Consider the following 55,921-nt stretch of genomic DNA (forward strand, 5'->3'; position numbering starts at 1 on the left):
GCCACTGCGGAGGCCGGCGCCGCTCCGGAGGGCGGTGCCCCGGAAGCCGGCGCGCTGCCGGCCGCGACCGCCGACTGAGGCGGCGCGGCCGACACCCCCTATGGGGGCGTGGGGCCTAACTCCACCTCTCATAGGGGGCTTTGGCAGGTTCTCGTAGCGGCGGGCCCGGCCTAGCCTGGGATTGTTACCGTCAGCGGTCGGCCGTGCGTGAGGAGCTACCGGCTCCGGAGGCCGACTGCCGGGCATCCGGCCAGCCAAGAGGAGCTTGCGTTGAGGGAGGACGAGGAGATGTGGACACGGGTACGGCCCGTGTCCGGCGTGACCGGCTCCGTCGGAGCCGGGGGCATGCTCGAACTGCGCCGGGGTGCGACCGGCGAGCGGTGGAGCTGCGGGGCCTCCGCGGCGGCGATGTGGATCGCCCTGCAGCAGCACGGCTGGCGCCTCGACGCCACCGCGGTCGGCCTGAGCCGCGCCTGGGGGATGGACCCGCTGCTGGTGCGGGTGGCGCTCGGCCGGTGGGTGGAGGAACTCCTGGAGCAGGGCGTGGTCGAGGACGCCAGTGAGCCCTGCCTGCGCGGCCGCCCGCCCGGGAGCGTCGCGGGCGACCACATCGACCCCGGAGGCCTCCCCGCCGATTCCTGACGCCGCGCCACCCCGCCGATTCCTGACGCCGCGCCACCCCGCCGATTCCTGACGCCGCGCCACCCTGCCGATTCCTGACGCCGCGCCACCCTGGCGCGTCCGTACCACCCGCCCCGTCAACTGCCGTGTTCGCCCGGGGCCCTGCCCGGGGGGACCCCGGAGCGGGCCGAGAAAAAATATGACCAGCTTGTATGCTCCGAATGGGCTACCTGTGGCTACAGGGGCTCCGGAGGGGAGCGGGGATGGTCCCCGGGGGGCGTTCGTCGGTCATTACGACCGTCGTATGTGCAACCTGGGACCGGTTTCGGCCGTCTCTCTGTGTGCAGTGCGCCCGGGAGGACGGGCGCCGCGTCCGCCGGTGAAAGGTACACGGATGTCAGGTCAGTGGGGCGAGGGCCCGGCTCGTGGTGACGACGCGCCCGGTGCGCTCACGACCGACGGTGGCGATGGCGCGGTGCCGCAGCCGCGGGCCGGCGGGCGGGCCGAGGCCCGGCGCGCGGCCCAGGGCAAGGGTGCGCAGGGCAAGGGCGCGCAGGGTAAGGACGGCCAGGCGGCCCCCGATGCGTCGGCGGCCGGCGGCCGGGCGGCGGCGCGCAACAGCCGCAAGCCGAAGAAGAACGTGAAGAAGATCGTGGCCTGGTCGGCGGCCGGCGTGCTGGTGCTGATAGCCGGCGCGGGCGGCGCGATCTACCTCAAGCTCAACGGCAACATCAAGTCCTTCGACGCGGACGCCATCGCCGCCGACCGCCCGCCCGAGGCCCAGGCCGACGCGGACGGCAACAAGCCGGTCAACGTGCTGCTGATCGGCTCCGACAGCCGCGGAAAGAACAATTCCGACCTCGGCGGCGGCGGCGAGGTCGGCGGTGCCCGCTCGGACACCACGATCCTGCTGCACGTCTACGCGGACCACAAGCACGCCGTCGGCATCTCGATCCCGCGCAACGCCAAGGTCGCGATCCCGCCCTGCAAGCTGCCGAACGGCAAGTGGACGAAGGGGGCGTCCAGCGACCTGTTCAACGCTGCCTTCTCCATCGGCGGGACGGACGAAGGCAACCCGGCCTGTACCCAGAACACGGTCGAGAAGCTCACCGGCATCCGGGTCGACCACACCATCGTGGTCGACTTCCAGGGCTTCTCTGCGATGACCAAGGCCGTCAACGGAGTGGACATCTGCCTGCCGAAGCCGATCTACGAGGGCGACATCAACCCCAAGCTCCCCAAGAAGGGCAGTGTCGTCCTGCCGCAAGGCAAACAGAAGGTGGAGGGGCAGCAGGCGCTCGACTACGTGCGGCTGCGCCACGGCATCGGCGACGGCTCCGACATCGGCCGGATGAAGCGCCAGCAGGCATTCCTCGGTTCGCTCGCCTCCAACATCAAGGGCCAGGGCCTCAACCCCACGACCCTGCTGCCGCTTGCCGACGCCGCCACCAAGTCGATGACCGTCGACCCCGGTCTCTCTTCCGCCGACAAGCTGCTCTCCTTCGGCCTCTCGCTGAAGAACATCGACATGCACGACCTCAAGTTCGTGACGGTGCCCTGGCGTTACCGGACCCAGGACATGGACCTCGACATCGTCGAGGCGGACGCCAAGAAGCTCTGGGACACCATCAGGGCCGACCGGACCATCGACGGCCAGAACGCCACCGGCGAGCAGCCGGCCGAGGCCACCACGCCCGCCGCCCCGAACACCCCGGCTCCCGCCGCGACCGCCTCGGCTTCCGCGCCCGCCTCAGACGCGGGCAACGCCGCCATCAAGGTGGCCGTCTACAACGGGACCACCACCACGGGGATGGACGGCAAGGCAGCCGAGCTGCTCAAGGGAGCCAAGTTCAACGCCACCAAGGCGGGCCCCGCGGCCAGCACCAAGCGGGCGACGACGGTGGTCGAGTACGGCTCCGGCCAGAAGGCCAACGCCCAGAAGGTCGCCGAGCTCTTTCCCGGGGCGACCGTCGAGGCCGGATCCTCGGCGGGCATCCTCGTGGTCGTGGGCAAGGACTTCGTGGCCGCCAATGGCGGCACGGCCTCCACGGCCGCCTCCGGCGCCCCGGCCGCGCCCGCAGCGCCCGCCCCGCTGCCCAGCAGCGTCACCGAGAACACCCGCTCGGCGGACGACGACATCTGCGCCGGCACCACCTACGGCAGTGGTGGATAACGCACGGTAGCGGCAGCAGAGAGCCGCCGTACAGGCCCGGGGTGTGCCGACCCCGGGCCCTGTGCCATGGTGGCCGGAGGGGGACCGATCAGGGGGGGCGCAGGCCCGAAAGGCGGACCCCATGGCCGAGATCGCCCTGCAGCTCGACATCGCCGCACCCCGTGCCGTCGTCCTCGCCGCGCTCAACACCCACGACGGGCTCACCAGCTGGTGGACCACCGAGGTGGACCGTGACGGGGACGTGCTGCTCTTCGACTTCCCCGGCGTCCCCGAGCCGTTCCGGCTGCGCCGCGAGCGCGCCGACCGGGACCGGGTGGTCTGGACGAACGTCGGCACCTTCCCGCCGCACTGGGCCGGCACCTGGATCAGCTGGGACCTCGCCGGCCAGCCCGACGCCCCCGACCGCACCCGGCTGCTGTTCCGCCACGGCGGGTGGCAGCCCGGCACCGAGGACGGCGTGCCGATGGTGGCCGGCACCTGGGCCGAGCTGCTGGTCCGGCTCAAGGACTACGCGCAGAGCGGCAAGGTGCAGCCGTACTTCGTGAAGCCGGCGCCGCACGACTCGTAGCCCGCCGGGCCGTACCCGTCTCCCCCGCCAGGCGTCGCCCCCCGCCGTCCCCCGCCGGGCGCCGTCCGGTGGCGGGAACGCGGGGCCGCGGCGAAGGTGGGCGGTGTGCCGCCGGTCCGGCCGCGCATCCGCCGTACCCGCGCCCCGAGCACGACCTGCAGCCGGGACCGGCCGTGGCCCCCGGCCGGCCGTGGCGGAGGACCATCGCCCTTGGAGGCCCAGCAATGCCCGAAGTCACCGCTCCCTACAAGCCCGGCACCCCGTGCTGGGTCGACCTGATGACGAGCGACCAGCAGGCCGCGCTCGACTTCTACCGCGACCTGTTCGGCTGGCAGGGCGAGATCGGCCCGCCCGAGTTCGGCGGATACGCGATGTGCCTGCTGAACGGCAAGCCGGTCGCCGGGATCATGGCGCAGATGGCCCCCGAGGGCCAGCCCGTCCCGCCGGTCTCCTGGACCACCTACCTGGCCTCGGACGACGCCGACGCCACCGGCAGGGCGATCGCCGGGAGCGGCGGCACGATCCTCTACCCGGTGATGGACGTCGGCACGGTCGGCCGGATGCTGGTCGCCGCCGACCCGACCGGCGGGGTGTTCGGCGTCTGGCAGAAGGTCGACTTCATCGGCGCCGGCATCGTCAACGAGCCCGGTTCGCTGGTCTGGAACGAGCTGAACACCACGGACACCGACGCCGCCGGGGCGTTCTACGAGCAGGCGGTGGGCCTGCGCCCGGGGACCGTCGAGGGCATGGAGGGCTACTTCTCGCTCAACGCCGGCGACCGCATGGTCGGCGGCATGCAGAAGCTGCCCGACTACCTGGCGCCCGGTACGCCCCCGCACTGGCTGACCTACTTCTCGGTGGACGACACCGACTCCACCGTGGACGCCCTGGTCAAGGCCGGTGGCTCGGTGCTCCAGCCGCCGTTCGACATGCCGTCCGGCCGGATGGCGGTCGTCCAGGACCCGCAGGGTGCCGTCTTCGCGGTGATCGCCTCGCCCGACTCCCCGTAACGTGCCCGATCCCGCGTACGGCCCCGGAAGCCGTCCGTTCCCGCGACGCGCCGCCGGGAATGGGCGGCTTCCCGCTGTCCGCGGGTAAGACTGCACCCATGCTGGGGCTTCCGGACGACATCCGTGCTTTCCTCTTCGACCTCGACGGGGTGCTCACCCAGACCGCCAAGGTGCACGCCGCGGCCTGGAAGGACACCTTCGACGCCTTCCTGAGCGCCGAAGCGGCCCGCAGCGGCGGGCAGTTCGTCCCCTTCGACGCCGTCGACGACTACGACACCTACGTCGACGGCCGCCCGAGACTCGACGGCACCCGGGCCTTCCTGCACAGCCGTGGCGTCGACCTGCCGGAGGGCACCGACGCCGACCCGCCGGGCGCCCGCACCGTGCACGGGATCAGCCTGGCCAAGAACGACACCGTGCTGCGGATGATCCGCGAACAGGGCGTCCAGCCGTACGAGGGCTCGGTCGCGTACGTGCACCGGCTGCGGGCGCTCGGGCTGCCCAGCGCGGTGGTCTCGTCCAGCGCCAACTGCCGTGACGTGCTGCGCGCCGCCGGGATCGAGGAGCTGTTCGACGTGATCGTGGACGGCGTCGTCGCCCGGCGCGAGGGACTGCCGGGCAAGCCCGCACCCGACACCTACCTGGCCGCCGCCCGGGCACTCGGCGTCGGGCCCGCGCACGCCGCCGTCTTCGAGGACGCGCTCGCCGGGGTCGCCTCCGGGCGGGCCGGCGGCTTCGGTGCGGTGGTCGGCGTGGATCGCACCGGCCAGGCCGCCGAACTGCGCCGCCACGGCGCCACCGTGGTCGTCAACGACCTCGCGGAGCTGCTCGAAGGGGGCTCGGCATGACCGGACTGGACAACTTCACCGTCGACCCGTGGCAGATCGCCGAACAGGGCCTCGACCTGGCCGCGATGGCTCGCGCCGAGTCCGTCTTCGCGCTCTCCAACGGTCACATCGGCCTGCGCGCCAACCTCGACGAGGGCGAGCCGCACGGCCTGCCCGGCACCTACCTCAACGGCGTCTTCGAGCTGCGCCCGCTGCCGTACGGCGAGGGCGGCTACGGCTATCCGGAGTCCAGCCAGAGCGTCATCAACATCACCAACGGCAAGATCATCCGGCTCCTGGTCGACGACGAGCCGTTCGACCTGCGCTACGGCGAACTGGTCAGCCACCGGCGGTGGTTGGACTTCCGGGACGGCCTGCTGCGGCGCGAGGCGGAGTGGACCTCCCCGGCCGGGCGGACCATCAGGGTGCACTCCACCCGGCTGGTCTCGCTCACCCAGCGGGCCATCGCCGCCGTCGAGTACACCGTGGAGGCGGTGGACGCGCCGGTGCGGATCGTCCTCCAGTCGGAGCTGGTCGCCAACGAGCAGCTGCCCGGCGGGCCCGAGGGCGACCCCCGGGTGGCCGCCGTGCTGGAGGCCCCGCTGATCGCCGAGGTGCACCACGCCGGCGGCAGCAAGGCCGTCCTGGTGCACCGCACCCGCTACAGCGGCATCCGGGTCGCCGCCGGGATGGACCACGTCATCGAGGGGCCGGACCGGCTGGACACCGTCGCCGAGGCCGAGGCCGACCACTGCCGGATCAGCGTCACCACCCTGCTCGAACCCGGCGAGAAGCTGCGGCTGGTCAAGTTCATGTCCTACGGCTGGTCCGCGACCCGCTCGCTGCCCGCCGTCCGGGACCAGGTGGAGGCCGCGCTGACCGCCGCCCGGTACACCGGCTGGGGCGGTCTGGTCGCCGAACAGGCCCGTTTCCTCAAGGAGTTCTGGGAGACCAGCGACGTCGAGATCGAGGGCGACGTCGAACTCCAGCAGGCCGTCCGGTTCGCCGTCTTCCACGTGCTCCAGGCCGGCGCCAGGAGCGAGGAACGGGCCATCCCCGCCAAGGGGTTGACCGGCCCGGGTTACGACGGGCACAGCTTCTGGGACACCGAGACCTTCGTCCTCCCGGTGCTCACCTACTGCCTGCCCTCCGCCGTCAACCAGGCACTCCGCTGGCGCCACACCACTCTCCCGCTGGCCCGTGACCGGGCCACCCAACTCGGGCTCTCCGGCGCGGTGTTCCCGTGGCGGACGATCCGCGGCGAGGAGTGCTCCGGCTACTGGCCGGCCGGCACCGCGGCGTTCCACATCGGCGCCGACATCGCCGCCGCCGTCGCCCGCTACGTCCGGGCCACCGGGGACGTCGAGTTCGAGCGCGAGTACGGCCTGGAACTGCTGGTCGAGACCGCCCGGATGTGGCGTTCGCTCGGCCACCACGACGCCGTCGGCAAGTTCCGCATCGAGGGCGTCACCGGACCGGATGAGTACAGCGCCGTCGCCGACAACAACGTCTTCACCAACCTGATGGCGCAGACCAACCTGCGCGCCGCCGCCGAGGCCGCGGGCCGGCACCCGCGCGAGGCCGCCGCGCTCGGCGTCGACACCGAGGAGACCGCCGCGTGGCGGGACGCCGCCGCCGCGATGTTCGTCCCGTACGACGAGAACCTCGGCGTCCACCCGCAGGCCGACGGCTTCACCGACCACCAGTTCTGGGACTTCGAGCACACCCCGCCCGAGAACTACCCGCTGCTGCTCCACTACCCGTACTTCGACCTGTACCGGAAGCAGGTGGTCAAGCAGGCCGACCTGGTGCTCGCCATGCAGGTCCGCGGCGACGCCTTCACCGACGAGCAGAAGGCCCGCAACTTCGCCTACTACGAGCGGCTGACCGTCCGCGACTCCTCGCTCTCCGCCTGCACCCAGGCGGTGATCGCCGCCGAGGTCGGCCAGCTGGACCTCGCCTACGACTACACCGCCGAAGCCGCCCTGATGGACCTCCACGACCTCGGCGGCAACACCCGCGACGGCCTGCACATGGCCTCGCTCGCCGGTACCTGCGTCGCCCTGGTGGCCGGTTTCGGCGGGCTCCGGGACCACAGCGAGACGCTCTCCTTCCGGCCCCGGCTCCCGGCCGGGCTGATGAAGCTCGGCTTCTCGCTGATGGTGCGCGGCCAGCTGCTCGGTGTCCGGATCACCCACGACGGCACGACGTACACGCTGCGCCGCGGCGAGGTGATCCACCTGCGGCACGACGGCGAGGCGGTGCAGGTGAAGGCGGGCGCACCGGTCACCGTCCCGACCGTCGTCCCGCCCGTCCAGGAACGGTGCAGCCAGCCCCCCGGCCGTGAACCGGCCCGCCGCCAGCCCCAGGCCGGCGTCGTCGCCGGCACCCTGGGCCCGGGCCCGGACCACCTCGCGGCGGAGTAGGGGTCCCCGGCTGCTTCACCCCTTCGGCCCCTCCCCGCATGCGTCGTGCCCCCTCCCGTCCGAGGGTGCAGGTGTCCTGTGGCAACCGGCGGCCGGTGAAGGAGTGCCCCCGTGGTGAGTGTGGCCGAGCAGATGGTGGAGGTGCTCCGGCAGGCCGGGGTGGAGCGGGTGTACGGGGTGGTCGGCGACAGCCTCAACCCGGTGGTGGACGCGATCCGCCGGGCCGAGGGGATCAGCTGGGTGCACGTCCGCAACGAGGAGGCCGGCGCCTTCGCGGCCGCCGCCGAGGCCGAGCTGAGCGGGCGCCTCGCGGTCTGCGCGGGCTCCTGCGGCCCCGGAAACACCCACCTGATCCAGGGGCTCTACGACGCCCAGCGCAGCGGCCTGCCGGTGCTCGCGCTGGCCTCGCACATCCCGTCCGCGCAGATCGGCACCGGCTTCTTCCAGGAGACCCACCCCGAGCGGGTGTTCACCGACTGCAGCACCTGGTGCGAGATGGTCTCCACCGCCGAGCAGATGCCCCGCCTGGTCCGCGTGGCGATCCAGCACGCGCTGGGTGCCCACGGCGTCTCCGTGCTCGTCTTCCCCGGTGACGTGGCCGCGCTGCCCGCCGCCGGGCCGACCGGGACGAGCCACTTCCTCACCGAGCAGGCGGTGGCCGCCCCGCCCTGGTCGCAGGTGCAGGCGCTCGCCCGTGCCCTCAACGAGGCCGGCCGGGTGGCCCTGTTCTGCGGCGCGGGGGTGCGCGGGGCGCACGCCGAGGTGCTGGAGGTCGCGGAGGCCCTGCACGCACCGGTGGGGCACTCTCTGCGGGGCAAGGAGTGGATCCAGTACGACAACCCGTACGACGTCGGGATGAGCGGCCTGCTCGGCTACGGCGCCTGCCACGAGGCGCTGCACTCCGCCGACCTGGTGCTGCTGCTCGGTACCGACTTCCCCTACGACTCCTTCCTGCCGCAGGCCCGCACCATCCAGGTGGACCACGACGCCACCCGGCTGGGCCGCCGCACCCCGCTCGAACTCGCCGTCCACGGCGACGTCTCGGCGACCCTGCGCGCCGTCCTGCCGCTGCTGGAGACGAAGAGCGACCGCACCTTCCTGGACGACATGCTGCGCAAGCACTGGCGGGCGCTGGAGGACGTGGTCGGCGCCTACACCCGGGACATCGAGAAGCACCTGCCGATCCACCCCGAGTACGTGGCCTCGGTGCTGGATGATGTGGCCGCCGACGACGCGGTGTTCACCGTGGACACCGGGATGAACAACGTCTGGGCCGCCCGCTACCTGCGGCCCAACGGGCGCCGCCGGGTGATCGGCTCGTTCCTGCACGGCTCGATGGCCAACGCCCTGCCGCACGCGATCGGCGCCCAACTGGCCTGCCCCGGGCGGCAGGTGGTGGCGATGGCGGGTGACGGCGGGCTGTCGATGCTGCTGGGCGAGCTGCTCACGGTGGCGAGGCACCGGCTGCCGGTGAAGACGGTGGTGTTCAACAACGGCGCGCTCGGCATGATCAAGCTGGAGATGCTGGTCTCCGGCTACCCGGAGTCGGAGATCGACAACGGGGACGTCGACTACGCGGGGATCGCCCGGGCGATGGGCATCCCGGCGAAGCGGGTCACCGATCCGGCGCGGGTGCGGGAGGTGCTGGCGGAGGTGCTGGAGCGGCCCGGCCCGGCGCTGGTGGACGTGGTCACCGACCCGAACGCGCTCTCCATCCCGCCGCACATCACCGCCGCCCAGCTGAAGGGCTTCGCCCTGGCGGCCGGGCGGACGGTGCTCTCGGGCGGGGTCGGTCGCATGATCGACCTGGCCCGGAGCAACCTGCGGAACATCCCCCGGCCGTAGCGGCGCCGGGCCTCGCGGGGCGGGTCCGCCGGGGTCTCGTGCGGCCGGGCTGCCGAGGTCTTCCGGGGCCGGCCCGACGGGGCCTTCCGCGGGGGCCTCCCGGGGCGGTTGGCCTCCGCGGTTTGCCTCTGAGGCAACTTTCTTGCCCCTGCGGCACGCCGGGTGTCCACTGGTCCCATGACCACCAGCCCACCCGGCCCCTCCACCCCCGGCGGCCGGCCCGACGACCAGGAGGTCGTCGGCCTCGCCGCGAGGCTGCGCGAGCACCGGCTCGGCAGCCGCCTCACGCTGGAGGTCGCCGCCGCCCGGGTCGGTCTCTCCCCAGCCTATCTGTCCCGGCTGGAGACCGGCCGCCGGCAGCCCTCGCTGCCCGTCCTGCTGGGCCTCGCCCGCGCCTACGGCACCTCCGTCTCCGGCCTCCTCGGCGAGGCCCTGGTGGAGCCGGACCCGGTGGTGCGCGGCGGCGCGATCGAACCGGGCCGCGCGGGCGGCTGGGGCTACCGCCGGGCCGGCGCCCCCGGCCGTGCCATGCAGGCGCTGCGCGTGCACGTCCCCCCGGGCGTGCAGGACGCCGTGGTCCGGGTCCACCCCGGTGAGGAGTGGCTGTACGTCCTCCAGGGCCGGCTGAGGCTGACCCTCGGCGACCACGTCCACCTCCTCGCAGAGGGCGACTCCGCGCACTTCGACTCGCTCACCCCGCACTGCATCGCCGCCGAGTCGGCGGACGGGGTCGAACTGCTCTTCGTCCACACCCTGCTGCAGAGCCCCGGCGGCGAACTCTGCCTCGGCGGCGGCCCTGCCGCACCCCACTGACCGTACGTCAGAACTCCTGGAGGAGATCTCCCATGGCCGATCCCGCCACCACCGTCACCGGGCCCGCCGCTTCCGTCGGAGCCCCTGTTGCCGACGCCCCCAAGACCATCGACGCCGGCAAGTGGGCCAACCGCCGGGTCGGCATCCGGGTGCTGATCTACATGGTCGCCACCCACGCCTTCGCGGGCTTCATCATGCTGCTCTTCGAGCTGGGCAACCGCAACAATTGACTTCCGCTCCCGACGAGTCCCGGTCTTACCCGCGCTCCACAGGCTGTCACCGCCAGTCCGGCGGCCTTGACGATGCTGACCGCCGCGTTGATGTCCCGGTCGAGGACGGTCCCGCACGCCCTGCACGTCCACTCGCGGATGCGCAGGGGTTTGGGGCCGTCCTCGACACCGCATGCGGAGCAGGTCTGAGAGGCCGGCTCGAACCTTCCGATGCGGAGGAAGGTGCGCCCGTACCGCGCGGCCTTGTACTCCAGCACGGACACGAAGGCCGACCATCCGGCATCGTGGACCGACTTGGCCAGGCGTGCACGGGCGAGCCCCTTCACCGCCAGGTTCTCAACGGCCACCGCTTGGTTCTCACAGATGATCTTCGTCGAGAGCTGGTGATGGAACTCGCGCTTTCAGCAGTCCCGCAGCAGCTCGCAGAGCGCGTCCAGGGCGGCCGGGAAGTCGCGGTCGGGCGGGGTCCCGTAGCCGACCACCAGGGCGGGCGGGGCGTCCGGGGCGGAGCCGGGCTCGGCGAGGTGCCGGGTGAGGCCGCTGAGGACCAGTCCGGCGGCCTCGGCGCGGGCCAGCAGCTCGGCCTCCGGCGGTGCGCCGGGCGGCAGTTGCAGCACGGCGTGCAGCCCGGCGGCGATGCCCGTCACCCGGACGTGCGGAGCCCGCTCGGCGAGCGCCGCGACGAGTAGGTCGCGGCGGCGCCGGTAGTGCAGCCGGGAGCGGCGGACGTGCCGGTCGTGGGTGCCGGAGGTGATCAGCTCGGCGAGGGTGAGCTGGTCGAGCACCGGCGACATGGTGTCCGCCAGCTGCTTCAGCCGGGCCACCGGCTCGACCAGCGCGTCCGGCAGCGCCAGCCAGGCCAGCCGGAGGCCGGGGGCGAGGCTCTTCGCGGCCGTCCCCGCGTACACGACCCGCTCGGGGTCGAGCGCCTGCATCGCGCCCAGCGGCTGCCGGTCGTAACGGAACTCGCCGTCGTAGTCGTCCTCGATCACGTAGCCGTCGTGTTCGCGCGCCCAGGTGACGGCGGCGGCCCGGCGTTCGGCGGCCAGCGCCGCGCCGGTCGGGAACTGGTGGGCGGGGGTGAGCAGGACGGCCGCGTCCCGCCGCCCGTCCAGCAGGTCGGTGCGGGCGCCCGCCTCGTCCAGCGGCAGCGGGACGGCGGCGAGCCCGGCGGCGCGGACGATGGCGCGCTGCGGCGCCAGCCCGTAGGCCTCGACGGCCAGCGACGGGGCGGCGCGCTGGTGCCGGGGCCGGCGTTCGCGCAGGGCGGTGCAGAGCAGGCCGAGCCCCTGCGTGAACCCGGCGCAGATCAGCAGGTGTTCCGGGTCGGTCCGCACGCCGCGCACCCGGGCCAGGTAGTCGGTGAGCGCCTGCCGCAGTTCGATCCGCCCCAGCGGGCTGCCGTAGTCGAACGCCTCGTGCGGCGCGGTGGCGAGCGCCCGCCGGGCGGCCGCGAGCCAGGCGCTGCGCGGGAAGAGCGAGACGTCCGGCCGCCCCGGCATCAGGTCGTACCGGCCGGTGGGGCGGCCGCGCGGCGCGCCCGCCGCCCGCCGGCCCGGGCGCGGTGTCGTCCGCTCGGCCACCGTGGTGCCCGAGCCCTGCCGCGAGGTGAGCCACCCCTCGGCGGTGAGCTGCCCGTACGCCTCGACCACGGTGTTCCGGGCGATCCCGAGGTCCTCGCCGAGCGCCCGGGAGGACGGCAGCCGGGTGCCGGGCGCCAGCCGCCCGTCCTGCACCGCCTCCCGCAGTGCGTCCTCCAGCGCCGCCCGCACCCCGGCCCCGGCGGCCCGCCGCCCGGTGAGGTCGAGGTGCAGGTCGCCGCCGAAGGTGGTCCACGCGGAGGTGCGGGAGGTGGCGCGGGAGGTGGTCATGGGCTGAGGGGCCGTTCCGTGCGTTCCGTTGCCGAGGCTGTCCGTACGGGGATTATCGCCCTTCTCCCGCGCGGGCTTTCCCGCTGGTCGCGTTCCGGGCCCCGCGGCTCCACGACGGCCACGACGCGGCCTCGAACGGCGTGGGAGGGCACGCCGCGTCGGGCCGGGTGCCCCGCCCGCCCGGCCGGTTATCGTCCTTCACAGCACCGACGGATCAGAGCTGGGGGATGTGACAGGTGATCGGGGAAGATTTCCAGGCGCAGCAGTTCGAGGAGCAGCGGCACCAACTGCGGGCGGTCGCCTACCGGATGCTCGGCTCGCTCAGCGAGGCCGAGGACGCCGTGCAGGAGACGTGGCTCCGGCTCAGCCGCACCGACACCACCGAGGTGGCCAACCTCGGCGCGTGGCTGACCACCGTGGTCGGCCGGATCTGCCTGGACCTGCTGCGCTCGCGCACGGCCCGGCGCGAGGACCCGCTGCAGGACCAGGACGGGCGGTTCCGGCTGCCGGACCCGGTGGTCGGCCCCGCCTTCGGCGCCGTCGACCCGGAGCACGAGATCCTCATGGCCGACTCGGTCGGCATCGCGCTGATGGTCGTCCTGGAGACGCTCGCCCCGGCCGAGCGGCTCGCCTTCGTGCTGCACGACCTGTTCTCCGTGCCCTTCGACGAGATCGCGCCGATCCTCGGCCGCACCTCGGCCTCCACCCGGCAGCTCGCCAGCCGTGCCCGCCGCCGCGTCCAGGGCGCCGCCCCGGCCCCCGACAGCGACCTGGCCAAGCGCCGCGAGGTGGTGGAGGCCTTCCTCACCGCCTCGCGCGCCGGGGACTTCGACGCCCTGCTCGCCGTCCTCGACCCCGAGGTGGTGGCCCGCTCCGACGGCGGCACGCTCCGCCCGAGTGTGCTCCGCCGCGGCGCGGCCGACGTGGCCTCCCAGGCGATCACCTTCGCCCGCTTCGCCCAGGACGGCTGCCCGGTGCTCATCAACGGCGCGCCCGGTGTGCTCTCGCTCGCCGACGGCAAGCCGCTCTCGCTCATGGCGTTCACCGTCCACGGCGGCCGGATCATCGCGATGGACTTCCTCACCGACCCGGAGCGCCTGGCCCAGCTCGACCTGTCGGCCCTGCTGGACGGCTGAGGCCGGGAGCGTCTCCGCGCGGCGGGCCGCACCCGGCCCGCCGCGCGGCCGCCGTCGGCCTGCCCCGCGTTCCAGCAGGTCGGCAAAGGTCCGAAAAAACTCCGAAGTAATCTGTCGACGGGTGTCGAGGGCGTGGGAGTCGCTCCGACTGAAGGGTGACAGCGCGCCGACGGGGCGCGCGGGACGGGGAGGACACCCGAGATGAAGTACGTCGCGATGATCTACGGCAACCAGGCCAAGTGGGCGTCGTTCCCGGCCGAGGACTGGCCCGAGGCGATCGCCAAGCAGGACGCGTTCAACAAGAAGTACCGCGGGAGCGGCGAGCTGATCGGCGCCTACGGCCTCGCCGACGCGGCCAACGCGCAGCTGGTCCGCCGCGAGGCAGGCCTGCCGGCCGTCACCGACGGCCCGTACCTGGAGACCAAGGAGTACGTCGCCAGCTTCTACCTGCTGGACTGCGACAGCCTGGAGCGGGCCCAGCAGATCGCCGCCGACATGCCGTTCGCGGACGTCGACCCGGTCGAGCTCTGGCCGGTCCTGCACGACGCCGCGGCGGACGTGTGACCGCGCTGCTCCCGGACGGCATCGAGGGCCTGCTGCGCGAACTCGCGCCGCAGGCCCTCGGGGCGCTCGTCCGCCGCTACGGCGTCTTCGACGCCTGTGAGGACGCCGTGCAGGAGGCCCTGCTCGCCGCGGCCCTCCAGTGGCCCGAGGCCGGCATGCCGGAGAACCCGCGCGGCTGGCTGGTCACCGTCGCCTCCCGCCGCCTGGTCGACCAGGTGCGCAGCGAGACGGCCCGCCGCCGCCGCGAGGACGCCCTCGGCCTGGCCACCCCGCAGTCCGCACTGCTCAGCCACGCCGCCGACGCCCGGCCGGACGCCGACCGGGACGACTCGCTGGCGCTGCTCCTCCTCTGCTGCCACCCCGCGCTCTCCGCGCCCAGCCGGATCGCGCTGACCCTGCGCGCCGTCGGCGGCCTGAGCACCGCGCAGATCGCCGCGGCCTTCCTGGTCCCCGAGGCGACCATGGCCCAGCGGATCAGCCGGGCCAAGGCGACGATCAAGGGCCTGCCCCTCGCCGCGCCGCAGGGACCGGAGCGGGCCGAGCGCCTGGAGGAGGTCCGGCAGGTGCTCTACCTCGTCTTCAACGAGGGCTACACCACGACCGACGGCGCCGACCTCACCGCGCCCGAGCTCTCCACCGAGGCGATCCGCCTCACCCGGTTGCTCCTGCGGCTGGCCCCCGAGGACGCCGAGACGGCCGGCCTGCTCGCCCTGATGTTGCTCACCGACGCCCGCCGCCCGGCCCGTACCGGCCCCGGTGGGGAACTGGTGCCGCTGGCCGAGCAGGACCGGGGGCAGTGGGACGCGGGGCTCGTCACGGAGGGCGTGGAGCTGATCAGCCGTACCCTGCCGCGCGGACAGGTCGGCCCGTACCAGCTCCAGGCGGCCATCGCGGCGGTGCACGACGAGGCCACGGACGACGCGTCCACGGACTGGCCGCAGATCCTCGTCCTGTACGGCCTGCTGGAGCAGTTCGGGCCTAACCCGATGGTGACGCTCAACCGCGCGGTCGCCGTCGCGATGGTGCACGGGCCTGCCGCGGGGCTGGAGCTGCTCGCCACGCTGGAGGCCGACAAGCGGATGGCCCGCCACCACCGCCTGCTCGCCACCCGGGCCCACCTTCTGGAGTTGTCGGGCGACAAGGCGGGTGCGGTGGCCGCCTACCGCGAGGCCGCCCGTCGCACCACCAGCGCGCCCGAGCGGCGCCACCTGACGGAATGCGCACGGCGTTCGGAGGCCACGGTATGAGGTTCGTCGTTCGTGACGGGGTGCGGCTCGCCTGCCGCGACTCCGGCGGCCCGGGGACGCCCGTGGTGCTGCTGCACGGGCTGGCCGGCCACGCGGGGGAGTGGGACGCCGTTGCGCGGAGCCTCGGCGCCCGGCACCGCGTCGTCGCCGTCGACCAGCGCGGCCACGGCGCCAGCGAGCGCCGGCCGCAGGACGTCTCGCGAGCCGCGTACGTGGCCGACGTGGTCGCGGTGATCGGGCAACTCGGCCTGGAACGCCCGGTCCTGGTCGGCCAGTCCTACGGCGGTCACGCGGCGATGCTCACCGCTGCCGCACACCCGTCGCTGGTGAGCGGCCTGGTCCTGGTCGAGGCCGGGCCGGCCGGGTCCGACCCGCAGACGCAGGCCGGAATCGCCGGCTGGTTCGACTCCTGGCCGACGCCGTTCCCCTCCCGCGAGGCCGCCGTCGCGTTCCTCGGCGGCGGGCCGGTCGGCGAGGGCTGGGCGGCGGGCCTGGAGGAGCGCGACGGCGGGTGGTGGCCGCGCTTCGACCGCGACGTGATGGTCGCGTCGCTGGACGAGAACGCGCAGCGCTCCTGGTGGGACGAGTGGGCGGCGGTGGCCTGCCCGACCCTCGCCGTCCTGGGCCAGTCCGGCATCATCGGCGCCGAGGAGATCGACCGCATGCTCCGCACCCGGCCGGCGACGGTCGCCGTCGGCGTCCCCGGCACGGGCCACGACCTCCATCTCGAACGCCCTGCCGAGCTGGCGCGGTTGATCGGCGAGTTCGTCCGGTAGGCCCGTGCCCGCCCGCTCGGCCCGTGAACGCCTGCTCGGCCTCTGCCGGGCCGCTCACGTCGCGTCGGCGTACAGCTCCTCCACCAGCCGCGCGACGGCTTCCGGCTCGCGCAGCGTCGGGTAGTGGTCGGAGCCCGCCAGCCGGATCAGCCGGCAGCCGGGGATCCGGGCCGCCATCTCCTCGTTGCAGCGCACGACCGCCGGCCGGTCCTGCTCCCCCAGCGCCAGCACGGTGGGTGCGGTGATCTCCCCGAGCCGGCCGAAGGCCGGCGCATCGGTCTCCTGGTACCCGACGTTGCTGAACCAGGCGGGCAGGACCGCCCGGAGGTGCGCGGCGCCGACCGGATCGGCCTCGGGCGTGCCCCCGCCGGCCAGCCCCCAGAGGCCCAGCCCGAGCCGGACGACGCCCTCCAGGTCGCCGGCCGTGGCCAGCCGCTGCACGTTCTCGTACAGCTCGGTCTCGTCGAGCCCGTCGTACCCGGTGACCCCGGGGACGAACAGCGCGAGGCCCGCCACCCGCTCCGGGGCGTCCAGCGTCAGGTTGATCGAGGCGGCCCCGCCCATGCTGGAGCCGACCAGGACCGCCCGCGCCAGCCCGAAGTGGTCGAGCACCGCGGCGAGGTCCTCGGCCGGGGAGTACGCGGCCGTGGGCGCGGGCGACCGCCCGTAGCCGCGGGCGTCGAAGCGGATCACCCGGTGCTGCGCGGTGAGCGCAGGGAGCACCGGGTCCCAGACGGTCGAGTCGCCGACGCCCGGGTGGACCAGGACCAGCGGCAGCCCGTCCCCTCCCGAGTCCTCGGCCCAGAGTTCACCGCTGGCGACAGGCACCGTGGTTTCCATGACGCCCAGTCTGTTCGACCGGACGACCCGCCGCCATGAGGTGTCGGCCCTTTGGCGGGAAATTCCCCCCGTCCGGAACGGCCCGCAGGCGGCCTCGCCCGCCGGCCGGACAGGACCTAAGGGGTGCGGGCGAAGGAACGGCGGTAGGAGCGCGGCGGTACGCCCCGGCGGCGGACGAACTGGGCCCGCAGGACGGCCGCGCTCCCGTAGCCGACGCGGCGGGCGATCTCCTCGACCGGCAGGTCCGTGGTCTCCAGCAGCTCCTCGGCGCGGTTCAGCCGCAGGTTGAGCAGCCAGGCGTGGGGGGTGGTGCCGGTCGCGGCGGTGAAGCGGCGGGCGAAGGAACGCCTGCTCATCAGGGCCCGGCGGGCGAGTCCGGCGACGGTGAGCGGCTGGTCGAGGTGTTCGTGGGCCCAGGTCAGGGCGTCGGTCAGGCGTTCGTCCCGGCAGTCCTCGGGGGCGGGGCTGGTCAGGTACTGGGCCTGGCCGCCCTCGCGGTGGGAGGGCAGCACGAGGTCCCGCGCGATGGCGTTGGCCGTCGCGGCGCCGTACTCGCGGCGCAGGAGGTGCAGGCACAGGTCGAAGCCTGCGGCGGCTCCGGCGCCGGTGGTGATCCGGCCCTCGTCGACGTAGAGGGCGTCGGGTTCCACGGTGACGCCGGGGTAGCGGTCGGCCAGCAGGCCGGCGAAGCGCCAGTGCGTGGTGGCGCGCCGGCCGTCGAGCAGCCCGGCCGCGGCGAGCGCGAAGGCGCCGACGCAGTGCGCGGCGACGATCGCGCCGCGCCGGTGCGCCGTGGTCAGCGCATCGAGGACGTCGGGCCCCGGGGGCGTCCGGAAGCCGGTCCAAGGCAGCGTGATCACCAGGTCGGCCGTGGCGAGCCGGTCCAGGCCGTGCTCGACGGTGAGCGGCAGTCCGACGTCGCTGCGGACCTGCCCGGGCCGGTCGGTGCAGAGTGCGAAGTCGAAGCTCGGCAGTCCCTGGCCGCGCGCGTCGAAGACCTCGGAGGCGATGCCGGCCCCGAGCAGGCCCACACCGGGCGGGGCGTACGCGGCGACGGTCACGAAAGGCGGCATGCGGGGAGTGTGGCACCCTTCCCCGGCTCCTGGCACGTTTCCTGCGATCAGTGGCAGCACGGCCACTCGTGGGGGACCGGCCGGCACCGAAGAATTGAGGGCATGACAGACGCTCCCCTGGGCCGCACCGCCGCCTACACGATCCTGACCACCGGCTACACCCTGTCCACCGGCCCCGGGGTCGCCGCCACGGTCTCCTACGTACGTGACGGCGACCGCCACGTGATCGTCGACCCCGGCATGGTGGCCGGCCGGGACCGGATCCTCGGCCCGCTCGCCGAACTGGGGCTCGGCCCGGACGACATCACCGACGTGGTGCTCAGCCACCACCACCCGGACAACACCATGAACGTGGGCCTTTTCGGCAGTGCCCGCGTCCACGACCACAAGGCGATCTACCAGAACGACCAGTGGACCGACCGCGACGCGGAGGGCTACGAGCTCACCCCGTCCCTGCGGCTGATCCGCACCCCGGGGCACAGCCCCGAGGACATCACGCTGCTGGCGGGTACGGAGACGGGCGTCGTGGCCTTCGTCGGTGATCTCTGGTGGCGTCCCAACGGCCCGGTGGTCGACCCGGTGGCCCCGGACCTCGACGGCCTGCGGGCCTCCCGCCTCCGGGTGCTCGCGGCCGCGGACCTGCTCGTCCCCGGCCACGGCGGCCCCTTCCCGGCCGACGAGAGCGCCCCCCTGTAACCGCGGGCTCGCGGACCTGGCCGAACCCGCGCGGCCGGCCGCCGTCCGCGCGTCGTACGGCTCCGCCGGCTACGGCCCGCCGGCCCGCTCAGTCGAACCGCGGGCCGGTCCTGCCGGTGAACGGAAAGAGCGGATAGCCGTCCGTGCAGTCGCCCCCGGGCGGCGTGTACGGCCAGTCCATCCCCAGCCGGTACAGCAGGGTGAGCAGGACGACGGCCACGACGGGCGCCGTCCACCGGGTGGCGCGTCCGCCGGGGAGGGGCCGGCGGCGCAGCGCGAGTTGGAGGAGGAACACCAGCAGGCTCATGCAGAGCCAGACCACGGGCATCGCCATCTGCAGCCCGGTGTTGTTGCCGACGTCGTTCCCGAGCGGGCAGTCCGCCCACGACCGGACGGTCCACACCGTGCCGGCGCAGACCCCGACGGCGGAGAGGGCGGGTCCCAGGAGAAACCACCCGCAACCCGGCGCCGAGCCGGCCGACCTGCCCGCTGCCCGTGACTCCCGCATTCCCCTGCTCCCCCGTCGGACGACCACCGCGTCGGCCGCGCACCGCGTCGGCCGCGCACCGTGAAGCCGGACCCGCCGGCCTCCGGTGCGGCCGCCGGGCGGACCTTGTCGGCAGGGACCGCGGGACGCTCGCTCCCGGTTCCCCCGGCAGCCCGGGCGCGTGGTGCCAGGGACCGCCGGGAGTGCACCGCGGCCCGGCGCCCGTCGGCCGGGGGCGGGCGCGCTCGGCCGGACATGACCTAGAGGACCCGGCGCCAGCCGCCGTCCGCCGGACCGCCCACCGGCGCGGGGCCGAAGTCGTAGCGCACGCCGCCGGGGCCGAAGGCGAGCAGGGAGATCGAGGACGAGCCCCAGATCCGCCCGTCCCCGAACTCGCGCCGCTGGACCAGTGCCGCCGGGTCGTCCAGGGCGAGGCCGTCGCCGGAGACGATCGGCAGCCACGCGCCCCACGCCTGCTCCGTCCCGACGGCGTCCGCCGTCGGCTCCGGCCGCGCGGCGGCCTCGAAGCGGGCGCGGAAGTGGGCGGCGCGGGCGGCCATCAGTGAGCGGACCAGCTCCGACGCGGTGCGGTCCGCGGCCATGCCCTCCAGCCCGTCGTTGAGCACGACGCTCAGGCCGGGCGGCAGTTCGCGCTCCTCCGGCCGGCTGCCGCCCCAGCTCAGCACCCGTGCACCGGCCGGCCCCGCCAGGACGAGGTGGAACGGGTCGTACCGCTCCAGGTCGAGGTGCCCGATCCCGCCGTCCCGGACGGCGGTCAGCGGCAGCTCGCCGCGGGAGAGCCGGGCCTGCGCCGGGGCCATGGCGCCGAAGCCGTTCAGCAGGCAGGCCGCCACCGGGTCGGCGCCGGGGCGGACCGCCAGCCACGTCCCGCCCGCCGCGAGGTCCAGCCCGCCGATGGTCGTCGGGTGTCCGGGCCAGTGGTGGTCCGGCGGCGACCAGCGTCGCCCGGCGTACTCGTCCCGGACGGACAGCAGCAGCACCGGAACCGCCGACGACGGCTCGATGCTGACGAACGCGGTGCACACGCGCAGGGCCCCCTGACCTCGCCGACTCCGGGCGGCCCACGGGTACCGCCCTCCCCGTGATCCTCGCACGAACGTTCGCGTCCGGGCAGGGTCGGGCCGTCCCCCTTCCGCCGTTCCCGGGCCGCACCCGGGCGGACCGGCGGGCCTGGTGGCCCGACCGCCGAGTGGCCCACGATTTCCGGGCTCGAATGGGCCGGGCCGTCAGTCCACTCCCCGCCTAGGGTGGCAGGTATGACGACGACGACCGAGACCACCACCGTGCCCGCCCCCGAGCAGCGGATCTCCCTCCCCGACCTCGCCCCCGACTTCTACCAGGCCATGTTCGCGCTGGAGCGCGGCGCCCGGAAGGGCGTGGACCCGACGCTGGCCGAGCTGGTCAAGGTGCACGCCTCGATGATCAACGGCTGCGCCTTCTGCATCGACATGCACTCCACCGATGCGGTCAAGAACGGCGAGCAGAACCACCGGCTGCTCTCCCTCCCGGCCTGGCGCGAGACGTCCTGGTTCACCGCCAGGGAGCGGGCCGCCCTCGCGCTGACGGAGTCGGTCACCCTGCTGACCGAGGGGCACGTCCCGGACGCCGTCTACAACGAGGCCGCCGAGCACTTCGAGCAGGCCGAACTGGCCCAGCTGATCGCGCTGATCATCACCATCAACGCCTGGAACCGGATCGGCGTCACCTCCCGCCTCAGCCCGGCCGCGAAGTAGGGACCACCGGACATGACCGACACGATCGACAGCCGGCGGCAGAAGGCCCGCAGGCTCCGCGAACTGCACCGCCCCGGCGAGCCCTTGGTGCTCGCCAACGTCTGGGACGCCGCGGGTGCGCGCCTGGTCGCGGCCGCCGGTGCGCAGGCCGTCGCGACGGCCAGCGCCAGTGTCTCCTGGACGCTCGGCAGCGCGGACGGGGACGCGGCGGACCGGGACGAGGTGCTCGCCCAGACCGCGCTGGTCGTGCGCTCGGTCGGGCTGCCGGTGACGGCGGACCTGGAGACCGGGTTCGGCGCCACCGCCGCCGAGGTCGGCGGGACGGTGGCGGCCCTGCTCGCCACGGGCGCGGTCGGCGTGAACCTGGAGGACGCCGCCCGGCCGGCCGATGAGGCCGCCGAGCGGATCGCGGCGGCCCGGGCGGCGGCGACGGCGGCCGGGGTCGACCTCTTCATCAACGGCCGCACCGACGTGTTCCTCCATCAGATCGGCGACCCGGCCGGCCGCCTGGACGAGGCGGTCGCCCGCCTGCGCGCCTACGTCGAGGCGGGCGCGGACGGGGTGTTCGTGCCCGGCGTGGCCGACCCGGAGACGATCGCGGCGCTGGTCGCGGCCGTCCCGGCGCCGCTGAACGTGCTGGCGGGCCCGGGCTCGCCGTCCGTGCCGGAGCTGGCGAAGCTGGGCGTGGCCCGGGTCAGCCTCGGGCCGGGCCTGGCCAAGGTGGCCTACGCGGCGGTGCGCCGGGCCGCCGAGGAGGTCTACGGCGCGGGCACCTACACCGCCCTCGACGGCGGCCTCACCTACCAGGAGCTGAACGCCCTGGCCGAAGGCTGAGCGAGCCGCCGCCCCCGGGAAGACCGTTCACGGAGCGGGTGGTTCACCGGGCGGGTGGTCCGGGTACGCGCGGGGGCGCACCCGGACCACCCGCCCGGCGGAGAAGGGGGCGGGACGGCGGGCCTCAGTTCAGGACCGGCCCGCTGATCCCCGGGTGGGTCATCTGGTTGTTGCCGACGGCCTCCACCTGCTGCGCGAGGTGGCCGGCCAGCGGCAGCTTGCCGGCCTCGTGCAGGGCGAGGTCGGTGGGGGAGAGGTTGAGGTCGCTGGAGAGGCCGTCCAGCGCGTCCGGCTGCGAGGCGGTCGAGGTCGTGGCGGACGCGGCGGGGGCGGCCAGCGCGAGGCCCGCCATGGTCAGGGCGGCCAGGGTGGCGAGCTTCTTCACGGAACCCCCAACGACCCGGCCGCCCCGAGGTCACACCCGATCCGTCAGACGGTCACCCGCAGCGTCCTCACGCTGTTGCTGATGAACGACCCGATCGGCTCGGCCGGGCCCTCCTCGGCCAGGGCCAGCCCGGGGAACCGCTCGAACAGGTACCGCAGCGCCGTCTCCGCCTCCAGCCGGGCGAGCCCGGAGCCGAGGCAGAAGTGCGGGCCGTGGCCGAGCGAGAGGTGCCGGTTGGGCTGCCGGGTGAGGTCGAAGCGGTCGGCGTCCTCGTAGTGCCCGGAGTCCCGCCCGGCGGCGGCGTACGAGGCGAGCAGCGCCTCGCCGCGCCGGATGACGACGTCCCCGACCGGGATGTCCTCGGTCGCGTACCGCAGCGGGAACTGCCCGACCGGCGAGTCGTAGCGGAGCGTCTCCTCGACCACCGCGGACCACGGCGCCGTGCCGTCCAGCACCAGCCGCAGCTGGTCGGGGTGGGCGAGCAGGGCGCGGACGGCGTTGGTGATCAGGTTGAGCGTGGTCTCGTGGCCGGCCACCAGCATCAGCAGCAGGGTGCCCACCAGCTCCTGCTCGCTGAGCCGGTCCCCGGCCTCGCGGGCGGCGATCAGGTCGGTGGTGAGGTCGTCGCCGGGCTCGGCGCGCTTGGCCGCGATGACCGAGGCGAGCAGGGCGAACAGGCCCTGCTGGGCGGCGATGGCGGCCTCGGGGGTGGCGGAGCTGGAGACCAGGGTGTCGGAGAGCTCGTGCAGTTCGTCCTGCTGCTTGGGCGGCAGGCCCAGCAGCTCGCCGATGACCTGCATCGGCAGCGGGTAGGCGAAGTGCTCGCGCAGGTCGAACCCGCCCTCCAGCGTGGCGACCTGGTCGAGGAGCGCCACCGTCCGGGCCTCGATCGCGGGCTGCAGCTCGGCGATCCGGCGCGGGGTGAAGGCCTGGCTGACCAGGCCGCGCAGCCGCCGGTGGTCCTCGCCGTCGGCGGTGACCATGCCCGGCACGGTCACGAAGTTCAGCAGCGGCCAGCCCTTGGGCAGCCGGCCCTCGGTGAAGGTCGTCCACAGCTGCGGGTTCTTGCCGACGCGCGGGTCGGCGAGCAGCTCCTGAAGGGTGTCGTGGTGGGTTATCGCCCAGACCACCACCCCGCCAGGGAGTTCCACCAGGACCGCCGGCCCGGCTGCCCGGAGCCGGGCGTTCTCGCCGTGCTGGTCGCGTCCGAAGGGGTCGAGCCGGACGGGCTCGGGGCGGCCGGGGCCGGGCCGGTGGTCGGCTCGGTCGTGCTCGGGTGCGGCGGTGTCCATGCGGGCCTCTCGGGTGCGGGAAGGCGGGGCGGGGTGAAGGCGCTGTACAGCACCGGCAGGCTGACCAGGGCGCGCGACCACGGCGACGGTCGCCAGGCCAGGTCCTGCGGAGGCACTGCCAGTTGGAGGTCGGGCAGGCGGTGCAGCAGGGTCTCGACGGCGGTCTCGACGATGATCCGGGCCGGGTGCTGGGCCGGGCAGACGTGCCTGCCGGCGCCCCAGGCCAGGTGGGCCCGGTTCCCGCCGAGGGTGCCGTGCGCGGCGGACGCGGCGCCCTGGGCGGCCGGGTCGGCGTTGGCCGCGGCCAGGCCGAGGACGAGCATGTCGCCGGCGCTGATGTACTGGCCGCCGAGCACGGTGTCGCCGGTGGCCCAGCGGCCGGGGAAGTTCTGGGTCGGCGGGTCGCGCCAGAGCACCTCCTCCAGCGCGTCGGCGACGGTGAGCCGGCCGCCGGTGAGGGTGGCCCGGAACCGCCGGTCGGTGAGCAGCAGCCGCAGGGTGTTGCCGGTCCAGTTGATGCTGGTCTCGTTGCCCGCGACCATCATCACCACCAGGTGGTGGACCGCCTCCTCGTCGGTCAGCGCGGCCGGGTGGGCCAGCAGCCAGGAGGTGAGGTCGGCGCTGGGCGTGGTGCGCCGCCGCCGGACGAGGTCGACCAGGATGGCCTGGAACTCCGCGTTGGCCCGGACGGACTTCTCGCTGCTGTCGACGAAGTGGCTGATCAGCTCGATGAGACGGGGCCCGGCCTCGGCGGGCAGGCCGATCAGCTGGGTGAAGACCAGCAGCGGCAGCCGGCGCGCGTACTGGGCGACCAGGTCGGCGGTGCCGTCCGGGCCCCAGCTGTCGATCAGGGCGTGGGCGGCGGCCTCGGTGGTCTCGCGCAGCTGGCGGTGGTCGATCTGGGCGAGCGTGTCGGAGACGGCGGCGCGCAGCCGCTGGTGCTCGGCGCCGTCCAGGTTGAGCAGGGTGGGCCGCCAGGCGGTCATCGGCAGCAGCCGGGAGTCGGCGGCGAGCCGGCCCTCGGCCGGGACCCGCCAGCTACGCGAGTCCTTGGAGAACAGGGCCTCGTTGCGGGTGAGTTCGAGCAGCTCGGGGTAGCCGAGCACCAGCCAGGCCTCGACGCCGGGCTCCAGCTCGATCGGCGCGACCGGGCCGTACTGTGCGCGAAGCCGGGCGTACAGGCCGTGCGGGTCGTCGGCGACGGCGGGCCCGTGCAGCTGCGCCAGCGGCACCCCGGCGGGGAAGCCGCCGCCGGTGGGGACGCCCCCGCCCGGCGTGCCCCCGCCGGCGTGTGCCGGGCAGCCGGGCGGGGGGCCGGGGGGCGGAGCCAGGGGCGGAACGGCCGTACCGGGCTCGGGGGTCGTCATCGTTGGAGCTCCAGGACGGCGGTGGCGTGCAGGTGGCCGACGAAGTCGATCAGCAGGTCGTACGCGGCCCGCCGGTCCCGCGCGTCGCAGTACAGGATCGGCACGTCGGGCAGCAGGTCGAGGGCGGAGCGCAGCTCCTCCTCGGGGTAACTCGGCGTGTCCGGGAAGGTGTTGACGGCCACGGCGAACGGGATCTGCTGCTCCTCCAGCCGCCCGAGCACGTCGAAGCTCTCGTCCGGCCGTCGCAGGTCCACCATGGCGATGGCGCCGAGCGCACCGCGCGAGAGGTCGTCCCAGAGCGGCCAGAACCGCTGCTGGCCGGGAGTGCCGAAGAGGTACAGGGCGAGCCGCGGGTTGAGCGTGATCCGGCCGAAGTCCAGCGCGACGGTGGTGGTGGTCTTGTCGCCGCGCCCGGTGAGGTCGTCGATGCCGCTGCTGGCGGCCGTCATGGTCTCCTCGGTGCGCAGCGGGGTGATCTCGCTGAGCGAGCCGACCAGCGTGGTCTTGCCGACCCCGAACGGGCCGGTGACCAGGATCTTGACCGCACCCTGCACGGAGGAGGGCAGGTACTGCGGCTCGGCGGGCGGGCCGGAGGCGGCGGACCGGTCGGCGGGGGCTTCAGCGGAGTTGGCGGAGGCCAACGAGCACCTCTTCCAGGAGGGTTGCGGGCAGGCGTTCGGCCTGCGGGACGGGCGGGAGCACCTGCACGGCGCCGAGGTCCCAGAGGTCGCCGACCAGCACCTTGACGATGCCGAGCGGCAGCCCCAGGTGGGCCGCCACCTCGGCGATCGACAGCAGGCTGCGGCAGAGGTCCAGGATCCGGTGGTGCTCGCGGTTGAGCAGCACGTCCTCGGGCAGGTCGGGGCGGTCGGGTAAGGCGCTGACGAGGCTTTCGACGGCGAGCGCGGCCCGGGTGGGGCGGCTGCGGCCTCCGGTGATCACATAGGGCCGTACCGGCCCGCTCACCGCTGGCCCCCCGCCGCGTGGTCGACCCGCGGCGGGCTGGTGAGGTGGCTGCCGATCCGCTCGACCAGGACCTGCATCTGGTAGGCGACCAGGCCGGCGTCGACGGCCTCGCCGGTCACCACGGCCAGGTGGGCGCCGGCCCCGGCGGCGACGATGAAGAGGTAGCCGCCGCCGTACTCGATGATGATCTGGCGGGTGGCGCTGCCGTGGCCGCCGAAGCCCTGGGCGACGCCGCGGGCCAGCGACTGCAGGCCCGAGCAGGCGGCGGCGAGCCGTTCGGCGTCCTCGCGCAGGATGCCCTCGCTGCGGCCGATCTCCAGCCCGTCGTTGGACACCACGACGGCGTGCCGGACCTCGGGGACGGAGACGATGTCGGCGAGCAGCCAGCCGAGATCAGGGGTGGTGGTCATGGAACTCTCCGAAGCTGGGGGGGAGCTGGGGGGAAGCGGGAAGGGAAGGATCGGGCCGGGCGTCGGCCCGGGCGGCCGAGCGGCCGCTGGCCGTCCCGGCCTGGAACATCGCCATGAACGCCTGGGCGTCCTGCGCCGAGCGGTACGGCGCGGCGGGCGTCGGCGGGGGAGCTGCCGGCGCGCCGTGGCGGTTGGCGCGGTCGCGCCGGTGGCTCCGGCGGGGCAGCGGCGGTGGGGTGTCGTGGCCGGCCGAGGGGGATCGGTCGGTCGGCGGGGTGTCCACCAGGGGGTGTCCGGGGCCCGGGGGGTGTCCCGGCTCCGGGGGCCGGCCGGCTCCCTGGGGGGCGGCCGTGGGTGCGGCCGGGTGCAGGGGGGGTGCGGGGTGGCGCGGGCCGAGGGTGAACGCCGGGTCGCCGGGGCCGAGGCCCGGGACGGTCGGTGGGAGGGGCTCGGTGAGCAGGGCGTTCGGCAGCAGCACCACGACCCGCACGCCGCCGTACGGTGAGGGCGCGGAGCTGAGGGTGACGCGGAATCCGTACTGATCGGCGAGCCTGCCGACCGCCGCGAGGCCGAGCTGCGGTACCTCGCCGAGGCGGGAGACCTCCAGCGCGGAGCCGCCGGCCAGGGCGGAGGCCGCCTTGGCGACGGCCTCCTCGGGCATGCCGACGCCGCCGTCGTCGATCTCGATGACGGCGCCGTTGTGGACCGGCATCAGGGTGACGAACACCTGCGTGCTGGGCGGCGAGTAGCGGGTGGCGTTGTCCAGCAGTTCGGCCACGGCGTGGATCAGTGCCTCGGCGGCGGCGCCGACCACGGCGGTGTCGATCCGGCTGCGGACGACCACCCGCTGGAAGGGCAGGATGCGCGACTGGGCGCCGCGGACCACGTCCTCCAGCGGGACCGGCTCGGGCCAGTGCCGCCCGGCCCGGGCGCCGCAGAGGACGGCCAGGGTCTGGGCGAGGCGGGCCTGCTGGGCGGCGGCGTGGTCAGCCTTGAGCAGGCCCTCCAGCAGTGCCGGGTCGTCGTGGGTGCGTTCCATCTCGTCCAGCAGGGCCTGCTGGTCGTGCGCCATGACGAGGATCCGGCGGGCCACACTGAGGAAGGCGCGCTGGGTGGAGGCGTTGAGTTCCTGTTCCTGCTGGACGGCGGCCAGTTCGCCGCCTCGCCGGGCCAGTTCGGCGTTGAGCTCCTCCCGCAGGCGGGCGAGCTCGTGCTGCTGGCGGTTGTGGCGGCGGCGCAGGGTGGCGGAGACCGCGCGGTAGCGGGCGGCGACCACGAGGGCGAGGACGGCGAGAACGCCGGTTGCCGTTGCGCACCACTGAGTCATCGTCACGCGGCGAATTCTAGGGTGATGATCCTACGAAGGTGTGAACGGATCTCGCCAAGTGACCGGATCTCGTCAATATCCCGTCATTACGGCGTCAATCCGATGTCCTTCGTCCCCGATCGGCCCTTGGGGCGACGGGCGTTGTCGACCGATCACCTCCGGGGCGGGGCGTCTACTGCCCTGCTGACATCCGGTGCAACAGGAGCAGCGCCACGTCGTCCGGCCGGGAGCGCCGCTCGGTGACGTTGAGGGTGAGCAGGTCGGCCAGCCGCTCCAGGGCCGGCGTCGGACCGATCCGCACCGGGCCGGTCTGCCGGGCCCAGAGCTCCAGCCCGCCGAGCATCCGCTGCACCGACTCGTCGTAGTCCTCCTCGCGGTCCTCGACCAGCCCGTCCGTGTAGACGAGCAGCGTCTCGCCGGCTGCCAGGTGGCCGACCGTCAGGTGGTAGACGGCCTCCGGGTCGACGCCCAGCGGGGGGCCGCCGGGCAGGTCCAGCTCCACGGCCTTGGCGTCGTCGGTGATCCGGACCGGGGACGGGTGCCCGGCGCGGGCCGCCCGCAGGGTGCCGTCGGCCGGGTCGAGGGTGAGGTAGAGGCAGGTGGCGAAGAGGTCGGTGTCCAGGCCGGAGAGCAGCCGGCTCGTCCGGGCCAGCGTCGCAGCCGGATCGTGCCCGTCGGTCGCGTACGCCCGCAGGGCGCTGCGCAACTGCCCCATCACGGCGGTGGCCTCGGCGTTGTGGCCCTGGACGTCGCCGATCACCAGGCCGATCCTGCCGTCCGGCAGCCGGAGCAGGTCGTACCAGTCACCGCCGATCTGCATGCCCTCGGTGCTCGGCAGGTAGCGGGCGGCGCTGGCGATCCCGGGCAGCCGGGGCAGGGTGCGCGGCAGCATGGCGCGCTGGAGCTCGGTGGCCCGGTGGTGGTGGGTGTCGTAGAGGCGGGCGCGTTCCAGGGACTGCGCCAGGATGCCGGCGAACGCGGAGTAGAAGGTGCGGTCCTCGCGTCCGAAGACCCGCTCGGTCGCGAAGGTGATCAGGCAGGAGCCGACCTGCCGCCCCGAGGCGACCAGCGGCAGCACCGCCCAGGCGGGCGGGGTCAGCGGCCCGCCGCTGCCCGCCGGGGCGCGCCCCGTCCGGCCCGGTTCGCTGAACAGCGGGGTGGAGCGGGCCAGCGCGTGCTGCATGACGCCCTCGGAGAGGTCGGCCAGCCGGGTCAGCTCGGTGCGGCGGGGCCCGCCGTAGACGGTGTGGGAGACGGGCAGCAGCCGGCCCTCGTCCACCAGGTCGAGCACGATGCTGGCGGCGCCCAAGGCCGGGCGGGCGATGTCGGTGACCGCGGTGGTGACGTCCCGGACGGTGATCGCGCGGGACAGCGCCCGGGTGAGCGCCAGCAGCAGCGCCGAGCGGGCCCCGGCCGCGGGGGCGCCGCCCTGCTCGCCGGCAGGCGGGCGTTCCTCGGGGGCGCGGGCGCGGTCCCGGTCGGCGACCAGGCCGGCGATCCGGACCGGCCGCCGGTGCACGTCCAGCATCACCTCGCCGGTCTCCTCGATCCGGACCACCCCGCCGCCCCGGCGCAGCACCCGGTAGGTGATCCGGTACGGGCCGCCGGTGGCGAGGGCCTCGGCGAGGGCGGCCTGGAAGTCCGGCAGGTCCTCCGGGTGGACGATCCGCTCCGGGTCGGGGGCGGGCGCCGGGCCGCTCCCGTCCGGCGGCGGCTGGCCCGCGACCCGGTAGGCCTGGGCGTCCCAGTAGGTCTCGCCGGTGACCAGGTCGCGTTCGAAGGCGCCGTGCCCGGCGGAGCGGACGGCCAGCGAGAGCAGCGGGTGGGCCAGCCCGTCGGCCCGGCCGGCGCCGTCCCCGCCGGGCGCCTGCGGCGTTCCGGCCCCGGGCACGGCTCCGACCCCGGCTCCGGGTACGGCTCCGGCTCCGGGCGCGGGCCCCGGGCGGGCCCCGCGCTCCACGCCGGTCTCGGCGTGCACGTGGTCGAGCAGGTGGGAGAGCCGGTGGGCGCAGGCGTCGCCGAGCGTCTCCAGGACGTCCAGGTCGCGGCGGGGGACGGTGCCCCGGTGGGCCAGCGCCAGGGCCAGCACGCCGATCGGCTCCCCGTCGACGATCATCGGCAGGGTGATGACGGCGACCATGCCGGTGCCCATGCCGGCGTTGCGGTTGGGGTAGTCGACGCTGGTGCGCTCGGGGCTGAGCAGATAGGGCCGGCGCAGCCTGAGCGCCATCGCGGCGGGCAGGTCGCTCGCCGGGTCGACCACGTTGTACCGCTCGTGTGCCCACTCGGGCAGGCCGTGGGAGGCGGTGAGCCGGAGCATGCCGGCGGAGTCCAGCAGGTAGAGCACGGAACCCTCGCCGGTGATCCAGCCCGGGCCCTCGGCGAGCACCGTGCCGAGGAGTTCGGCGGCGCTGGTGCAGCCGAGCAGTAAGCGGACGCAGCGCATGGCGCTGCGCGCGGTGGGGCTGCTGCGCGGCGTCCGGCTCTCGTCCTCGGACGGGGGAAGCCACGGCGAGGTCAGGTCCATGGGATCCCCGGCCTTTCCGTTGCCTTCTCGGGTGGTCCTTATCGGCCACTCAATTCTTAATACCTTATTTCTTATGCCGGTGAATGGTGACTCGGGCGGTGTGCCCCGCCGGGACCGGGGCGCGGGACCGGCCGGGACGGATGTGCGGCACCGGGCCCGGGTCGAGTAGGATCTGCGATCGGCGAGGGCCTATAGCTCAGACGGTTAGAGCGCTTCCCTGATAAGGAAGAGGCCACAGGTTCAAGTCCTGTTAGGCCCACCACCACGAAGGGCCCGGAGCGATCACGCTCCGGGCCCTTCGGCGTCCCCGCCGCCCCCTCGCGGGTGCGCGGCGGCTCAGGCCCCGGGCCAGTCGCGGAGGCCGTGGGTGAGTACGGCGATCAGGCGGTCCTGGGTCTCGCCGAGGTCCTCGGCGAGCTGGAACGCGCCGCCGATGGAGAGCGAGGCGAAGCCGTGGGCCACCGAGCGGACGGCGCGGGCGGCGTGGATGGCCTCCGACCCGGAGAGCCCGTACTCGCGCAGCACCGCGATGATCACGCCGACCAGTCGCGTGGCCGCCCGGGTGAGGTCGTCGTCCGGCTGCGGGGCCTGCGGGAGCGCGTTGTAGCGGTGCGGGTGCTCGGTGGCGTACGCGTGGTAGGCGCGCAGGACGGCGGCGACGGCGTCGTCCCCGCCGCGGCCGAGGGCGGCCTCGGCGAGCCGGTCGGCCAGCTCCTCGGTGACCCGGACGGCGATCAGCCGCCGCAGTTCGGCCAGGCCGCCGCTGACGTGCTTGTACAGCGAGGGCGTGGCCACGCCGGCCCGCGCGGCGACGGCGGCGAGGGTGAGGGCCTCCGGGCCCTGCTCGTCGATGAGGGCGAGGGCGTGGCCGACGACCTGCTCGGGGGTGAGTCCTACTCGGGGCATGGGGACGGTTCTCCGTGGTTCGGGTTCCGGGCGTCGGGGGGTCCGCCCGGGCTGCGGCTGCTGGACGTCGGCTGCGGCTCGGGCCTGTGCGGCTCGGGCGGGTACAGCTCAGGGCCTGCGCGGCCTCGGGCGGGGTGCGGCTCGGGCCGGTACAGCTCAGGCAGCTGCGGCTCAGGCGGCCAGCTCGGCGAGGAACGGCAGCAGCGCGTCCGCGGTGGCCTGCGGGTGGTCGGCCATCGGGTAGTGGCCGGCGTCCTCGATCATCACCTTGCGGGCGCGCAGGGCGGCGGCCTGCCGGTCGGCGACCAGCTCCGGCTCGGGGAAGTCGGGGTCCTTGCCGCCCATGACGACCAGCGCCGGGCACTTCACGGCGGCGGTCCAGCCGACGGGCGCGGAGTCCCCGTGGACCTGCCCGCGGGTGGCGGTCTTGCGGCCGGGCGTCCGCATCGCGGCGACCAGCCCGTCGACGTACGCGTCGAAGTCGGCCGGCTTGGCGGTGGGGTAGGCCATCTTCCGGTGGTAGAGGCCCCAGACCGCGGGGGAGTGCACGAGCAGCGTGCCCATCACGGCGAACGTCGCGCGCTGCAGGGCGTTCGGCGGCAGGTTCTCGACGAAGGCGTCCAGCAGGACGATCCCGGCGACCCGCTCGGGTGCGTCCCCGGCGGCCTTGACCACGGTGGCACCGGTGTACGAGTTGCCGGCGAGGACGGCGCGCTCGATGCCGAGGTGGTCGAGCAGGGCGAGGACGTCGGTGGCGATCGCGGCCGGCGAGTAGTCGTCCCAGGCGATCGAGGACTCGCCGAAGCCGCGCAGGTCCATCGTGATCACCCGGTGGCCGGCGGCGACCAACAGGGGGCGCAGGTGGCGGTAGGCGGCCCGGCTGTCGAGCATCCCGGGGAGCAGGACGACGGGGGCGCCGTCGCCCTGCTCGGTGTCGTCGTAGGCGAGCCGGCCGCCGGGGACGTCGAGGTACTGGGTGGTGGGGGCGGTGGTGCCGGACATGGGGGCCTCCTCGGTCCGCCGGGACTGTCATCGGCGGGTGTGCCGATAGCCATAAAGCTAAGGCTAATAGCCTTAGCCGTCAAGTGGTCGACGGCGGCCTTGTCCGGGGGCGGGCGGCTGCGGGGCGTCAGACCCCCTCCACCTTGAACGGGTCGTGCTCGGCCAGCAGCTTCTCCAGCCGGGCCTGGTCCACCCGGGTGACGATCTCGTTGGTCTCCTGCTTGTCGCGGATCACCTTGGCCAGGGTGAACGAGGAGGTGACGGTGTAGAGCAGGCCGATCCCGAGGAAGGCCCGGGTCCAGCCGCCCACCGGGAGGTAGGCGATCCCGACCGCGAGGGTGGTGCCGGAGAGTGCGAAGGAGAGCACGGCCTGGATGTAGTACGCGGCCGTGGTGCGGGACTGCATCGGTGCGTTCATGGCGCCAGGATGGCCGTGTCCGACCGGGTCGCACATGAGTAGAAGTACTCAGATGGGGGGTCGTTCGTTGACGTCCAATCACGTTCGGTAGTGTCAGTTGTCGTCAAACCCCCAAAACGCCCATCAGGTCACGTAGTGTCCGGACCGTGTCCTGCTGCCCCGGACGGATGGCTTGGAATCAGGGGCTCCTAGGATTAACGTTTGATAACGCAGCGCGGTCCGCAACGCCGTACCCAGACGGCACCGTGCGCCGTCGCCTAATCCCACCGACCGGCCTCCGGGCAGGTCAGGGAGCCGGGGAACCACGTTCCTTGGGGTGAATCGGCCGGGCCCAGGCCCAGCCGTAGGAGACCTTCCTGCTCCGAACCCGTCAGCTAACCCGGTAGGCGCGAAGGAAGGAAAGGAGCGCGCCTCCGTGGCGTCGACGCACTCTCCGGCAAACTTGCCCGGCTCCCCCGCCGGCACCCAGCTGCTCGACCACCCGTGGCCGCCCGCCCACCCCGGCGAGTACGGCGGGCCCTCCGACGAGGCCGCCCCGCAGGCCGCCGAGGCCAACCGGCACCGGATGCCGCGTCAGACCCGCGGGACCGCGCCACTGCTCGGCGTCACCGCCGTCGCCGCCACCCTGGGCGCCACCGGCTTCGCCTCCGCGACCCCGGCCGCCGCGCCCGCCGTCGAGGCCCCCGACGAGACCCCGGTCGCCCTCGCCGCCGACCCCGGCCTCGCGCTCGCCGCCCGGATCCAGCAGCAGGCCGACAGCCAGCGCACCGCCGCCGAGGAGACCGCCCGGCTCGAGGCCGCCAAGGAGGCCGAGGCCAAGCGTGCCGCGCAGCAGCAGGAGGCCAAGCGGGCCGCCGAGGAGGCCGAGAAGGCCAAGCTCGCCGCCATCAACCTGCCGGTGCGCGACTACAACCTCTCCGCCCACTACGGCCAGAGCGCCTCGTACTGGGCCCACCTGCACACCGGCCTGGACTTCGCCGCGGACACCGGCACCCCCGTCTACGCGGTCGGCCAGGGCACCATCACCTCGGCCGGCTGGGCCGGCTCCTACGGCTACCGGATCGTCGAGACGCTGCCCGACGGCACCGAGATCTGGTACTGCCACCTCTCCTCGATCATCAAGGGCTCCGGCAAGGTCGTCCCCGGCCAGCAGCTCGGCAAGGTCGGCGCCACCGGAAACGTCACCGGCCCGCACCTGCACCTGGAGGTGCGCCCCGGCGGCGGCGCCCCGGTCGACCCGGAGACCTGGTTCGAGCAGCGCGGCATCACCCCCTGAGGCATCACCCCCTGAGGCATCACCCCCGGAGGCATCGCACCACCTGAGACACCGCACCACGTGACGCACCGCGAGGAAAGGGCGCCCCCGGCCCGGGGCGCCCTTTCGCGTCTCACTCCGCCGGCAGCTGCGCCAGGTAGGCGTCGATCTCCTCCTGGCCCGGCTCCGGCGCGAGGTCCGGGAACTCCGCCACCAGCAGTCGCGGAAGCCCCGGCACCGTCCACTCGCCGATCAGGTCCAGCGCCGCCTCGGCCGCCGCCTCCTCGAACGCCCCGAAGTCCCCGGCCAGCTCGTCCGGCATCGGGCGCCCCAACGCCGTCAGCTCCGCCAGATTGCGGTAGCTGCGCCGCATCAGGCCCTGCTCCAGCAGCAGCCGGGCACCGTCCGTGGCCATCCCGACCGAGAGCACCCGGGCCGCGCCCCAGCCGTCCTCGTCCAGCTCGTCCAGCCACCCGGCCGCCGCCAGCGCCTCGAACGCGGCCCGCCGGTCCTCCTCCGCCAGCTCCCGGAACGCCGCCAGCCACTCCCGCACCGCCGCCTCGTCGGCGACGTCCACGTCGTGAGCGCACAGCAGCACCGCGTACAGCCGGGGCCAGGTCACCAGGTCGGCCCGGCGCAGCAGCCCGGCCGCCACCTCGCCCTGCCACTCGGCCTCGGCGTGCAGCCGCTCCTGCCGCTTGGCGTTGAGCCGCTTCGTCGCCCGCTGGTGATCGATCAGCAGCCGCACCGCCTCGCCGTACGCCAGAGGGTCCTGCTCCGGCGCGGGCTGGACGTACAGGTGGAGCCGCTCGTACAGCAGCTGTTCCACGGCGTCCGAGGTCAGCTCCGGCCAGCCGTCGTGCATCCTGCTCTCGCCCAGCTCCAGCAGCGCCAGCACCGCCCGCAGCGGGGGTTCGGCCACCGGCGCGCGGCCCTCGGCCTCCGCCCAGGCGAGCAGGTCGGCGGCCTTGGTGCGCGGGGCGAGCCGCAGGTCTTCTTCTTCCATGTCACGTACGGTAACCGGAAAGCCCGGGTAGGGTCGGCTGACATGGTCCCCGTCCGACTCACCGGCCCCCGCCTGGCCATCCGCGAGTTCCACCACACGCCGGGCGACACCGACGCGCTGCACGCGATCTTCGGCGACCCGGAGGCCACCCGCTACCTGCCCTTCGAGCCGCACGACCGCGAGGACTGCGCCGACCAGATCGAGCAGTACCTGGAGGAGGCGCTCCAGGACGAGCGGACGGTCTACCGGCTCGCCGTCACCCGGCACGCCGACGCGGCCGACCCGGCCGACGCCACCCCGATCGGCAACGCCGCCCTCACCCTCGGCAGCCACCGCTCCGCCCACCTCGGCTACGCGCTGCGCCCGGACACCTGGGGCAACGGCTACGCGGGCGAGATCACCCGGCTGCTCTGCGAGTTCGCGTTCGGGCCGCTCGGCCTGCACCGGCTGGTCGCCCGGGTGGACGTGGCCAATGCCGCCTCCATCCGGGTGCTCACCCGGGCCGGCTTCCAGCCGGAGGGCCGGCTGCGCCACCACGTGTACCTGCGCGGCGCCTGGCACGACTCCTTCCAGTACTCTCTGCTCGCCGACGAGTGGCCTCCGCGCCCGCAGCGCTGAGCACGAGAGCGAAGCGGGGGTTAACCCCACCCCGCTCCGGCGGGGAGCCGGATGTCCGCCCGGCCCGCACTTTGACAGGGTTGAGCCATCAGCCCGACCGGCACCGCCGCAGACCCGAGGACCGAGGCCCAGGCCATGAGCACCAGCGAGAGCATGCAGCGCAGCGAGTACGACTGGCACGAGGGCGTCCGCCGTACCCAGGAGCCGCCGTACGCCTGGCGGGCGCCGTTCTCCTCCTACTTCTACCGGGAGCTGGGCTTCGCCCTCAGCGGCCTGCCCGTCGCCCTCGTCGGGTTCACCTTCGGCGTCAGCCTGTTCTGCTTCGGCCTCGGCACCTTCCTCACCGTCCTCGGCATCCCGGTCCTGGCCGGGCTGACCAGCGGCGCGCGCGGCTTCGGCCGGCTGGAGCGGGCCCGGACCCGCTCGATGCTGGCGCTGGACGTGCCCGGACCGGCGCCGGTGCGGGCGGTTCGCCCCGGGGCGTGGGGCTCGATCACCGCGCGGCTGGCGGACGCGGCCGGCTGGAAGGCCGTGCTGTACCAGGTGGTGATGCTCCCGTGGGCCGTGCTGAGCTTCGCGGTGTCGCTGATCTTCCTCCTGATCGGCTGGACGCTCGCGCTCTACCCGGTCTACCACTGGGTCTTCCCGACCTACACCGAGTGGCCCGGCTACCGGCTCTTCGACTTCTGGGACAGCCACGGGGTCGAGCACGTCTACTACGTCCAGTCGCCGCTGCAGATCGCCGGGGTCTCGCTGATCGGGCTGTTCTTCGTCTTCCTCACCCCGCAGCTGGTGCGCGGCCTGACCAACGTCAACCGCCTCGCCGTCCGCGGTCTGCTCGGCCGCTGAGCCCCGGCTCCTCGGCCCGCTGCCCCGTACCGGCCCCGCCCGCGCCCGGACGCTCCGGATGCGGGCGGGGCCGGTACGTGTTCGCATGGCCGGGTGACCGCCCGCACCACCCCTGGCGACCCCGGCCCGGCGGCCGGAGTCCTCGTCACCTCGCGCCCGCTGGACGAGTACTGCGGCCTCTTCGGCCTGACCCGCGCCCAGCTCGCCGCCCTCCCCGGGCCGCTGCTCGACTGCCCCGGCGGCGCGGCGGGCCTGGCCGCCGAGGCGCGCGAACTCGGCTGCCACGTGATCGCCACCGACCCGGCGTACGCCCGGCCCGTCCCCGAGATCGAGGCGCGCGCGATGGCCGCCCGGGCGTCGATGGCCGCCGCGCTGGACGCCCGCCCCGACCTCTACCCCGCGCCGTACTTCCACCCGTACGACCGCTACCTGCGCAGCTGGGACCGGGCCCGCCGGCTGTTCACCGCCGACACCGCCGCCCACCCGCAGCAGTACGTGGCCGCCGCGCTGCCCAGGCTGCCGTTCGCCGACGGCACCTTCGCGCTCACCCTCAGCGGGTACCTGATCTTCGCCTACCCCGAGCTGTTCGGCCCCGGGGGGCAGGTGGCCGCGCTGACCGAGCTGGTCCGGGTGACCGCCCCCGACGGCGAGGTCCGGGTCCACCCCCTGTGCGACGGCACCGGCCGCCACTGCCCCCACCTCGACGGGCTGCGGCACGCCCTGGGCGAGCGCCGGATCGCCAGCGAGGTCCGCCGGCTCCCGGCCGGCGGCGCGGGCCGCCCGGGGCGCGTGCTCGTCCTCCGGGCCGCCGACCACCGCCGCCGGGCCGGCGTCATGGGGCGTGGCTGACCATTCCGTGAGCCGGGCGGGAACCGCCCGGCCACGCCCGTGCGGTCACTGCGGCGGTTCGGCGGGCTGCGGAGCGCCGGCCGGTTCGGCCGGCTGTGGCCCGTCGGCCGGCTGTGCCCCGTCGGCCGGGCCGGCCTGCTGCGGGATGACCGCCGTCGCCTCCAGCCGGGACAGTATCTTCTCCGCCAGCCAGCTCCGGTCCGAGCCGTACGGGATGCCGTCCGGTGCCACCAGCTGCCCGGACACCGCCTCGCGCAGCCGCCCCACCTCGGTGGCCGGCAGCCGGGCGAGCAGGCCGCGGGCGGCCAGCAGCGCGTTGTACTGCTCGAAGCCCGAGCGCGGGTGCTCGATCGCCTCCAGCACGCTGGGCAGGTCGGCCAGTGACGGATCGCCCTGCATCAGCGCCAGCGCCTGGATCCGCCGCCCCTCGGAGCCGTCCGCGAACAGCTCGCGCACCTGGTCCGAAGTGAGCGCCGAGCGGCGCGCCGTCGACCGGACCTCGGCCACCACGGTCGCCGGACCGGCCGCCGTGCCCGGCGGCAGCCGGCGGGCCGGCTCCTCGGCACGGTCGGCGCTGCCGCCGAGCACGCCCAGGTGCCGCATCGCCCGCACCCGCAGGTCGTCCGCGCCCACCTTGTCGCCCCGGCGGTCGCGGTCCTGTCCGGCCAGGAAGAGGTCCAGCGCCTGGTCCGCGTCGGAGAGCACCTGCGGCAGCGTCAGCCGGGTCACCAGCCACCCGGCCAGGAAGCCGGACACCAGGAAGTAGAGGACCAGCGCGGCCGAGAACGGCACCGCGCCCTCGTCGCCGCCCAGCGCGGGAGCCAGCGCCGTACCGAGTTGGTGCAGCCGCTCGCCGAGCGAACCGAGCTGGGTCAGCCCGACGCCCAGCAGGACCTTGGTCAGCCAGTCCGAGACCTGCTCCAGATTGGTGTTCGGTACGTACGAGCCGTGCGGCTCACCGCCGGGGCCGCCGGCACCGCCGCGCACCCGCGGCACCCCGAACAGGAACCCCAGCGCACCGCCCAGCACCACCGACGCCCCGGCCACCACCAGGCCGCCGCCCAACGCCTGCCAGACGTGCTCGCGGCCGAGCGAGAACAGCAGCAGCCCGAGCAACCCCACCCCGGGCAGCACCCCGGCCGCCCCCCGCTGTGCCGCGCGTCCGGCCGCCCCGCCCCCGGCCCGCCGGGTCGTCCTCGCCATCGCGTACCCCCTGTACCCGTCCCGCTACGGAATCCGGGCCGACTCTAGCGCCGGACCCGGGCGGCCGGAACGCCCCGGACCGGCCCCGGAAACGCAGACAGCCCGTGGGCTGCTCCTCCGCGCCGGCCCTGCGAGGGGCCTGGCGCCGAGGCACCGGGGATGTACCGGTGAGCCCACGGGCCGGGTGACTGCTTGGGATTTCGCCTGCCGGAGGCCTAGGACCTCGCCCTACGCAGGCAGGGGCGGCTCTAGCGAGCAGCCACCTCACGCATCCTGACGGTACTCAACCAGGATCACCTCCTTTCAGTGTGCCGCCACTGTAGGCAGCTCCCCCGAGGGAGGGCAACGGATTATTCGCGGAGAGCCTTTGGGCAGTGGAGACTCTCGGGCAGTGGAGGGCTCCGGGGCAGCAGGAGGGCCCCGGCCGGTGGACGCCCCCCGGGCGTCAGAGGGCGGACATGCGAAAGGCCCGGAGGACGAGTCCTCCGGGCCTTCCTGCTACTGAGTAGCGGGGACAGGATTTGAACCTGCGACCTCTGGGTTATGAGCCCAGCGAGCTACCGAGCTGCTCCACCCCGCGTCGGTGAACACAACGATACGGGGAAGTCGCGCGGATGGGAAATCGCTTCCTCAGCGGCCCCGCTCCGGGCCCTTCGCCCGGCGTGCGGAACGGCGCGCTGTGCGGGCCCGGGCCCAGGCGGCGAAGCAGATCAGTGCGGCGAAGCAGGGCACCATCAGCACCGCGTAGACCAGCAGGAAGCCGTGGGTGCCGAGGTCGGCGGCGGCGTTCCAGGTGCCGTGCAGGGCCATCGCGAGCAGCAGCCCGGCGGGCGCGGCCAGGCGGGCCAGCCAGCGGCGGCCGGTGGTGAGGGTGACGGCCAGGCCCAGTCCGGTGAGCGCGGTGAACAGCGGGTGGGCGAACGGGGAGAGCAGGCCGCGCAGCACGAAGGTCTGCACGGTGCTGTCGAAGTCCCGCAGGCTGGGCGAGGCGCCGAGGCCGATGCTGTCCAGCCGCTGCTGCTGGTCGTCGGTGAAGGCGCGCCCCAGGTAGAGCGCGTTCTCGGTGAAGGCGAAGCCGCAGGCGGTGATCCCGCCGAGGACCACCCCGGCGGCCAGCGTCCGTGGCCGTGCGCGGGCGCGCGGGCGGTCGTGGGTCAGCGGGTAGGGGCGCAGGTACGGCAGCGGGCGCAGGTAGGGGCGCAGCCGTCCGCGGGCGTGCGGGAGGGCGGGCCGACGGTCGTACGGCCGGGGCGGCCGGGGGCCGGGGAGCGGGCGCAGGACGGTCGCGCAGGGGCGGTCGGTGCGGTGGCCGCGGCATCGGAGCCGCTGTCCGAGCGGGAGCAGCAGGACCAGCAGCGCGGCGCCCTTGGCGCTCTCCTCGATCACCGGGGTGACCAGGTCGGCGCCCAGCATCTCGCCGAGGCTGCCCTGGTGGGCGGTCAGGTAGGTGCTGGTCCAGCCGTTGGCGAGGATGGCGGCGGTGGTCGCCGCGAAGGCGCCCCAGCCGAGGCAGAACACGGTGTGCCGCAGCGGCACCCGGGCGGTCTGGTTGAGCCAGGCGAGGCCGCCGAGCACGAAGGGCAGCGGGACCATCGCGAGGCCGAGGCCGACCAGCAGCCCGGTGGTCCCGGTCTGGCGGCGGACCAGGTGCAGGATGAGGACGCCGCAGCCGGCCAGGGTGAGGACGGCGGTCGCGGTGACCGAGGAGAGCGCGACCGAGCGGGTGGGGCGCGGCAGCCGGGACGGCGCGGCCGGCGCCGCCACGGGGACGGGGACGGGCAGCCGGGGCACGGTGCGGTGGGCCCGGCGCATCCGGGGCCCCGGGATGGTGCGGGTGCCGGCGGTGCGCGTGGGCATCTCTCGGTCGTCGGCGGCCTGGACGGTGGTCCGGAACCCGCCGCCGGACGGGCTGCTCACCCGGCACAGGGTAGGCCAAGGCACCGGCCCCACGGGAGGACTCGGGACGAATCCCCCCGTCCGGGCCGGGCCGGACCGCGTTCCACGGGCACCGCGGGGCCGCCGGGTCGAACGCCCGGCGGCAGGTCAGCGGCGGCGGAACAGCAGGTCGTGCACCACGTGACCCTTGGCGATGCCGGCCCGTTCGAACTTGGTGACCGGCCGCCAGTCCGGCCGCGGCGCATAGCCGGGGATGCTGCCGTCCGGGTGGTCCGCGGGCTCCAGCCAGCCGGTGCCGTCACCCTCGGGGTGCAGGTTCTCCAGCTCGGGGGAGGCGGAGAGCACCTCCAGCATCTGCTCGGCGTACGGCTCCCAGTCGGTGGCGCAGTGCACCAGGGCGCCGGGGGCCAGCCGGGGCAGGACCAGCTCCAGGAAGGACGGCTGGACCAGCCGGCGCTTGTGGTGCTTCGGCTTGGGCCACGGGTCGGCGAAGTACACCCGCAGGCCGGCCAGCGAGGCGTCCGGGAGCATGTCGCGGAGCAGGATCACGGCGTCGCCGGCGGCGAGCCGCACGTTCTGCGAGCCGTCGCGCTCCAGCATGCCGAGCAGGTTGCCGTGGCCGGGGGTGTGGACGTCGGCGGCGAGGATGCCCCTGGCCGGGTCGGCGGCGGCCATCGCGGCGGTGGTCTCGCCCATGCCGAAGCCGATCTCCAGGGTGACCGGGAGGCCGCCGAAGAGCTCGCGCAGGTCGAGCGGGCTGCCGTCGATCGCGATGCCGTACTTCTCCCAGCCCCGGTCCAGCGCGCCCGCCTGGGCGTTGGTCATCCGGCCCCGGCGCGGCTGGAAGCTGCGGATGCGCCGCTCGCTGTGCTGGGCCTCGGTGGCCCGGTGCGGGTACATCGGCGCGGGGTAGCCGGCCGGCGCGGCGGAGAGCCGGGCGGACGGCGATTGCTGGGGGATCGGGGCGGTGGCAGTCACAATCAACCGAGTCTACGGGGCCGCCGGGTACGGGCCGCAGGGCCTGTGACGCACGTGACGCGGGGGCCGTCGTACCGGCTCACCCGCCCGCCTCCAGCGCGGCCAGCGCCCGGCGGGCCACCTCGCGGCCGATCGGGAGGGAGGCGGTGGCCGCCGGGGAGGGCGCGTTGAGCACGTGCACCAGGCGGCGGGTGGAGCCTGGGTCGTCCGGGTCGAAGCCGGCGAAGGCGAAGTCGTCCAGCAGCGCGCCGTCCCGGGTCACCGCCTGGGCCCGCACCCCGGCGCCGGCCGGTACGAGGTCCTCGGAGGTGACGGCCGGCAGCAGCCGTCGGACGGCGGCGGTGAACGCCCGCTTGGAGAGCGAGCGGTGCAGCTCGCCGAGCTCGTACCGCCAGTGCCGGCGGGCGATCTGCCAGGTGCCGGGGAAGGCCAGCGTGCCGGCCAGGTCGCGCGGGCGGACGGTGCGCCAGTCGTAGCCCTCGCGGGCCAGCGCGGGCACCGCGTTCGGGCCGACGTGCACGTCGCCGTGGATGCCGCGGGTCAGGTGCACGCCGAGGAAGGGGAACGCCGGGTCGGGCACCGGGTAGACCAGGCCGCGCACCAGCTCCCGGCGGTCCTTGGCGAGCTCGTAGTACTCGCCGCGGAACGGCACGATCCGCACGCCGGGATCGTCGCCGGCCAGCCGGGCGATCCGGTCGCTGTGCAGGCCCGCGCAGTTCACCAGCACCTGGCAGCGCAGCTCCCCGGCGGAGGTCTGCACCGTCACCCCGTCGGCCCGGCGGGCGACCGCCCGCAGCTCGGTGCCGGTCCGCAGCTCCGCGCCGGCCTCGCGGGCCAGCCGGGCGTAGGTGCCGGCCACGGCGGGGAAGTCGCAGATGCCGGTGGTGCCGATGTGCAGTCCGGCGATGCCGGTGACCTCCGGCTCGTACCCGGCGATGCCGGCGCGGTCCAGCTCGGTGACCGGGATGCCGTTCTCCCGGCCGCGCTCGGCCAGCGCCCGCAGCCTCGGCAGCTCGGCCGGGTCGGTGGCGACGATCAGCTTGCCGGTGACCTCGTGCGGGATGTCGTGGGTACGGCAGAACCCGACCATCTCGTCGGCGCCCGCGACGGCGTAGCGGGCCTTGAGCGAGCCCGGCCGGTAGTAGACGCCGCTGTGGATGACCCCGCTGTTGCGGCCGGTCTGGTGCGCCGCGAAACCGGTCTCCTTCTCCAGTACCGCCAGCCGCAGCCCGGGCCGCTCCAGCGTCAGCGCGTACGCCGTGGAGAGCCCGACGATCCCCCCGCCCACCACCAGCACGTCGACGTCGTACGCCACCGCTCGCTCCTCGCTCGACCCGGCCCCCGCCCGCCGATGCTGCCACGGCGGGCGGGGCCGGTCGAGGGGGCCTCAGCGGCCCGCCGGCTCCAGCCACGGCCAGGCCGCGTCCCGGCCCGATTCCAGCAGGGGGATCAGCCGGAACGCGGCGTCGCCCAGCCCGCCGAAGGTGTGGCGGTTCGCCGCGCCGCTCGGGCCGTGGCCGGGGGCGTAGCCGGCCAGGTTCCACGTGTAGACGGGCACCTCGGCCGGGACGGCGGCCAGCGGGTCGCCGTTCCAGTGGCCGGGGCCGGTCTGCTCGTCGGTGACGATGACGACCCGGTCGTGGCCGCGGTAGTGGGTGCGGACGGCCTCCGCGGTGGCGGTGCCGCCGAGGTTGCCGAAGCGCTCCAGGACGCGCAGCACCGCCTCGCCCCTGCCCACCTCGACGACCCGGCTGGTGGAGCCGAACTCGACCAGGTCCGCGTCGGCGGCCCGGACCTTCAGGGCGGTTGCGAAGATCGCCGCCGAGTCGGCCCGGTTGAGCTGGGTCTGCGCGCTCGGCCGGTCGAACATCGAGCCCGAGCGGTCGACCAGGACCAGCGTCCGGCCGGGCAGCGAGGGCACGTTGGCGAGCGAGTGGGAGAGCGCGGTCTCCAGCGCGTGCCCCCAGCGCAGCGAGGGCGCGTGCCGGTGGGCGGCGAGGTAGCGGAACGGGAACTGGCGGGAGCGGTGCACCTCGCCCCGGTCGCTGATCCGCCGCGCGACCTCGGCCGCGGTCTCGTCCGAGACCCCGGCCTGGTCGAAGTTGCGCAGGTTGCGCACCAGTGCCATCGGGCCCATGGACGGGATGACCGCCTCCCAGACGTCCGCGTCCAGCGGTCCCTGCAGCCAGCCGGCCAGCGCCTCCCAGGTCAGCCCGGCGGCGGCCAGCCGCTCGGCGCCGCCCTCGGCGGTCACCGCTGCCCGCCGCTGCTCGACGGGCAGCGCGAGCAGCTCGCGGTTGGCGGTGAGCAGTGCGTCCGAGGCCGGCGGCACGGCCTCGTCCGGCCGGTGCCGGCGGTCCAGCGCGTAGCGGAACAGCTCGCCCTGCCAGGGCTTGGCCGGGTCGGGCGAGGGGTGGGTCAGCTCCAGCACGTCGCCGAAGCGGTAACCCTTGGCCGCGGTGTCGTACTTGAGCAGCGAGCGGCCGTGGTAGAGCCGCCGGACGGCGTCCGCGACGCCGCGCTTGAGCGGCTTCGGCAGCGCGCGGCCGTAGCGGGACGTCCAATAGGCGAGCAGCTCGCCGGGCTCGTCGGCGCGCTGGAGGGCGGCGTCGACGGCCTGCCGGGAGAATCCGGGTGCCTTGGCGTCCAGCCGGGCGCGGGTGAACTCGGCGGCGCCGACCAGTGCGGCCGTGCGCAGGTGGGCGCCGGACCGCAGCCAGCGCAGCAGGCCGAGGGTCCACTCCGGGTCGGCGACGGCGAGTTCGCGCACCAGTGCGGTGTAACGGTCGTCCCGGGCCCCGCCCTTCTCGTAGAAGGTGTCCTGGCCCACGAGGTTGGCGACCGACAGCAGGAAGAGTTCGGACTTGGTGTCGCGCAGGAATCCCGTGCCGCCGTTGTGGTTGACGGTGCGCCGCCCGGTGGTGGTCACGGGCGAGATCGGACTCGGCTTGGCGGTACGGACGTTGAAACGCGACATGGTGGAATCCCCCTGCTGGCTGGTGGAACGTGCAGGAGGCATGGCGGAGCAAGGGGTGCCCGAGATCGTGCCGGCCCTGCGGCCGGCGTCGGCGGAGGTGTATGCCTTGTGCTCTACCCGGATTGAGCTAGCGGCCGCGCTCGCGCACGGCACGCCCGGGATTCGAACCCGGAACCGCAAGATCCGAAGTAACCCCCGCCTGCGCACCGGGCACCCCCCGGCGCTCTGCCTCCCGAGATCAAAGGTGGCGGCGGTGTTGTGCGGGCTCGAACCGCAGCGTCGTACCGACGCCTCACCAAGAAGTAACCGCTGCCCACGCACCGGGAGGTGCGGAAAACCTATTCAGGAATGTGGTGTCCGGAGATCGAGGACGGCTGAGGTGACGAAGCTGCTCTACCGACTGAGCTACACCGACCCGAAGTCGGTGACGGGACTCGAACCCGCGACCCGCCCATTAACAGTGGAAGTAACCTCTGCCTGCGCACCCGGACGAGAGAGACCATAGCCAGGCCTCTCCCGCCCGTGCATCCGAATTACCGCGGGGCGCCGCTACGCCGGGGCGACGATCACCGCGCGCGCCCGCTCCGTCAGTTCCCGTACCCGGCGCTCGCCCTGGAACGGCTCGAGGCGGCGGAGCATCTCCACCACGTACTCGCGGCTGCGCTGGGAGGAGATCCGGCCGGCCACCTCGACGGCGCGTTCGCCGGCCGCGACCGCCGCGTCCAGGTTGCCGGCCTCGGCCTCGGCCATCGCGGAGACGACCAGCCGCAGCCCGTGCGAGCGGACGTAGCCCTCGGTGGGCCGGGCCAGCGCCTCCCGGGTGAACTGGCGGACCTTGGAGGGCACTCCGAGGTCGCGGAAGCACTCGGCGGCGTCGGCCGCGAGCCGGTCGTAGGCGTAGAAGTCGATCCACGCCGGATCGGGGTCCCCGGCGCGAGCCCGTTCGAGTGCGCTCTCCGCCGCGCCGAGCGCCGTCGCGCACGCCGCCGCATTGCGGGCCTTGGCCTGGGCCCGTGCCTCGACCAGGTGGAAGAAGCTCATGGTGCGGGCGGTGGCCAGCCCCCGGTTGCGCTCCAGCGCGGCCTGGGCGAGGTCGACCGCCTCCTCGGCGAAGCCCCGGTAGCCGGCCTGCAGGCTCATCGAGGCCAGCACGTAGCCGCCGAGCGGCACGTCGGCGGCGGCCCTGGCCAGCCGCAGCGCCTGGATGTAGTAGCGCTGGGCCGCCTCGTGCTGGCCGGTGTCGAACGCCATCCAGCCGGCCAGGCGGGTGAGTTCGGCGGTCGCGCCGAACAGCGCCCGGCCGACCGCGTCGCTGTACGAGGCGAGCAGCAGCGGCGCCGCCTCCACCCGCAGGCACTCCGGGACCATCGAGGAACGCCAGTCCCCGCCGCCGTACTTGGAGTCCCAGCGGCGGGCCTCCTGGGCGGCCTCGCGGAGCTTGGCGGCGTCCGAGTGGCCGACCCGGTACGAGCTCGCGTCGGCGGGCGTGCGTGGCGCCTCGCGGGCCACCGAGCCGTCCGCCGGGGTGATCAGCCAGCGGGACACGGGAGTCGCGTACGCGGCCACCGAGAAGGTGCCGGCCAGGCTGTCGCTCCAGCGGCCGCCGCCGGGGCCGCGCCGCAGGTCGAGGTCGACCCGCCAGAGGTCGGTGGCCGAGCGGACCGCCTCGGAGACCTCGCGCGGGAAGGCCAGGCCGAGTTCGGGCGCCGGGTCGGTGTCGCCGAGGCCGATCTCCTCCAGCGGCACCGGCCGGCCGAGCTTGCCGCCGATCGCGGTGGCGATCAGGTGCGGGACGGGGCCCTGCGGGACCATGCCCTTGCTGACCCAGCGGGCGACCGAGGTCTTGTCGTAGCGCAGCGTCAGTCCGCGTTGGGCGCCGAGGTCGTTGACCCGACGGGCCAGGCCGGCGTTGCTGATCTGCGCGAGGGTCAGGAGCGTGCCGAGCCGTTCGTTCGGTCCTCGTGGGCTGACGGTCATGGTGGCGGCGGCACCTCCTGCGGCCTTGTGCGCGGGGCCCGGGCGGCACCGGGCCGTAGCTGCTGTACCTAGAGTAGTCGGACGCGTTCCGAGGGTTAAGAGGCCGCATTCCGGATGGCGGGATCGCGCACCCGGCCGCGGTCGGCGGTCGGTCCGGCGGGTGCTCCGGCGGGTCGGTCCGGACCGTCCGGAACCGGCCGCGGGCGGTGGGTCCGGCCGCGCGCCGGAGCGTTGTGCTCCGGTCCTGTGTCGATGTGCGCCCGGCCGTGCCCCCTGGCCCGACCGGCTGGTCGGCGATTCGCTGGTGGTCGTGGGTCGGCCCGCCGTCGAGGACCCGGCGGGCCGGGGGATGCCGCCGTCTCAATCCCCGCGGACGGTGGCGGAGTCCGGGAGGGCATGCGGATGCCCTCCCGGGCCGAACGACGCCTTTCGGCCATCCCGCGATGGCCATGACAAGGCGACCGTGAGGGCGGTCCGGGCCGTGGAGGGGGAGGCCCGGCCCGCCCGGCGGGAGCCGCGGAGCCGCCCGGCAGTGCAGCCGGAGCCGCCCGGCCCCGCGGCGCGGCCCGGTGACGGAGCCCGGTGCCGCCCGGCGACGCGAAATCGGAAACGCCAACTCCGGTCACGCGACCGCGAACCGGTGGCACGATGTCTCCTGACGGCGCGCCGGATCCGCGGTGGGCGGCCGCCGCGGCGCGCCACGGGCTGGCAAGGGCGGCCCGGCGGCGGACGCGCCGCGCGGCGGCAGGCCCTCGTCCGGTGGAGGCGCGATGCGGTGGCTGACGGGCTGGAGCACGGGCTCACCCCGGGCGGGCGCTCCGGCGCACGAGGCGCCCGGCGCGGTGGAACCGATTGCCGCGCGCCCCCTCTGGACCGGCCCCAATCCGCTCTGGGCGGTCGGCGACTGGCGGCCCGGGGAGATCCGCCTCGCCACCCTCCGCCCCGGCGCCCGCGCCACGGTCACCACCGGCCCGGCCGGCCCCGACCCCGCCGAGGACACCCCCGCCACCACCCGGCTCGCCGTTCTCGGCCACTGCGGCGCGTCCGACGCCGAACTCGCCGCCGGCCTCGCCGCCGCCCGCGGCGGCGCCGTCCGCCACCTCACCGCCTGGCCCGGCAGCTACACCGTCGTGCTGCGCACCGGCACCCGCTCCACCGTGCTGCTCACCGACCTCGCCGGCGCCCAGCCCGTCTTCCACACCCCCTGGGCCGGGGGCACCGCGTACGCCACCGCAGCCCTCCCGCTGGCCGACCTGGTCGGCGCGCCCCTCGACACCGGCCACCTCGCCGCCCGGCTCGCCTGCCCCGAGTCCCCGGAGGCGCTCGGCACGGGCACCCCGTACCTCGGCGTGCGGCAGGTGCCGCCGGGCCACGCGCTGGCCATCCGGGGCGGCCGTCCCTACCTCTCGGCGTACGACGAACCCGCCGGCGCGGCGCAGCAGCGCGGCGAGGCGCCGGCCGTCCGCGAACTCACCCGCGCCCTGCTGGAGTCGGTCCGCTCCCGGGTCCGCACCCCCGCGCCCGGCCCCGGGGCCGGTGGCCGGGCCCGGTTGGGCGTCGACCTCTCGTACGGGACGGCCTCCGCCACCGTCGCCCTGCTCGCGGCCGCGGTGCCGCTCGCCCCGGTGCCGGGTGCGGGCATCCCGGCCCACGGGGCGCCGTCGGTCCGGGGGACGCAGAGCGGTGAGGGTGCCCGGAGCGGGGCCGTGAAGGGTTCCTGGGCCCGCCCGTCCGCCCGTCCGCCGTCCGCCCCGGAGCAGCTGGCCGCCGTGACCCTCGGCGAGACCGGGACGCCGGCCACCCTCGCGCTCGCGCCGGACCTGCCCCGGCTGCGGCACACCGTGCTCGCCCCCGGCCCCGGCACCCTCCCCTACGCGGACCTGCGGGCCGAGCCGCAGGCCGGCCGGCTCACCGACGAGCCGGGTGCCGAACTGGTCGCCGCCGCCCGGGCCGAGGCCCGCTTCGACGCCGGCGGCACCGACCACCTCACCGGGTACGGCGCCCGCCAGGTCCTCGACGGGCACCCGGCCCGGCTCGCCGACCTGGTCCGGGCCGGCCGCCCGCGCGAACTGCTGCCCCCGGTGGCCGCGCTGGCCGGCGCCGACCGCGCCGCCGTCGGCGTCCTGGCCGGTGCGCTGCGGACCCCGCTCACCGTGGTCCGGGCCGCCCACCGGCTCTCCCGGATCCGCTACGCCGAGGCGCTCGACGACGCCGCGGTGAAGCTGACGCTCCGGCACGTCCCGGACGGGGGCGGGACGGCCGGCGCGCGTTCGGCCGACGACCTGGCCTGGTGCGTCCCCGGTCCGGCGGCCCGTTGGCTCTCCGACGAGGCGCTCTCCGCGGTCGCCCTGCGGCTGCGGCTGGCGGCGCGCGAACCGGCGCCCGCCGAACTGCCCGGCGCAAGCCGGGCCCGGCACGCCCTGCACCGGCACGCGCGCGGGTTCCGCACGCTGGTGCACGTCGCCGAGCAGCCCGGCCAACGGCTGCACGCGCCGTTCCTGGACAACCAGGTGGTCCGCGCGGCCCGTCTGCTGCCCGACGACGTCCGGCTCCAGCCCGGTGCCCGGCCCGCCCTGCTGCATGCCGTCCTCACCGGCGCCGGCCGCACCGACCTGCCGCCCGACTGGGGCCGCGGCCCCCGCCCCGACCGCACCGCCGCCGCCCGGGCCGGCCTGCGGCTGGCCGCCGACGGCCTCGCCGAACTGTTCGACGCCCCGTTGCTCGCCGAGGCGGGCCTGATCGACCTCCCCGCGGTCCGCGCCGGCCTGGCCCGCTCCGCCGACCCGGCCACCCCGCTGCCGCCCGGCACCCTGGCGGGCCTCGCCGAACTGGTCGCCACCGAGCTCTGGCTCCGCCGCGTCCGCGCCCGCCGCCACGGTGCCTGCTGGACCGGCCTCCCCCTCGCCCAGCGCCCCGCGCTCGCACCGGCCCGCCTCGCCTGACCCGCCTCGCCCGGCCCGCAGGAGCACGGCGGGGCGAGGGGCCCGTTGTGAAGGCCCGGCGCGGCTCGCCCGTCCGGATGGGCGGGGCGGGCAATCATGGCGCCATCCCGTCCCGTCCGTCCCCCAACCGTGGAGGCCGTGGTGACCAGCGCCAGCCCGGATCCGTCCGTTCCCGTCGTCCTGTCGGTGCTCGGCCGGCCGCCGACGGGCCGCCCGCCCGGGGTGCTGGCGGCGTGCGACGGTTCCGACGGCTCGCTCTGGGCGCTGGACCGGGCGATGACCGAGGCGGAGCGGTTCGACCTGCCGCTCTACGTGCTCGCGGTGGTCAACCCGGCGCCGGCCGGGTACCCGCCGGGGATGGCCGAGCTGGTGCAGGAGAGCGTCGAGACGCTGGTCGAGAGCATGGCGGACGGCCTGCGCCGCGCGGTGGCCGCGGTGCAGCGGGCCCGGATCCACCGGTACGAGGGGGAGCTGTCGCTGCACGTGGTGCTCGGCAACGTGATCGAGGTGCTGCTCGCCGCCTCGGGCCGGCAGCACACGCTGGTGCTCGGCACCCGCGGCAACGGCGGCTACGCCCGGCTGCTGCTGGGCTCGGTCAGTTCGGCGGCGGTCCACCACGCGGTCTGCCCGGTCCTGGTCGTCCCCGCACCGCCGAACCCGTGATCCGCCGTGGTGGGCCGGCCTGCCGGGAATGTCCCGAGATGGTTCATCGTTCACCCATCTCGGAAACCCATCCTCCCCACCCCTGGAGAACCCCCGTCATGAAGGTCGAGATCTACTCCGACATCGCCTGCCCCTGGTGCTACATCGGCAAGCGCCGCTTCGAGGAGGCGCTCGACGGCTTCGCGGGCAAGGAGAACGTCGAGGTGGTCTACCGGCCGTACCAGCTGGTGCCGGACGCGCCGGCCACGGCGAGCCCGCACCGCGCCTGGCTGGCCGAGCGCTACGGCCCGCAGTCCGTCGCGATGGACGCGCGGGTGGCCGAGCTGGGCCGCGCCGAGGGCATCACCTACGACTTCGACGCGGCGCTGCACGCCAACACCTTCCTCGGCCACCGGCTGCTCCACCTCGCCGAGACCGAGTACGGCGCGGCCGTCCAGGGCCGGCTGAAGGAGGCGCTGCTCAAGGCGCACTTCACCGATGGCGTGGACGTCGGCGACCGCGCGGCGCTGACCGAGGTCGCCGTCGCGGCCGGCCTGGACCGCGACCGGGTGGCGGCCTACCTCGCGGGCGACGAGGGCACCGCCGAGGTCCGCGCCCAGCTGGCGGAGGCCCGTGAGCTGGGCATCACCGCCGTGCCGACCTTCGTCTTCGAGGGCAAGTGGGCGGTCCAGGGCGGCCAGGAGGCCGAGACGTTCCGCCAGGTGCTGGAGCAGGTCGCCACCGAGATCGGCGAGCGCCGCCCGGTGCCGGTGCAGGTCGCCCCGGCCGGGGAGGCCTGCGCGGACGGCGCCTGCGCGATCTGACCCGCCCGCTGCCCGCGGAGACACCCGCTGTCCATGGAGAGCGCCGGCTGTCCGGAGAGCGCCGGCTGTCCGGAGGAACACCACGAGCACGCCCCCCGAGGCCCGCTTCACCGCGTCAGACGCACCTGAAGCGGGCCTCGGCCCAGTCCGCCGCGTTCAGCGCCGACCAGAAGCCGTGCGCCGGGGTGACCACCAGCCGGATCGACTTCTGCCCGTCCAGCGGCACGTGCACCGGTACCGCGTCGTCCCCCGTGGCCAGGACCGGTGACCGCCAGAGCGTGCGGCCGTCACCGCCCTGCACGGAGAAGACCACGCCGCCGGGCGAGGCGGTGATGTCGTCCACCCCGGCCAGCGCGTCGAAGGACGTGCAGCCGCGGTTGAGGTCGATCTGCGTGCTGGCGGGCGCGTGCACGGTGATGCCGTGCGCGTGCCGGGTGCCGCCGATCGAGACGCTGTCGCGCTGCCAGAACCAGTCGCTGCCCTTCTGCCGGATGCTCGGGCCCGGCGGCGGCACCCGGTTGTTGCCGGGCTTGCGCACCGGCAGGTCGTCGGCCCAGAAGTCGGTCGGGGCCGGCGGCGTCGGTGTCGGTTTCGGCAGCGTCGGTGTCGGTTTCGGTGTCGGCGGTTTCGGTGTCGGCACCGGCGGGAGCGTCGGGGTGGGCACCACGGGCACGTCCGGCGTGGGCACCGGCGGCACGACCGGCGTCGGCACCTCCGGCACGGGGGGCTTCGGCTGCAGGGGCTTCGGCGTCGTCGTGGCGATCGGTGCGGGCGTCGGCGTCGGGGACGCCGGGCGCGGGCTCGGCGCGGGTGGCGGCGGCACGGCCTTGGGCGCCGGGCGCGGCGGGGCCTTCGGCGCCGGCGTGGCGGACGGGCTCGGCGCGGGATCCTCCGCCGCGGGCGGCGGAGGAGCGGGGCTGCTCGGGGCCGGGCGCGGTGGCGCCGGCGGGGCCGGTGGCGGCGCGGGCACCGCGGGGGAGGAGGCCGGGGGAGCGGCCAGCGGGGGCTTCGGCTCGGGCGCGCCGGTCAGTGCGTACGCGGCGACGGCGGCCGCGGCCACCGCGGCGGCGGCGGCGATCCCGGCCTTCGCCGCGGTGCCCAGGCCCTGGCCGACCGCCGCACCGGTGGCCCCGCTCCCGGACCCCGCCGCACCACCGGTGGCACCGCCCGCCGTCGCGCCCGCGGTCGCGCCGCCCGTCGCACCTCCTGAGGCCGCCGACGTGGCCGCCGCCGTTCCGGCCGCCGCACCGCCGACCGCCGCCGCCCCGCCCACGGCGGCCGCGGCGGCGCTGAAGCCACCCAGGCCGACCCAGACCAGCACGCCGCCGGGCAGCAGCGCCCGCAGACCGTGGTTGATCTCGGACAGCTCCAGGCAGGCGGCCGTGCACCGGTCGCACTCCCTCAGATGCCGGCCGACCTCGGCCGACGCCCGCTTGCGCAGCGAACCGCGCGCGTACGCGCCGAGCCGGTTGGCGTACGCCTCGCAGGCCCGGTCCTGGCTGCCCGAGACGTGCGCCTGGAGGAACCCCGCGGCCAGCCGGTCGCGCGCCCGGTGTGCCTGGACGGCGGTGGCGTTGGCGGTCTTGCCGAGCATCACCGCGACGGTCTTGGGGGACTCCCGCTCGACCTCGGTGTGCCAGAGCACCATCCGGTCGTCCTCGGGCAGTTCGGCGTAGGCCTGCATCACCATGCGCTGGTCGGCCATCGCCATCGCCCAGGCGTCGGCCCCCGGGTCGGCCAGGTCGAGGTCGAGGGTGGCGACCGAGGTCTGCGCGAACGCGCTGAAGTCGTCGACGAGTTGTTCGCGGCGCTCGCTGCGGGTCCAGGCGGCGGCGACGTTGCGCACCGCGGTCAGCAGGTAGGCACGGACGGCGAACTCAGGGCCCTTGCCCGCCTTCAGCGCCTGAAGGGTGCGGGCGAACACCTCGCCGGCGAGGTCCTCGGCGGTGAAGCTGTCACGGCAGCAGGTCCGCGCGTAGCGGCGCACCGAGTCGGCGTGCCGGCGGTAGATCTCCTCGTACGCGGCGTCGTCGCCGGCCCGGACGAGGGCGGTCAACTCGGCGTCGGAGGGCGGACGCTCGCCGTCCACCGGGTCGGCGGGCGCGGGCACGGTCGGGCGGGCGGGGACGCCGTCGCCGACGAAGGCCTCGGGGGCGACGCCGCCCCGGCCGGCCGTGGCCTGGCCGGGGACGCGGGTGGACGGGAGCGCGGCGGCGGAGGCGGAGAGCGATTCGCGGCTGGGCATGCCGGCCTGGTCCGGCACCTGTCCCGGGTTCCCGGGACTGCCCGGGGCTCCGTGGTGTCCGGACCGCTGGTGTCCGGACGGTGACGGCCCTGACCGTCCGGGCAGGGCGCCGGGCGTGTGCCCCGGCGCGTGACCGGGCGAACCGGCGCTCGGACCGTCAGCCGCGCCCTGCGGCCCGCCCGTCCCGGACCGGCCGAAGTCGAGGCCGTAGCCGTAGTCGTTCTGTTCCTCGGCGCTCACAGCGGACCCCAGATTCCACGACAGCCCCCGTAGTGTGGCAGGGCGCGCGGGAGTACGTGGGCGCACGATTTCCCGTCGTACGGCGCCGAGTGCGCGCGAACGGCGCGCATCGGGACATTGGCTCCAACCACGGGCAAAGGATGGCATAGCGCAGAGTTGGGCGGTAGCCGGACCGCCGTGACCCACTCTTCCGAGGGGGCCGTCGCGGATGTGTTCGGCCCGCGCCCTGCGTCCGGGAGCACGGCGGCCGAACGGGCGAGGCCCGTCCGCGCGCGCCGCTCCGATGTCCAACCCGCCTGCCCGAAACGGACGGAGGCCCCCCGGGGGCCGGAGCTCAGCGCGCCCGCAGGCCGTCCAGCAGGATCTGCAGCAGCCGGCCGGCCGGGCCCACCGCGGGCTGACCGTCCGTCTGCCGACCACCCGTCACCGGTGAACCGCCCGCCGGGGCCGCCGACGCGTGCGCGGGCTCCCCCGCCACCGCGCGCGTGGCGTGCACCGGCACCGAGGCGGTCAGCACCAGCACCACGTCCGCCACCGTCACCCCGGGGCGCAGCTCGCCCGCCGCACCCGCCCGAGCCACCAGCGCGGCCAGCAGCTGCAGCAGCAGCCGCGGGTCCGCATCGGCCGGCGCCGGCTCCCCGGCGCCCTGCTGCGCCACGGCGCCGGCCGGTCCGGTGCCGTGCGCCCGGGCGCCGTGTGGCTCGAACCCGCCCCCGAGGAGCCCGCCCGCCCCCGCCGGATCGCCGGAACGCTGCCCCGGCACCCGGCCCAGCTCCTCCGCGTACCTGAAGGCCTCCGGTGGCAGCAGCCGCCCGGCACCCGTGGACACCGCCCGCGCCAGGTACCCGGCCAGCGACTCCCAGGCTCCCCCGCCGCCGTACAGCGACTCGCGCGCCTGCGTGGTCAGCCAGGCCACCTCCTCGGCGGCGATCCGCTGGACCAGCACCTCCTTGCTCGGGAAGCGCCGGTACACCGTGCCGACCCCGACCCCGGCCCGGCGCGCGACCTCCTCCATCGGCGCGTCGTAGCCGAACTCGCCGAACACCTCGCGGGCCGCACGCAGCACGCTCTCCAGGTTCCGCCGGGCGTCCACCCGCAGCCGGGCCCCGGGGGCCGGACCGCCACCGCCGTGCGGCGGATCGGCCCGGTACGGCACCCCGGCGTACGCCGTCCCGGCCTGCGCCGGAAGGTCCGCGGGGCCGCGCTGCTCCGGCACCACACCCTGGACGGCACGCGGTGCGTCCCGCCCCAACAGTCGATCCTGCTCCATCATCCCAACTCTCCCCCGCAGGCGCCCGATCCCGGGCCCTGTCGTCGCCCGCCCCTGCACCCCCCGGTGCAGCTCCGTCCGTTGTCAGAAATGACCCGATGACCCATCGCTCGTGCCGGTTGTGCCGCTCGCCCTGCCCAGGTGGTGCCCGACCACGATCGCCGGACCGCACATGTCCGACCGCATACGCATGAACGCCACACGTTTGAGGTCTCGTGCGGGACTACCCTTCCCCGGATCACGCTCCCGCAGTCGGGTTGCTCCCGCCAACGCTGGAACTGGCCGTAATGGCAGCTCCACGGTGCGTCGCCGCCGGTTGACATGGCGATGGCCGCTCCGACACGCAATCCGACCATAGTTCACCGCCGTTGAAAGCCGAAAGTGCGTCAGAAACTCGCCCCGGCAGCACATCCGGCCCCACCTGTCCACTCCCGCCCCAACTGCCTCGGCACGGACTGTGGACAAGAGGGCCCCCGACGGTCCTTCATGGAGGGCGTGGTGGGGGGTGCCCCGGCCGACGGGGCCGGGGGAAGGGTCGCTTCGGCCGGAGGTGCGCTATCAGGATCCTGATCGTCGGGGGCGGCTGCGCCGGGATGTCCGCCGCGCTGCACCTCCAGCGCGGCCTGCGCGAGCGGCTCCGCCGCGGCGACGTGGAGATCACCGTGGTCGAACCGCAGTCCTACCTGACCTACCACCCGCTGCTCGCCGAGGTCGCGGCCGGCTCGATCGACCCCCGCCACGTGGTCGTCCCGCTGCGCCGCGCGCTGCCGGACTGCCGCGTCCTCACCGCCCGGATCACCCGGATCGAGCACGCCACCCGCCGGGCCTGGGCCGACGCCGCCGGCCAGGGCGAACCGCCCGCCCCCGTCGAGCTGGACTACGACGTCCTGGTGGTGGCCCCGGGCTCGGTCTCCCGGACGGCGCCCGTCCCCGGCCTGGCCGAACACGGCCTCGGCTTCTCCACCGTCGGCGAGGCGGTGAGCCTGCGCAACCACGTCCTGGAACAGCTCGACCTCGCCTCCGCCACCCGCGACCCGGCCCTGCGCCAGGCCGCGCTCACCTTCGTCTTCGTCGGCGCGGGCTACGCGGGCGTCGGCGCGCTCGCCGAGCTGGAGGACATGGCCCGGTACGCGGTCCGCGGCTACCACAACATCAGCCCCGAGGACCTGCGCTGGGTGCTGGTCGAGGCCTCCGGCCGGATCCTCGCCGAGGAGTCACCCGAACTGGCCGCGCACACCCTGGCCCAACTGCGCGAGCGAAGCGTCGACGTCCGGCTGCACACCACCCTGGAGTCGGCCGCCGGGCGGGTCATGGCGCTCTCCGACGGCAGCCGCTTCGCCGCCCGCACGCTGGTCTGGACGGCCGGGGTGCGCCCGTCCCCGCTGCTGCGCGACACCGACCTTCCGCTGGACACCTCCGGCCGGATCCGCTGCCTGGCCACCCTGCAGGCCGTCGGCCCGGACGGCCGGGCGCTGCCCGGGGTCTGGGCCGCCGGGGACGGCGCCGCCGTACCCGACCCGCACGCCGACGGGGCGCCCTGCGCGCCCAACGCCCAGCACGCCTTCGCGCAGGCCGAGCTCCTCGCCGCCAACGTGCTCGTCGCGCTGGAGGGCGGCCCCCGGGCGGCGGGCATCACCGAGTACCGGCCGGACCGCGCGGCCTGCTCGACCTCGCTCGGCCTGCGCCGCGCCGTCGCGCACACCCGGCGCGGCGGCCGGCTGACCGGCCGGCGGGCCTGGTGGCTGCACCGGGCCCGGCA

50 protein-coding genes, 2 tRNA genes, 1 pseudogene and 1 riboswitch (2 of these 54 only partly in view) are annotated in these 55,921 nt (G+C 75.0%); of the genes and pseudogenes, 26 read left to right on the forward strand and 27 right to left on the reverse strand.

The genetic code is table 11. The features are described from left to right. The 10 genes from ACZ5WK_RS10555 to ACZ5WK_RS10600 all read left to right on the forward strand — a co-directional run. Positions 1–78, forward strand: the end of a protein-coding gene (locus ACZ5WK_RS10555) for a TetR/AcrR family transcriptional regulator (protein WP_465546876.1). Its footprint begins 567 nt before the window's first position; 78 of the gene's 645 nt are visible here — the last part of the coding sequence; the start codon falls outside the window, past its left edge; its stop codon occupies positions 76–78. 192 nt (positions 79–270) lie between these two features. Next, on the forward strand, positions 271–642 hold the full coding sequence (locus tag ACZ5WK_RS10560) for a hypothetical protein (RefSeq protein ID WP_465546878.1): 372 nt from the start codon (positions 271–273) through the stop codon (positions 640–642). Between the two features lie 373 nt (positions 643–1,015). After that, a complete protein-coding gene (locus tag ACZ5WK_RS10565) occupies positions 1,016–2,794 on the forward strand; it encodes an LCP family protein (protein ID WP_465546880.1) in 1,779 nt (592 codons plus the stop codon). 121 nt (positions 2,795–2,915) lie between these two features. Then, the gene (locus ACZ5WK_RS10570) at positions 2,916–3,362 is read left to right on the forward strand and encodes an SRPBCC family protein (RefSeq protein WP_465546882.1); all 447 of its coding nucleotides are present in this window, start codon (positions 2,916–2,918) and stop codon (positions 3,360–3,362) included. 224 nt (positions 3,363–3,586) lie between these two features. Then, positions 3,587–4,372 carry a VOC family protein gene (locus ACZ5WK_RS10575; RefSeq protein ID WP_465546883.1) on the forward strand — a complete coding sequence of 262 codons (786 nt, stop codon included), beginning with the start codon at positions 3,587–3,589 and terminating at the stop codon, positions 4,370–4,372. A gap of 98 nt (positions 4,373–4,470) precedes the next feature. Beyond that, positions 4,471–5,220 (forward strand): HAD family hydrolase, encoded by a 750-nt coding sequence (locus ACZ5WK_RS10580; protein WP_465546885.1) that lies wholly within the window; start codon positions 4,471–4,473, stop codon positions 5,218–5,220. After that, positions 5,217–7,625 carry a glycoside hydrolase family 65 protein gene (locus ACZ5WK_RS10585; protein ID WP_465546887.1) on the forward strand — a complete coding sequence of 803 codons (2,409 nt, stop codon included), beginning with the start codon at positions 5,217–5,219 and terminating at the stop codon, positions 7,623–7,625. Before ACZ5WK_RS10580 ends, ACZ5WK_RS10585 begins: the two co-directional genes overlap by 4 nt. Positions 7,626–7,736: 111 nt before the next feature. Further along, on the forward strand, positions 7,737–9,470 hold the full coding sequence (locus ACZ5WK_RS10590; RefSeq protein WP_465546889.1) for a pyruvate dehydrogenase: 1,734 nt from the start codon (positions 7,737–7,739) through the stop codon (positions 9,468–9,470). 177 nt (positions 9,471–9,647) lie between these two features. Continuing rightward, entirely contained in the window at positions 9,648–10,283 is a 636-nt protein-coding gene (locus ACZ5WK_RS10595) for a helix-turn-helix domain-containing protein (RefSeq protein WP_465546891.1), read from the forward strand. A gap of 32 nt (positions 10,284–10,315) precedes the next feature. Continuing rightward, a complete protein-coding gene (locus tag ACZ5WK_RS10600) occupies positions 10,316–10,513 on the forward strand; it encodes a DUF6126 family protein (RefSeq protein ID WP_465546893.1) in 198 nt (65 codons plus the stop codon). On the opposite strand, the pseudogene ACZ5WK_RS10605 reads toward ACZ5WK_RS10600, so the two are convergent. Beyond that, positions 10,441–10,914: pseudogene (locus tag ACZ5WK_RS10605) on the reverse strand (RNA-guided endonuclease TnpB family protein); the annotation flags it as partial. The gene ACZ5WK_RS10600 and the pseudogene ACZ5WK_RS10605 overlap by 73 nt on opposite strands. Further along, positions 10,915–12,384, reverse strand: a complete 1,470-nt coding sequence (pdxR, locus tag ACZ5WK_RS10610; protein WP_465546895.1) for a MocR-like pyridoxine biosynthesis transcription factor PdxR — start codon at positions 12,382–12,384, stop codon at positions 10,915–10,917. It lies immediately after the preceding pseudogene. Between the two features lie 236 nt (positions 12,385–12,620). On the opposite strand from pdxR, the gene ACZ5WK_RS10615 reads away from it, so the two are divergent. The 4 genes from ACZ5WK_RS10615 (at position 12,621) to ACZ5WK_RS10630 (ending at position 16,107) form a co-directional block, all read left to right on the forward strand. Then, the gene (locus ACZ5WK_RS10615) at positions 12,621–13,520 is read left to right on the forward strand and encodes a sigma-70 family RNA polymerase sigma factor (protein WP_465546897.1); all 900 of its coding nucleotides are present in this window, start codon (positions 12,621–12,623) and stop codon (positions 13,518–13,520) included. A 201-nt stretch (positions 13,521–13,721) separates the two neighbouring features. Beyond that, positions 13,722–14,084 (forward strand): YciI family protein, encoded by a 363-nt coding sequence (locus ACZ5WK_RS10620; protein WP_465546899.1) that lies wholly within the window; start codon positions 13,722–13,724, stop codon positions 14,082–14,084. Then, complete coding sequence (locus ACZ5WK_RS10625) at positions 14,081–15,331, forward strand: RNA polymerase sigma factor (RefSeq protein WP_465546900.1); 1,251 nt, start codon at positions 14,081–14,083, stop codon at positions 15,329–15,331. Before ACZ5WK_RS10620 ends, ACZ5WK_RS10625 begins: the two co-directional genes overlap by 4 nt. Beyond that, entirely contained in the window at positions 15,328–16,107 is a 780-nt protein-coding gene (locus ACZ5WK_RS10630) for an alpha/beta fold hydrolase (RefSeq protein ID WP_465546901.1), read from the forward strand. The genes ACZ5WK_RS10625 and ACZ5WK_RS10630 overlap by 4 nt, the downstream gene beginning before the upstream one ends. Positions 16,108–16,161: 54 nt before the next feature. Here the strand turns inward: ACZ5WK_RS10630 and ACZ5WK_RS10635 are convergent, their stop codons facing one another. Continuing rightward, positions 16,162–16,947 (reverse strand): alpha/beta fold hydrolase, encoded by a 786-nt coding sequence (locus tag ACZ5WK_RS10635; RefSeq protein ID WP_465546902.1) that lies wholly within the window; start codon positions 16,945–16,947, stop codon positions 16,162–16,164. A 116-nt stretch (positions 16,948–17,063) separates the two neighbouring features. Then, complete coding sequence (locus tag ACZ5WK_RS10640) at positions 17,064–18,020, reverse strand: GlxA family transcriptional regulator (protein WP_465546904.1); 957 nt, start codon at positions 18,018–18,020, stop codon at positions 17,064–17,066. 102 nt (positions 18,021–18,122) lie between these two features. On the opposite strand from ACZ5WK_RS10640, the gene ACZ5WK_RS10645 reads away from it, so the two are divergent. Next, on the forward strand, positions 18,123–18,716 hold the full coding sequence (locus tag ACZ5WK_RS10645; RefSeq protein ID WP_465546906.1) for an MBL fold metallo-hydrolase: 594 nt from the start codon (positions 18,123–18,125) through the stop codon (positions 18,714–18,716). A gap of 88 nt (positions 18,717–18,804) precedes the next feature. Here the strand turns inward: ACZ5WK_RS10645 and ACZ5WK_RS10650 are convergent, their stop codons facing one another. Continuing rightward, positions 18,805–19,119, reverse strand: a complete 315-nt coding sequence (locus ACZ5WK_RS10650) for a hypothetical protein (RefSeq protein ID WP_465546908.1) — start codon at positions 19,117–19,119, stop codon at positions 18,805–18,807. Positions 19,120–19,463: 344 nt separating this feature from the next. After that, positions 19,464–20,249 carry an NRDE family protein gene (locus tag ACZ5WK_RS10655; RefSeq protein WP_465546910.1) on the reverse strand — a complete coding sequence of 262 codons (786 nt, stop codon included), beginning with the start codon at positions 20,247–20,249 and terminating at the stop codon, positions 19,464–19,466. A gap of 231 nt (positions 20,250–20,480) precedes the next feature. Between ACZ5WK_RS10655 and ACZ5WK_RS10660 the strand changes: the two genes are divergently transcribed. Then, positions 20,481–20,957, forward strand: a complete 477-nt coding sequence (locus ACZ5WK_RS10660) for a carboxymuconolactone decarboxylase family protein (protein WP_465546912.1) — start codon at positions 20,481–20,483, stop codon at positions 20,955–20,957. 12 nt (positions 20,958–20,969) lie between these two features. Next, positions 20,970–21,791, forward strand: a complete 822-nt coding sequence (locus ACZ5WK_RS10665; RefSeq protein ID WP_465546914.1) for an isocitrate lyase/PEP mutase family protein — start codon at positions 20,970–20,972, stop codon at positions 21,789–21,791. 124 nt (positions 21,792–21,915) lie between these two features. On the opposite strand, the gene ACZ5WK_RS10670 is transcribed toward ACZ5WK_RS10665, so the two are convergent. From ACZ5WK_RS10670 to ACZ5WK_RS10705, 8 genes are all read right to left on the reverse strand, one after another. Next, positions 21,916–22,176, reverse strand: coding sequence for a hypothetical protein (locus tag ACZ5WK_RS10670; RefSeq protein ID WP_465546916.1), 261 nt, complete (start codon positions 22,174–22,176; stop codon positions 21,916–21,918). 44 nt (positions 22,177–22,220) lie between these two features. Next, positions 22,221–23,327 (reverse strand): cytochrome P450 family protein, encoded by a 1,107-nt coding sequence (locus ACZ5WK_RS10675; RefSeq protein ID WP_465546918.1) that lies wholly within the window; start codon positions 23,325–23,327, stop codon positions 22,221–22,223. Further along, positions 23,291–24,835: a cytochrome P450 gene (locus ACZ5WK_RS10680; protein ID WP_465546920.1), complete on the reverse strand. Its 1,545-nt coding sequence runs from the start codon at positions 24,833–24,835 to the stop codon at positions 23,291–23,293. Before ACZ5WK_RS10680 ends, ACZ5WK_RS10675 begins: the two co-directional genes overlap by 37 nt. Next, positions 24,832–25,401, reverse strand: a complete 570-nt coding sequence (locus ACZ5WK_RS10685; protein WP_465546974.1) for a GTP-binding protein — start codon at positions 25,399–25,401, stop codon at positions 24,832–24,834. The genes ACZ5WK_RS10680 and ACZ5WK_RS10685 overlap by 4 nt, the downstream gene beginning before the upstream one ends. Positions 25,402–25,453: 52 nt before the next feature. Continuing rightward, positions 25,454–25,801 (reverse strand): DUF742 domain-containing protein, encoded by a 348-nt coding sequence (locus tag ACZ5WK_RS10690; protein ID WP_465546922.1) that lies wholly within the window; start codon positions 25,799–25,801, stop codon positions 25,454–25,456. Then, the gene (locus ACZ5WK_RS10695) at positions 25,798–26,211 is read right to left on the reverse strand and encodes a roadblock/LC7 domain-containing protein (RefSeq protein ID WP_396325521.1); all 414 of its coding nucleotides are present in this window, start codon (positions 26,209–26,211) and stop codon (positions 25,798–25,800) included. The genes ACZ5WK_RS10690 and ACZ5WK_RS10695 overlap by 4 nt, the downstream gene beginning before the upstream one ends. Next, positions 26,195–27,538: a sensor histidine kinase gene (locus ACZ5WK_RS10700; protein ID WP_465546976.1), complete on the reverse strand. Its 1,344-nt coding sequence runs from the start codon at positions 27,536–27,538 to the stop codon at positions 26,195–26,197. Before ACZ5WK_RS10700 ends, ACZ5WK_RS10695 begins: the two co-directional genes overlap by 17 nt. 172 nt (positions 27,539–27,710) lie before the next feature. After that, the gene (locus ACZ5WK_RS10705) at positions 27,711–30,065 is read right to left on the reverse strand and encodes a SpoIIE family protein phosphatase (protein ID WP_465546924.1); all 2,355 of its coding nucleotides are present in this window, start codon (positions 30,063–30,065) and stop codon (positions 27,711–27,713) included. 185 nt (positions 30,066–30,250) lie between these two features. Here ACZ5WK_RS10705 and ACZ5WK_RS10710 point away from each other — a divergent pair. After that, positions 30,251–30,327: transfer RNA gene (locus ACZ5WK_RS10710), tRNA-Ile, on the forward strand. Positions 30,328–30,401: 74 nt separating this feature from the next. Here ACZ5WK_RS10710 and ACZ5WK_RS10715 read toward each other — a convergent pair. The 3 genes from ACZ5WK_RS10715 to ACZ5WK_RS10725 form a co-directional block, all read right to left on the reverse strand. Further along, a complete protein-coding gene (locus tag ACZ5WK_RS10715; RefSeq protein ID WP_465546925.1) occupies positions 30,402–30,971 on the reverse strand; it encodes a TetR/AcrR family transcriptional regulator in 570 nt (189 codons plus the stop codon). Positions 30,972–31,142: 171 nt separating this feature from the next. Then, complete coding sequence (locus ACZ5WK_RS10720) at positions 31,143–31,973, reverse strand: alpha/beta fold hydrolase (protein ID WP_465546926.1); 831 nt, start codon at positions 31,971–31,973, stop codon at positions 31,143–31,145. 127 nt (positions 31,974–32,100) lie between these two features. Next, a complete protein-coding gene (locus ACZ5WK_RS10725; RefSeq protein ID WP_396325517.1) occupies positions 32,101–32,391 on the reverse strand; it encodes a YiaA/YiaB family inner membrane protein in 291 nt (96 codons plus the stop codon). Positions 32,392–32,635: 244 nt separating this feature from the next. Then, a riboswitch (cyclic di-AMP (ydaO/yuaA leader) is annotated at positions 32,636–32,794 on the forward strand. Positions 32,795–32,833: 39 nt separating this feature from the next. On the opposite strand from ACZ5WK_RS10725, the gene ACZ5WK_RS10730 reads away from it, so the two are divergent. After that, positions 32,834–33,667, forward strand: a complete 834-nt coding sequence (locus ACZ5WK_RS10730; RefSeq protein WP_465546927.1) for a M23 family metallopeptidase — start codon at positions 32,834–32,836, stop codon at positions 33,665–33,667. Positions 33,668–33,779: 112 nt separating this feature from the next. Here the strand turns inward: ACZ5WK_RS10730 and ACZ5WK_RS10735 are convergent, their stop codons facing one another. Beyond that, positions 33,780–34,652: a hypothetical protein gene (locus ACZ5WK_RS10735; protein WP_465546929.1), complete on the reverse strand. Its 873-nt coding sequence runs from the start codon at positions 34,650–34,652 to the stop codon at positions 33,780–33,782. A gap of 42 nt (positions 34,653–34,694) precedes the next feature. On the opposite strand from ACZ5WK_RS10735, the gene ACZ5WK_RS10740 reads away from it, so the two are divergent. The 3 genes from ACZ5WK_RS10740 to ACZ5WK_RS10750 all read left to right on the forward strand — a co-directional run bounded on the left by ACZ5WK_RS10740 (position 34,695) and on the right by ACZ5WK_RS10750 (position 36,968). After that, a complete protein-coding gene (locus tag ACZ5WK_RS10740; protein ID WP_465546931.1) occupies positions 34,695–35,270 on the forward strand; it encodes a GNAT family N-acetyltransferase in 576 nt (191 codons plus the stop codon). Between the two features lie 135 nt (positions 35,271–35,405). After that, on the forward strand, positions 35,406–36,119 hold the full coding sequence (locus ACZ5WK_RS10745; protein ID WP_465546933.1) for a sensor domain-containing protein: 714 nt from the start codon (positions 35,406–35,408) through the stop codon (positions 36,117–36,119). A 93-nt stretch (positions 36,120–36,212) separates the two neighbouring features. Further along, the gene (locus tag ACZ5WK_RS10750; protein ID WP_465546935.1) at positions 36,213–36,968 is read left to right on the forward strand and encodes a hypothetical protein; all 756 of its coding nucleotides are present in this window, start codon (positions 36,213–36,215) and stop codon (positions 36,966–36,968) included. A 45-nt stretch (positions 36,969–37,013) separates the two neighbouring features. Here ACZ5WK_RS10750 and ACZ5WK_RS10755 read toward each other — a convergent pair whose 3' ends face one another. From ACZ5WK_RS10755 to ACZ5WK_RS10785, 7 genes are all read right to left on the reverse strand, one after another. Further along, positions 37,014–38,171: a hypothetical protein gene (locus ACZ5WK_RS10755; RefSeq protein ID WP_465546937.1), complete on the reverse strand. Its 1,158-nt coding sequence runs from the start codon at positions 38,169–38,171 to the stop codon at positions 37,014–37,016. A 506-nt stretch (positions 38,172–38,677) separates the two neighbouring features. Further along, positions 38,678–38,751, reverse strand: a tRNA-Met gene (locus tag ACZ5WK_RS10760). A gap of 50 nt (positions 38,752–38,801) precedes the next feature. After that, on the reverse strand, positions 38,802–40,088 hold the full coding sequence (locus tag ACZ5WK_RS10765; protein WP_465546939.1) for a PrsW family intramembrane metalloprotease: 1,287 nt from the start codon (positions 40,086–40,088) through the stop codon (positions 38,802–38,804). Between the two features lie 126 nt (positions 40,089–40,214). Continuing rightward, complete coding sequence (gene trmB, locus ACZ5WK_RS10770; RefSeq protein ID WP_465546941.1) at positions 40,215–41,045, reverse strand: tRNA (guanosine(46)-N7)-methyltransferase TrmB; 831 nt, start codon at positions 41,043–41,045, stop codon at positions 40,215–40,217. A 79-nt stretch (positions 41,046–41,124) separates the two neighbouring features. Further along, entirely contained in the window at positions 41,125–42,360 is a 1,236-nt protein-coding gene (lhgO, locus tag ACZ5WK_RS10775; RefSeq protein WP_465546943.1) for an L-2-hydroxyglutarate oxidase, read from the reverse strand. 72 nt (positions 42,361–42,432) lie between these two features. Then, the gene (locus ACZ5WK_RS10780) at positions 42,433–44,022 is read right to left on the reverse strand and encodes a TROVE domain-containing protein (protein WP_465546945.1); all 1,590 of its coding nucleotides are present in this window, start codon (positions 44,020–44,022) and stop codon (positions 42,433–42,435) included. Positions 44,023–44,571: 549 nt separating this feature from the next. Further along, positions 44,572–45,999, reverse strand: coding sequence for an MFS transporter (locus ACZ5WK_RS10785; protein WP_396325507.1), 1,428 nt, complete (start codon positions 45,997–45,999; stop codon positions 44,572–44,574). Positions 46,000–46,769: 770 nt separating this feature from the next. Here ACZ5WK_RS10785 and ACZ5WK_RS10790 point away from each other — a divergent pair. The 3 genes from ACZ5WK_RS10790 to ACZ5WK_RS10800 all read left to right on the forward strand — a co-directional run bounded on the left by ACZ5WK_RS10790 (position 46,770) and on the right by ACZ5WK_RS10800 (position 50,407). Beyond that, the gene (locus tag ACZ5WK_RS10790) at positions 46,770–48,941 is read left to right on the forward strand and encodes an asparagine synthase-related protein (RefSeq protein WP_465546947.1); all 2,172 of its coding nucleotides are present in this window, start codon (positions 46,770–46,772) and stop codon (positions 48,939–48,941) included. Between the two features lie 141 nt (positions 48,942–49,082). Further along, positions 49,083–49,604 carry a universal stress protein gene (locus ACZ5WK_RS10795; RefSeq protein ID WP_465546949.1) on the forward strand — a complete coding sequence of 174 codons (522 nt, stop codon included), beginning with the start codon at positions 49,083–49,085 and terminating at the stop codon, positions 49,602–49,604. Between the two features lie 98 nt (positions 49,605–49,702). Beyond that, positions 49,703–50,407: a DsbA family oxidoreductase gene (locus ACZ5WK_RS10800; protein WP_465546951.1), complete on the forward strand. Its 705-nt coding sequence runs from the start codon at positions 49,703–49,705 to the stop codon at positions 50,405–50,407. A gap of 115 nt (positions 50,408–50,522) precedes the next feature. On the opposite strand, the gene ACZ5WK_RS10805 is transcribed toward ACZ5WK_RS10800, so the two are convergent. Together ACZ5WK_RS10805 and ACZ5WK_RS10810 are read right to left on the reverse strand one after the other, a co-directional pair. After that, positions 50,523–52,652: a sigma-70 family RNA polymerase sigma factor gene (locus ACZ5WK_RS10805; protein WP_465546953.1), complete on the reverse strand. Its 2,130-nt coding sequence runs from the start codon at positions 52,650–52,652 to the stop codon at positions 50,523–50,525. 574 nt (positions 52,653–53,226) lie between these two features. Continuing rightward, positions 53,227–54,165 (reverse strand): helix-turn-helix domain-containing protein, encoded by a 939-nt coding sequence (locus ACZ5WK_RS10810; protein ID WP_465546955.1) that lies wholly within the window; start codon positions 54,163–54,165, stop codon positions 53,227–53,229. 554 nt (positions 54,166–54,719) lie between these two features. Here ACZ5WK_RS10810 and ACZ5WK_RS10815 point away from each other — a divergent pair. After that, a protein-coding gene (locus tag ACZ5WK_RS10815) for an NAD(P)/FAD-dependent oxidoreductase (RefSeq protein WP_465546978.1) crosses the window boundary here: on the forward strand, positions 54,720–55,921 show its 5' portion. The gene runs 187 nt beyond the window's last position; the window shows 1,202 of its 1,389 coding nt (coding positions 1–1,202); the start codon lies at positions 54,720–54,722; its stop codon lies beyond the right edge, outside the window.

Source organism: Kitasatospora sp. NPDC032757 (assembly GCF_055579305.1).

What these genes read in the sequence shown, in the direction of transcription:
- ACZ5WK_RS10725 (WP_396325517.1), bottom strand. Translation starts at nt 32,391, where the DNA reads ATGAACGCACCGATGCAGTCCCGCACCACGGCCGCGTACTACATCCAG.
- ACZ5WK_RS10705 (WP_465546924.1), bottom strand. Translation starts at nt 30,065, where the DNA reads ATGGACCTGACCTCGCCGTGGCTTCCCCCGTCCGAGGACGAGAGCCGG.
- ACZ5WK_RS10600 (WP_465546893.1), top strand. Translation starts at nt 10,316, where the DNA reads ATGGCCGATCCCGCCACCACCGTCACCGGGCCCGCCGCTTCCGTCGGA.
- ACZ5WK_RS10800 (WP_465546951.1), top strand. Translation starts at nt 49,703, where the DNA reads ATGAAGGTCGAGATCTACTCCGACATCGCCTGCCCCTGGTGCTACATC.
- ACZ5WK_RS10720 (WP_465546926.1), bottom strand. Translation starts at nt 31,973, where the DNA reads ATGTCCGGCACCACCGCCCCCACCACCCAGTACCTCGACGTCCCCGGC.
- ACZ5WK_RS10640 (WP_465546904.1), bottom strand. Translation starts at nt 18,020, where the DNA reads ATGCCGCCTTTCGTGACCGTCGCCGCGTACGCCCCGCCCGGTGTGGGC.
- pdxR (WP_465546895.1), bottom strand. Translation starts at nt 12,384, where the DNA reads ATGACCACCTCCCGCGCCACCTCCCGCACCTCCGCGTGGACCACCTTC.
- ACZ5WK_RS10700 (WP_465546976.1), bottom strand. Translation starts at nt 27,538, where the DNA reads ATGACTCAGTGGTGCGCAACGGCAACCGGCGTTCTCGCCGTCCTCGCC.
- ACZ5WK_RS10755 (WP_465546937.1), bottom strand. Translation starts at nt 38,171, where the DNA reads ATGGCGAGGACGACCCGGCGGGCCGGGGGCGGGGCGGCCGGACGCGCG.
- ACZ5WK_RS10805 (WP_465546953.1), bottom strand. Translation starts at nt 52,652, where the DNA reads ATGCCCAGCCGCGAATCGCTCTCCGCCTCCGCCGCCGCGCTCCCGTCC.
- ACZ5WK_RS10595 (WP_465546891.1), top strand. Translation starts at nt 9,648, where the DNA reads ATGACCACCAGCCCACCCGGCCCCTCCACCCCCGGCGGCCGGCCCGAC.
- ACZ5WK_RS10810 (WP_465546955.1), bottom strand. Translation starts at nt 54,165, where the DNA reads ATGATGGAGCAGGATCGACTGTTGGGGCGGGACGCACCGCGTGCCGTC.
- ACZ5WK_RS10620 (WP_465546899.1), top strand. Translation starts at nt 13,722, where the DNA reads ATGAAGTACGTCGCGATGATCTACGGCAACCAGGCCAAGTGGGCGTCG.
- ACZ5WK_RS10660 (WP_465546912.1), top strand. Translation starts at nt 20,481, where the DNA reads ATGACGACGACGACCGAGACCACCACCGTGCCCGCCCCCGAGCAGCGG.
- ACZ5WK_RS10740 (WP_465546931.1), top strand. Translation starts at nt 34,695, where the DNA reads ATGGTCCCCGTCCGACTCACCGGCCCCCGCCTGGCCATCCGCGAGTTC.
- ACZ5WK_RS10630 (WP_465546901.1), top strand. Translation starts at nt 15,328, where the DNA reads ATGAGGTTCGTCGTTCGTGACGGGGTGCGGCTCGCCTGCCGCGACTCC.
- ACZ5WK_RS10585 (WP_465546887.1), top strand. Translation starts at nt 5,217, where the DNA reads ATGACCGGACTGGACAACTTCACCGTCGACCCGTGGCAGATCGCCGAA.
- ACZ5WK_RS10680 (WP_465546920.1), bottom strand. Translation starts at nt 24,835, where the DNA reads ATGACGACCCCCGAGCCCGGTACGGCCGTTCCGCCCCTGGCTCCGCCC.
- ACZ5WK_RS10575 (WP_465546883.1), top strand. Translation starts at nt 3,587, where the DNA reads ATGCCCGAAGTCACCGCTCCCTACAAGCCCGGCACCCCGTGCTGGGTC.
- ACZ5WK_RS10715 (WP_465546925.1), bottom strand. Translation starts at nt 30,971, where the DNA reads ATGCCCCGAGTAGGACTCACCCCCGAGCAGGTCGTCGGCCACGCCCTC.
- ACZ5WK_RS10570 (WP_465546882.1), top strand. Translation starts at nt 2,916, where the DNA reads ATGGCCGAGATCGCCCTGCAGCTCGACATCGCCGCACCCCGTGCCGTC.
- ACZ5WK_RS10665 (WP_465546914.1), top strand. Translation starts at nt 20,970, where the DNA reads ATGACCGACACGATCGACAGCCGGCGGCAGAAGGCCCGCAGGCTCCGC.
- ACZ5WK_RS10785 (WP_396325507.1), bottom strand. Translation starts at nt 45,999, where the DNA reads ATGACCGTCAGCCCACGAGGACCGAACGAACGGCTCGGCACGCTCCTG.
- ACZ5WK_RS10780 (WP_465546945.1), bottom strand. Translation starts at nt 44,022, where the DNA reads ATGTCGCGTTTCAACGTCCGTACCGCCAAGCCGAGTCCGATCTCGCCC.
- ACZ5WK_RS10745 (WP_465546933.1), top strand. Translation starts at nt 35,406, where the DNA reads ATGAGCACCAGCGAGAGCATGCAGCGCAGCGAGTACGACTGGCACGAG.
- ACZ5WK_RS10645 (WP_465546906.1), top strand. Translation starts at nt 18,123, where the DNA reads ATGACAGACGCTCCCCTGGGCCGCACCGCCGCCTACACGATCCTGACC.
- ACZ5WK_RS10790 (WP_465546947.1), top strand. Translation starts at nt 46,770, where the DNA reads ATGCGGTGGCTGACGGGCTGGAGCACGGGCTCACCCCGGGCGGGCGCT.
- ACZ5WK_RS10635 (WP_465546902.1), bottom strand. Translation starts at nt 16,947, where the DNA reads ATGGAAACCACGGTGCCTGTCGCCAGCGGTGAACTCTGGGCCGAGGAC.
- ACZ5WK_RS10735 (WP_465546929.1), bottom strand. Translation starts at nt 34,652, where the DNA reads ATGGAAGAAGAAGACCTGCGGCTCGCCCCGCGCACCAAGGCCGCCGAC.
- ACZ5WK_RS10580 (WP_465546885.1), top strand. Translation starts at nt 4,471, where the DNA reads ATGCTGGGGCTTCCGGACGACATCCGTGCTTTCCTCTTCGACCTCGAC.
- ACZ5WK_RS10565 (WP_465546880.1), top strand. Translation starts at nt 1,016, where the DNA reads ATGTCAGGTCAGTGGGGCGAGGGCCCGGCTCGTGGTGACGACGCGCCC.
- ACZ5WK_RS10695 (WP_396325521.1), bottom strand. Translation starts at nt 26,211, where the DNA reads ATGACCACCACCCCTGATCTCGGCTGGCTGCTCGCCGACATCGTCTCC.